Consider the following 57,671-nt stretch of genomic DNA (forward strand, 5'->3'; position numbering starts at 1 on the left):
TGGCCACCGGCTGGACCCTCGTCAACAACACCTGGTACCACTTCACCCAGAGCGGCGAAATGAAAACCGGCTGGGTCCACAATGGAAACACGTGGTACTACCTCGACTCTTCCGGAGCAATGGCCACCGGCTGGACCCTCGTCAACAACACCTGGTACCACTTCACCCAGAGCGGCGAAATGAAAACCGGCTGGGTCGACAACGGTGGCACGTGGTACTACCTCACCACCTCCGGAGCAATGGCAACCGGTTGGCGATCAGTGAACGGAACCTGGTATTACTTTGAAGCATCAGGCGCCATGAAAACCGGTTGGCTGGAAAACAACGGCACCTGGTACTACCTAGCCCCTTCAGGAGCAATGGTCACAGGCCAGCAGGACATTGATTCGGCCACCTACTACTTTGCCTCCGACGGAACGTGGTTTACTCCTACGCCGATCATGGGAGCCCCCCACACAAACCGTGCCACAACAATCCAAGCAATGCTGAACGCATACGCCCAATCGGGTCACTCCTATCCCTCGGGTGCACTCAGCATTGGGGGCGCTCCCACCGCTTTAGACTTCTTCTCGATCCTCTATGACGAGGCAATAGCCGAAGGCATCAACCCGGAAGTTGTCTTTGCCCAGTCCATGCTAGAAACCGCGTGGCTCTCATTCGGTGGCGACGTCAAGATCCAACAGTTCAACTTCGCAGGACTTGCCGCAACAGGTAACGGAGCACAAGGCAACGGCTTCCCCGACGTGCGCACCGGTCTGCGGGCACAAGTCCAGCACCTACGCGCATACGCTGACCCACATGCAACTGAATCTAGTCTTGCCTACCCCTTGGTAGATCAACGGTTCGCCTACGTTTTAAGGGGAAGCGCGCCCATCGTTGAATACCTCGGCATTCAAGAAAATCCCCAACACCGCGGGTGGGCGACCGCCAAAAACTACGGGTTCCACATCGTTGCCCTGATGAAGCGGTCTTTCAGCTAAAAAGTGAACAGAGTGTACCCCGCGTTGGGATTGAAGTTGTTTCGGCTCTCACATACGACTACTGTTCGACGGCTTTCTTATCCCTGTTCGCCACCAGTACGAGTCCGAAGATCATGGAGAGCACGGTCATCGCTATCCCATAGGCAATCGAAGCACCCATAATCTGATAACGCGGGATCAGAATGGGAACAAGAGCTGCAATCGTCAACGCTGACACGGCGTACCCTACAAAGACCAGCTTCTGCTGGCGCATCGTCGTAATCGCGTAATACAGAATCACACTGGCAGAGTTCATGGCTCCACCAAAGACAAGAACGATCAGCTCCGTTCGATATGGAGCAATATCTTTACCGAAAACAAGATTGAGAATCGGAACACCAATAAAGTAGGTCACAATCGCAACCGCGACAAATGCGCCCGCTGTAGCGGTAAGCCCGCGACGCACGATCCCAACAAATCCTGACCAGTTGTGGCGAACCCAATGATGAGCCATCTGTGTGAGGAGTGGTCTAAAGACAACCAATGCCAGCAAATTGATTGCTACCGCAGGCATGTAAAGAATTGCGAAAATACCCTGTTCTGTCAGGCCCAAGTAACGGTCAATACCGAAACGTGGAGCATTCGCAAGATACATGGAAATAAACGATGCAAGAGCAAGCGGTAGACAATCAATGAGGAGAGCAGAAATCTCGCGTTTTGTCCATAGCGGTTTGAAAGCAAAAAGTCGCACGCTCTGAGGAACAAATAGAACGATCATCGCTACGAGCGACGCAACCAAAGTTGCAATTACTGTTATCCAAAGGTTCTGCGTAATGACAAGCCCGGCGCTAAATACAGCTGTAGTGACAAAAGTACGCCAGAACCCTGCTGCACCAGCAATATCCAGATGGCCACTACGTTGAAGCTCGCAGTAGTAAACATCTTCGAACGCATCAAAGACGCGGATCGAGGCAACCAGGATCATGAGCATCACAGCGGAGAGCCCATCGCCACTCACAACCGCGTATCCTGCAATGCCAATAATCATTGCACCGACGGTCAAGATTCTAGTTGCATGATAGGTGCCGAAAGTAAACTTCCCCGACGCATCTGTCACATGGTACGTGCGTACTTCAAACATTCCCAGCGTCTGGAATTGTTGACCGACCGCAATTGCTAACGAATATAAGCCGGCAATCTCAATACCGAGAACACGAGTGACAACGATCAACATGACTACCGTCGCAGCAGACTGCATCAGAGAATATGCAGTATTCCAAAAGTAGTCACGTTTGAGAGAACTACTGGCACTGGCGTCCGACATGGACTCGTCCTTCTCTCAGGCGAGGCTTTCGTAGGGACCGAAATCGATTTCTACCGGCTTATGGTTACGGCGCTTCTCTTCCGGTGGCATCTGCATGTAGTCGCCGTACGAACGTGTCAGAACCGCGTCGTACTCGCGCTGGAGTTTGACCGTAATGTCTTCAAACGGAACATCCAGAGCTGGGAAGAGCTCCTCGCGAGTCACTGTCCAGTTCCACGGATCACGCATCGAAAAGTCAGCGTAGATCCCTGTATCAACCGATTCGAAACGACGAGCAGCCTTATCCCACTTGTTCTGCAACATTTGTGGGGTTACACGGAATAAACGCATAGCCCAATGAGCAAGCGAGGTTGCACTGTGGATCGCAAAACGCTTGAAGCCGTGTGTGTCAATCAAGTAGGGAGTCGGGGTTCCCTGTACGTAGAGCAGACGACCCCACACCCATGTTCTGCGACTCATTGCTTTAACCGCTGCAGGATCATCGCCCGGAACATTATCGAGAGGGAGTAGATCGATTGCTAGGCGCATCCGGTACTTCGAGTCCTTGCCAAACTCAGGAATGAAGACAGTTCCATCCAGCCCAAGTTTGGTAAACATGAAGGGATATTCTGGCACCGTACGCGTATTGTCGAAACGATAGTCTTTCGACATAATCTTCGGCGCCTCGGCAAGGAAACGCTCGTAATCGGCACGAGTCATAAGCACGTCAACATCATCGTCCCACGGGATGAACCCCTGATGCCGCACAGCCCCAATAGATGTTCCACCGTAGACCGTGTACTCGACCCCAAGCTCGCGACAGGCTTGATCAAAATCCTTCAGAATCTTTAGGAGAACTGCCTGAATCTTCGCAAGTTGCTCCGGATCTGAAAATGCATCAGGCGTTGCCATACGTTGTCCTTAAACTCGAGCATCATTCCAACTTGATCGTTACCCGATTATCGCACAGGAGAGTATTTCAGCCGAGAAACACATCGTGCTTCAACAATGATCCCAGACTCGTTACGCCACAAGAATTCACATGCACATCCACGTTGTTCACCGCTGTCGTAGGTTGCACACGAGAAACAAGAGTCGATCAAGGGGAGCCAGATATGCGTCCATTACACTAAGTGACCATGCATCTGCCCCAACCATATACGCGAGATCTTGGCTCTCGCGATAACGCCCTCAACCTCCTGCGATTAGCCCTTGCGTTTCTGGTTGTGTTTTCTCACGCCCAGATTCTGGCAGGTGTTGGAGATGGTGTTGTCTGGCAGGGACAACACCTGGGTAGCTGGGCAGTCGTTGGTTTCTTTGGTATTTCCGGCTTTCTTATCACGGGCGCACGAACTCGAAGTAATGGCGCACACTATTTGATGAATCGCATTACTCGCATCTATCCCGGATTCTTGCTGTCCCTCGTTGCGGTTGCTTTCATCTTCGCACCGATTGCCTATTACGTTGAAAAGCACTCGTTCGACGGGTTCTTCGCAACTCCGACTACGCCACTCCACTACATTTACTCGAATATCTTCCTTTTAATTAATCACTACGATGTCTCGGGCACTCTTGCATCGGTGCCTTATCCGTCGGCTTGGAATGGTTCCCTCTGGAGTTTGTACTACGAGTTCTGGTGTTACATCATCATCGGTGTCTTCCTGTCATGGGCGTTCACAAAGAACCACGTGTGGCCAACAATCCTGCTATTCCTCGTGTCGGTAGCAATTCACGCGAGAATCGGTTGGTTCCTTCCCTACGTTGGAAATAGTGGCGATTTTCAGCTACTCATCTTTATGCTCCCGTACTTCCTTGGGGGCGCGATTATCTTCCAGCTAGGCGATAAGTTGCCAATGAGATGGGAGTACGCTTTTGTTTCCCTCATCCTTGCGCTTGCGTGTATCTACGGTTCGGACGGTTTCGGTAAGCAAGCAGCATCACCATTTATGGCCTACGTGATCCTCTGGCTGGGAGCTGTTCTCCCCTCTCCGAAACTCATTCAGGTTCATGACATCTCGTACGGCGTGTATATTTTCCACTTCCCCGTCCTTCAGCTTCTTATCCTGTTCGGCGTTCACACGATGGGGTTCTGGTTCCTTTTAATGGTTGCCACGTTCATCACTGTCATCTTGGCGACAGCGAGCTGGTTGGGTGTTGAACGTGCAACGATGCGTTGGGTTCGCGGAAAATCCCCCTGGGGAGAGCTCTCCTTAGCTGCTCGTTAGTAAGCCTCAGCAAACAAGGCTTTTCGCTACAGAGAACTCACTTCCCTCATTTCCGCCATTGCCTTCCAACGAAGTGATAGCCATTCACTGAAAGAGGTTGGTGGGCGCTTTTCAGAAGCACCCACCAACCTCTTTCAGTGTGCTCTGACACACTACGAAATCACATGCTTCAGAAGTTGCGAGACAGCCGCGTTATCCTTCTGCTTCAAGGCTTGGGGAAGCAAAGTCAGAGCATGTGCTCTCGACGTTGAATGAATACGCGCAGCACGTGCAGCGCGCCTCCAGCCATTCTTCAATACGAGCTTCTCGGCAATCGCAAAGTAATCGCGTTCTCCTTGGAAACGACGGCCATCAAAAAGTGCAGTCGACGATGCAGATTCAGCGTGACGACGGTATGCAAAACATACATAGGGATCGAAGAGCAGAGAGCCTCCAGCCACGATGACATCCATGACAAGCGCAAGATCCTGAATAATCGGGAAACCCGGACGGAACTGCGTTGTTTCAAAAACCTCACGCTTGAAGACGAGCGAAGGCCAGTACAACCAATCGGCTCGCAACAGCGATACGGCAAGATCCTCACCGGACAACAGACGAGGCCGCTGCGCATCAGGTCGCAGTAGGGACTTAACCCGGTCGACAACAGGAGTGACCGCAGAGCTGCTCTCATCAATGATTCGAACTCCCGGCTGGATAATGGATGCAGAGGGAAATTCAGAGTGAAGCTTCAAGATTCGTTCGACGAAGTCGCGTTCTGGAACATCATCGCATCCAAGCAACATAATGAGCTCCGCCGAGGCAAGTTCAACGCAGTGCTCATAGTTCTGAGTGATGCCCAGATTGTTTTCATTGCGAATATAAGTCACGCGCTCGTCATCAAGGTGCGAGAAGTACTCGCCCACCTGCGGATCTGGGTAGCAGTCATCAACAACCGTCAACTTCCATCCGCCCACGCTTTGGTTACGAACGGCCTCTACTGTTTCAAAGAGGTACGACGGTTCGCCCCAAAACGGCAACATAATGTCGAGGGTATGCATAGCTCAATCTCTCAGATTCTTCGGGGGAAGGTAGACAACGGGTCTGGCTTCTACCTTTCAGATAACTCCATCTTAGTTGCTCGATTATTATCTCGGCAGAACCTACAGGGAACGCCAAGATAGTGCGCGAACCCTCACCTATATTTTTCAGCTCACGGTGTCTGATTTAGCTCGTTTTATACGAGGTAATGGCAAAGCCAACTGATACCATCACACCTATGCGAAAGACTGTTCTCGTTACTGGTGCCGGTGGCTATATTGGTCGCCATGTCGTCGACGCTCTGCTGAAGCATGACGTCAATGTTTCTGTCGTGGATTTGAAGTTTGACGGAATCGATGAACGCGCTAAACGCCTGAACGTCAATATCTTTTCAGGCGACGCTGACATCTACGAGCAGCTAGGCAAGCCCGATGTTGTGCTTCACATGGCCTGGAGGGACGGTTTCAAGCACAATTCTCAGGCGCATGTGGACGATTTGGCTTCCCACTACCACTTCATCTCACATCTTCTTGAAGGTGGGTTGTCTCAGATTGCAGTGATGGGCTCAATGCATGAGGTCGGATATTGGGAAGGTGCTATTGATGCTGACACCCCCTGCCACCCCGCGTCCCTCTATGGAGTAGCAAAGAATGCTCTGCGTGATCTCACCGCTATTCGCGCTTCTCAAACTGGCTCATTGATGCAATGGATCCGTGGCTACTACATCGTCGGCGATGACAAATTCGGTAATTCCATTTTCAGCAAGCTTCTTCAGGCTGATGAAGAAGGCAAGACATCTTTCCCCTTCACCATGGGAAAGAATCTGTACGATTTCATTTCCGTTGATGGTCTAGCGCAACAGATCGCCGCGATCGTGACGCAGGATGAGTACACGGGCATCATTAACGCGTGCTCGGGTCAACCGATCTCATTGGCTGACCGCGTTGAGGCATACATCAAGGAAAACAATCTTTCTTTGACACTCGAGTACGGCGCCTTCCCCGATCGTCCTTATGACTCCCCCGGCGTTTGGGGCGATCCAACGATCATCAACCAGATCATGGCAAAGAACTGACTTCGCGTTCATATAGGTGTGGCCTCCCTACAGACAGGGAGGCCACACCTTTTTTGACCAGGATCCTATGTGAACTGCGAACGCAGTTCCTTCCAGTTCGGCGTAGCAGCCAGAACCGTACCCACCAAGATAACCACACAGCACACGATCTGTAGGACGCTGGGAACGGTCCCTTGCAAAAGGAATGCGAAGATCACCGCCCACGCAGAGTAAGAGATGTTCAGTGCCATCCCTCGCGAGGCGCCGACTGTGTCGATGGCCTTGTAGTAGAAGAGATACGAAGCCGTTCCGGCGATTGCGGCAATCGCGATCACACCAGTTCCCGCCGTCGGGATTGCACGGAGGGTAAACCCGACGACCCCAGCGATCGGAGCAACAACAATGACATACACGAGCGCCGATGTTGTTTCACGAATATGGAGGGCAGTCTCGTTGTCAACGGCATCGTCACGCATTCCCCACGCGAGAATGACAGCTTCGGAGCCCCAACCAAAAACACAGGCAAGAGCGGCAATGACGCCAAGGACAGGGTTGCCCTCGGTAACCGTCTGCGTGGACGAATAGCCGATCATCACAATGGCTCCAAGAGCTACGAGCAAAGCAATAATCTGCTTGGGGCTCATACGTTCTTTCAGGAATACGAACGCCAGAACGGTACCCACGGCCGGGTAGAAGGTGGAAATGATGGCCGTAAAGCCCGGCCCGATGTGATTGATCGCAATCAGGTACCCGGTCATACCGAACGGACCACCCAGCAATGCGCCGAGCATGACGGCTCGACCCGATCGAGTCTTCACCGCAGCTAAAGAGTCACGTAGACGACCTCTCAGGCCCATATAAACAAGCAGGACCAGGGCGGCCGTCACATCGTGCAGTAGCGCTGATGAAAGCGATGATTCTGACGCATCGAGGAACGGGACAAAGACTAGTGCGAGAGCCAGGATCGATGTGTCCAAGCCCCAGAGAGCACCCGAAAAAATACCCCACTTCATTGCGTGTCTCCTCTTCAGTTATCCAGCTCGGCGTTCTCGTACGCAGCAAGTAATTCGTTGAGCTTTCCGGTTGCGTGCGAGTAGTAGATGTACAGCCATTCACCGACGTTGTCGCCCTCTGCTTCCTTTACGAGGGACCAGATGTACCAACACCACCCGGCAAAGACAACGTATGACCAGAAGTGACGCTGTTCGGTTGGGGTGGGTGTTCGGCCAAAATAGTATTCGAGGGCTTGGGTAGCAAGCTCATCGGTGAGATCGGTCGCGCAGACGACCATTGTCCCGAAGTCAGCAGCGATATCGGACATCCCCGCGTATTCCCAGTCGATCAGGTCAAGATGCCCGTTCTGAGAAACAAGGAAGTTCAGGTTGAAGAAATCGTTGTGGCTGGGACCCAGCGGGAAGTTGTCCGCATCGGCGTGTGTCTTCAGCCGAAGGACCTTGGTGCGAAGCTCCTCATATCCAGGTACGTCGATGGGACCAAACTGTTTCAGAATCTCTTCGTATCGCAGACCTTCAGTGACGAAGTCAAAGTTGCGCGTGAGAGTCTTCCCGCTGTCATGTAGGCGTCGGGACATCTGCATCGCGCGACGAAGCTCGTCGGGATTCGTCACGTCAAGGTTGCGACAATCGGGGATAAAGCGAGAGATCTTCCATCCTTGAATCGGGTTGGAAGCAAGGAATGTCGAGTCTAGTTCCAGTTCACTCGCCAGATTCAGTGCTTCGCTTTCGGCTTGTCGGTCCACGATCTTGTCAGTTCCCAGGCCCGGATGGCGATAGACATACTCTTTGTCTCCCACAGCAAAGTGGCATGACAGATTAGTAATTCCCTGCTTGAGGGGGTAGACATCCTGGATATCATTCACATCGCAGTTCAATGTTGCCGTGATGTTGTCAAAAATCTCGGAGTCAACGTTCTCCATGAAGAACGGGTCAAAAGAGCGAAGTTCATCAAGAGAATCAAATTCGTTAATCAGGCCAGCAGGGTATGTGCGCATGACCATCGAGAACTGCTTGATATTGTCGACATAGATCTGTTCCCAGAGCTTCGGGGCGGTTTCTGGAAGGTGATAAACGCGCTCGAGGATCTCCACAAACGTGGCTGAGAATTCACGATCGAAGTAGACGTGGCCAAGCATGATCCACGCGTCATGTCCGCCAACTTCAACGCCGGTAATGCGACCGCCAGCGCCGGTTGTCAGACACCACTCATCGGTCTCACCTTCAACATACTGGGCAGAGTAGTAGGCGCGGTAAACGTGGGATTCGAAAGGATTCTCGGTGAAGTAATCGTCGGACGAACAGACGTAGGTATTGGCCAGTTTGTCGCGTACCAGCCACAGCGAACCATTGTTGTTTCGCGTGGCGTATTCGGAGTTCACAACGATTTTCACGCCGTATTTTTCGACGAGGTAGAAGAAGTATTCCTTCTTGTAACCGACAACGACGGTGATGTCTGTAATTCCGGCTTCGTGGAGCTGCTCGATCTGGCGTTCGATCAGAACCTCTCCGTGAACACGCAGGGTCCCCTTCGGTCGTTCATAGGAGATAGGGGCGAAACGTGATGAGAGACCTGCTGCCATAATGACTGCGTTATCGACAGCATATGGCGCGAGAGCTTCCAGGCCAGCGTCAGTGATCTGACGGGCCGCAAGATACCCGCTCGCTTCAAGCTCACGAACAGCCGAGTTCACACGTCCTAGTGACATACCCGTTATTGCTTGGATCTCACGCTGAGTGAGCGTTTCTTCGTTACAGTTCACTGCGTAAAGAACATCGAATTGCGCGTGTGACAGTGGTGCAGACATCAGCCATCCGTTCAAGAATTGTTTTCCGAGACTCACGTTCAAACATAAGCCTTGTGTAAATAATTATGAACATACAGCGTGGTGATGTCACGCATTTTTGCGTATTTCACATATTTTCAATCGGCTTCAACGAAGCAAATACGTGCACTTCATCGACTTTCTGGCACGTTATTCACCAATAACGACGCGTGGCACCCCCGCCCACAACTCGGGTGAGGTCACGCGACGCCCATCGAGTAGCAGACGAATTCCTGGGCAATCCGCTGGGGTGAGCGTGCGGTACAGTGCATGATCGGCCTGAACAATGGCGCAGTCGCACGCATCAGCCCCCAGATGATACGGCTCCCACCCGAAGCCTCGTAACTCATCGTCTGAGTACATCGGATCATGAACGGCGACGTTTGCCCCGCGAGTGCGCAGAGCCTCAACCGTGGCGAACACGCCGGAGAACGCCGTCTCTTTCACTCCCCCACGGTACGAGGCGCCTAGAACCGCAACTCGTAGCCCCGCTAGCGAACCCAGCACGGACTCCGCGCGAGACACAACGTATTCCGGCATCGTCGCGTTGTAGGAACGCGCAGTGCGCACGATCGATGCATCCGGGTCGGTCGACAGGTAGAGGCGCGGGTAGACGGGAATACAGTGCCCTCCCACTGCGATCCCCGGACGGTGGATATGCGAGTAGGGTTGGGAATTGCACGCGTCGATCACTCGCTCAACATCAATCCCCACCTTGTCCGCATAGACTGCAAACTGGTTGGCCAAGCCAATGTTGACATCGCGGTAGGTAGTTTCAGCGAGTTTCGCCATCTCTGCAGCCTCGGCGCTTCCCATATCCCAGACTCCGTTGGGGGAAGGCAGATCAGCGCGCTCATCGAAGTCGAGAACCGCTTCATAAAAAGCAATGCCCGCCGCTGTTCCCGCATCGTTCAGCCCACCAACCAGCTTCGGGTATTTACGCAGGTCAGCAAAGACTCGTCCGGTCAGCACGCGTTCGGGCGAGAAGACGAGATGGAAGTCTTGCTCTTCCTTCAATCCCGAAATCGACTCGATCATTGGCTTCCACCGGTTGCGGGTGGTACCCACGGGCAGCGTGGTCTCATAGGAAATAAGTGTGTTCGGAGTGAGATGCGTGGCCAGCGAGCGCGTCGCATCATCCATCCACCCGAAATCCGGCTCCCACGTCGTGTCATTAACGAAAAGCGGAACGACAAGGACAACAGCGTCAGCGCCGGGAATCGCTTCTTCATACGACGTTGTCGCACGCAAGCCCCCTGAAGCAACAACGTCGCGCACGTATTCATCAAGGTGCGCTTCACCTGGGAAAGGTTCGACACCCTTATTCACCAGGTCAACGGTCGTTTCATTCACGTCGACGCCGATGACGTCATGCCCTTTCATCGCATACTGCACGGCCAGTGGCAGTCCAATTTTTCCGAGGGCAACAACAGCGATACGCACGGGTACTCCTTCAGGGCTCTGTTCGCCATCAAGTATGCGCTGAAGAAGCCGTGACTCTCTTGATTCACGCGCGGAGCGCCGGTATCCGTGGGCGCACACAGCAGATAGATAGAATGAATTCCATGTCACGTCCCCAGATTCTGGTCCTCTCATTTTCTCCGCTTATGCGCGATGCCCGCGTACTGCGTCAGCTCAGCGTCGTTGCTGAGTTTGGTGACATCACGACCTGCGGATACGGTCCTGCGACGCCCTATTCCACGCATCATGTTGAAATCCCAGCAGGCGCGGCCTCGTTGCCCCAGACTCCCCTGGGAGTTGCGTGCTTGGCACTTCATTGCCACCGCGCATCGGACTTGGCAGCCCCCGGCACGCGCGCAGTCATTGACGACTTACGGGCACGTCACTTCGACGCAGTGATCGCCAACGATGCGCGCGCACTTCCGCTTGCGTACGAGGCCGCCCAGTCTGCACCGATCTGGGCTGACCTGCACGAGTGGGCACCTGAAGAGCGCACCCACGTTGCAGCGTGGAGGATCCTTATTGCGCCGTGGATCGATTCGGTCTGTGAGCGTTATCTTCCCAGGGTCGCGAATGCGACGACGGTTGGCACAGAAATTATGAAGCTCTACGAGCGCCGTTATGGTGTTCGCCCGCAGCTCATGCGTAATGCCGCTCCTTTCGCGGACCTCACGCCATCAACTACTCCTACACACAGGCCACTACGCATCGTCCATTCGGGTGCGGCAGTGCCCGGGCGTAGCCTCGAAACAACGATCGACGCAACCCTGGCTACGGACGGCGATTTCAGCCTTGACCTGTACGTGGTGCCCGGTGGGGATAAGGGCGCTTATCTCAAAGAATTGAAGGCGCGAGCATCCGGTTCGGACCTCGTTCGTTTCCACGATCCTGTCGCTCCCGCTGACCTGCCGGCCACCCTGAACGCCTACGACATTGGTGCATTCTGGATGCCACCGGTGACAACAAACGCACGCCTCACGCTACCCAATAAGTTCTTCGACTTTGTGCAGGCACGTCTTGCCCTGGCAATTGGGCCGAGCATTGAAATGACCGCTTTACTCGAAGAACACGAACTGGGCGTCATCTCCGCCGGGTACGAGGTTCCTCAAATCGTTGATTCCCTGCGCCAGCTGACACCAGAAGTGGTTGACCAATTCAAACAGGCTTCGCACACCGCCGCACCCGAGCTCTGCTTTGAGAAGGAAGCTGAAGTCGCACGCGGAATCATGCGCGACATGTTGGGATGTTCTTAACGAATAGTTCGCTCCCACATCAGCACATTGAGTCGCAGGTTCCCCGAAGTGACCCCGTTGAAACTCAGCGTGAAGATTGAGCCACTTCCAGCACGATTGCGGTAGCTCGCGCAGATGAGACCGCAACCGATCGGTGTTCTACAACCCAGCGATGAAGGCGCGCACGATCACAGCGCGGATCATTGTCATCAAGAGTTGACAGCTCAACCATCGCATCACACACCGCATCGACATCTACATCAACTGCGCACCCCAGGTTTGCTTCCGCCACGTCGAGTGCAGCCTGCCCGGGACCAGCAAAAATAACAGGAGTTCCCGCTGAAAGGGACGATAAAATCTTCGTCGGATACGCGTAGTCGTAGGCGCCGGGCTTCATTGAGGCAAGCGACGCAGTGGCGAGCGCGTACCAGCGTTGGGCTTCCTCGGCGCTGACAGTTGGGTGGAATTCAATTCCAGCAATCCCGCGAGCGCGATCGCGCAACTGCGCCCACGCACTCCCCTGCCCTAAATAAATGAGGCGCGCCTCCGGAAGCTTCTCCTTCACCTTTTCGAACGCATCGATAAAGATCTCCGGAGCGAGCCACTGGGCGACTGTGCCCGCGTAAAGGAAGACGGGGCCTGAAGTTTGGGGGAATCCTTCGGGGACGAGGCCACGATCCCCGCTCAATTTGCCGTCGCTTGTTTCATCGCGGGTCGTATCAATGCCATTGGGGACGACGACCGCTTCCCGACCTGAAATGGCCTGGACTCGATCTGCGACCCCCTGGGATACGGCGATGACTGCCGTTGCTCGCTTCATTGCGGTTCGTTCCATCCACGTCACCGCGTCAACGACAAGTCCAGTGGTTCCTTGGGCGCGCGCCGCGTCCGACACGATATCCGCCGCATAGTAAATGTGAGGAATACGCCGTATACCACATGCGATAGCGGTAACAAGACCGGTGGTCGGCGGCGGTTCGTTGACCACTGCATCTGGGCGTTTCGCCGTGAGCAGGCGGAAAAAGAGCGGAAGGTCGAAAGACATATAGGGAACGTATCCGCGTACTGCTCCCGTTGCGTCACGAAGAACCGGCCAGCGCCTGACGTCGATATCGTTCATCCACGATGGGAGTGGGAGGCTCCGCAGTGATTTTTCGGGCTTTGAGGTGAAAACACGAACCTTAGCCCCACGTGCATGCAGGGCACGAGCGAGAGCACTCAAGCGAAGTGCCGCGGCAGCTGGATCAGGCGTAAAAGTACGAGTCGCAATAACGACACGAGCCTGTGATCGCGATGGTGAGCGTCGTCGTTTCACCCTTTAAGTGTGCAGTACTCTCCCCTGATACTCCAAGCAGGCACCGTAATGGCACAATTGCACGTATGGGTTCGTCTATCCTGCGTCGAATGCGAGCTGAGCATCCTCAGCTGGCACATATTTCGACGCTTCTGACGGGAACCGTCATTGCACAGCTGATTGTCCTTGTGACAACCCCCATCATCGGGCGTCTCTATACTCCCGAAGATATTGGATCGTTTGCCGCGTTCCTTGCTGTTCCGCAGATTGTCGCAGGCGTGAGTGCTGGCAGATACGACATGGCAATCGTGCTTCCCGCCCGTGACAACGAGGCGCGACGCCTTGTCCGCGTTTCGCTCACGCTGACATCCATCGTTTCAGCGCTGACGTCCGTACTCTGTTGGATCTTTGCCCGCCCCATTTCCCGCGCTTTAAACCACGAGGAATTGGCAGGGATTCTTGGCTGGTCAGGCATTGTTGTCATGTGCCTTTCCGTCACGTCAGTGATGAATTACTGGCTCACTCGGCTCGAACGATTCTCAGCCATTTCATCAAATAGGGTGCTCAATTCTGCCGGTATTGAGTTGAGCCGCATCGGAGCCCCATTTGCTGGCTTAGCTCCCCTAACGGGTCAGATTTTCAGCCAGTTCTTCGGGCAGATCCTCTCTACTTCTGCTCTGCTGTATCGTGGCCGATCGAGCCTCGTTGCCCCCGAGACTGGCGGACGCACCACGAAGCAACTCCTGCGCCGCTACCGGCGAATGCCATTACTTAACGCTCCCAATGTGTTGGTTGATGCTGTGCGAGTCAACGGAATCGTCCTGCTGATTGGCGTGTGGTATTCAGCTGATCCGCAGGGGCAGTTTGCCAAAGCGTGGCTCCTCATGCAGGCGCCCGTAGCTCTGATTACCAGCGCAGTTTCTCAAGTGACCTATCGTTCCCTCGCGGTTGCACCCCGCGGAACAATGCTGGCCACAGTCCTCAGGTCGATCCGTTTATCCTTCTTTGCCTCCATCGGCCCCTTCGTTCTGCTTGCCTTGATCGCTCCTTCGTTGTTCCCCTGGTATTTGGGGTTCGGTTGGGAACAGTCTGGGCTGATTGCTCAAGCCCTCCTCCCCTGGCTTCTGCTCAATGTCGTGACATCGCCGATTTCAACGGTTTTCGTTGTCACAGACAGGCAAGGTCTGATGCTCGCTTTCGCGTGCATGTATGCGGCAACTCCCCTTGGAATCATCCATATCATGGGTGGCGCAGGCTTTCCGATCGTCACCACGCTCTGGGTTGTCTCCATCGTCCAGGCACTGTTACTTGCCGGCCTCACCGCGCTCACGGTTCGCGTTGCTAGAGTCTGGGATAAGTCTGACAATACGGAGTCTTACCCCGTTACGCCACGCACTAGTGGCGTGGCGCCCATGACCGTTGAACAGGCAGATACCGAATGAAAGTCACACTTGCCAAAGGTACCCTGTCGATTCCTCCCACGTATTTCGCCACCGCCCATGCGCTCGCAATGCCGGATATCGACTGGACCATCGTGACTCGTACGGCGTTCATCGATGATCCATCAATGAGCATTCCTGTTCTCCAGGTGGTTCCCGATCGTCTTGCCCCTACAGTTCAACGCGCTGCGAAATGGGCGTATGGGCACGCCATGACACGCATGATTGTTGCCAGCCACCCCGACATCATTCATCAACAGCAGGCAACGTGGTCTCTTCCAGCGGCTCGAGCATCACGCAAGCTCGGTGTTCCACTGGTGACAACCGTGCACGGTGGGGATGCCTATCATCATTCCAACCTTGGAATCCATCTTCCCTCTATACCGAGAAGAGCCGGCGCATATTGGAATGACCTCAATATTGAGGCTGCGTTCCATCAATCTACACAGGTGCTCGCCGTGTCGAGGTTCCTTGCTGACAAAGCTGTTCAATCTGGAGTAGATGCCCGCAAACTGACTGTTCATTACCAAGGCGTCGACACCAGCTGGTGGACTCCCGCCACTTCTTCCATCACCGGCGAACAATCTCCGCTTGCCACCGATGATCCAATCCTGCTTTTCGTCGGAGCGCTGAGCGAGCTCAAAGGGATCCCCGACCTGCTTTCTGCTCACGATTCCCTCTTAAGTTCGTACCCCCATCGCCTTGTCCTGATCGGAGATGGGCCGCTACGTTCTCAAGTCGACAAGGCCGCTTCCGCCGACCCATCAATTCACGTGCTCGGACGCGCAACAAAGGAAGAGGTCCGCAAGTGGATGCGTTGCGCGACCGGCCTCGTACTCCCCACCCAAACAACGAACGGTAGAGCCGAAGCCGCCGGACTTGTCCTTCTTGAAGCGCAAGCGTGCGGGACCCCCGTTATCGCGAATCGGGTCGGTGGAACTCCTGAAATGGTCGCACCATCGTGGAGTGAACATCTCGTAACGGAGCGCGATGTGCAATCCCTTGCATCCCAGATGACAGCCCTGTTGAGCATGAACGAGTCTGAGCGCGAAGAACGCGCTCAGCATGCGTCACGCTGGGTCAAAAAGAATCGCAGTGTCACACGCGCAATCGAACAACTACGGGATATCTACAGTCAGCTCACACACTCAACAGCCTTCTGAGCGCGCGGAGTCCGAAAACACCGTGGGCGTTGTGAGGAATTCTCCTTTCGCGCCCACTTTGCTGTTTCTGGTCACCTACTTGCGCACATCCGGGCTTTCATGAGAACTTCGTCTGAAACAGCACCGGTTCCGCCTAGAGCGACAACCTTCTTGGGTTTAACGTCCTTCAAGTAGTCGCAGACACTGGAGGGCAGTGAAGCGGTTTCGGTCAACAGACGAGGACCATCCGTGAGGGTGCCTGATGCAACACCATCCATGAAAACATCGCCGCGGACAAGATAGACAATTGAAGGCTTTGTCGGATACGAATGACGCGCTGAAGCAACCGACGTGGAGTACCGGTCTGTCCCTCCGAGCGAGGTGGCACCAGCAGCTAGCGACACCGAGCCCAGCTGATACCTCTTTCCACCCAGCTTTGATGCCAAAGAAGCAGACGCACTATCCAAGCCAACTCCCGGCTTCGCCAAGAGAATCGGCCCGTCTTCGGCGTTTGCAGCAACCAGAGCGTCAGCTGAGCCAACGCCGTTCACACCCAAGCCATCTGCAACGTAAACCGCTGCGGATGTCGTGGGAAACACGTATGAAGCAACACGACGAGCAGTATCAAAACGATCAGTTCCGCCCAAGCGCACTCGAGAAACACCCGGGAGCGAGTTCCAGAGCGAATCTGGCAAGACTCCGGTTCCACCAACCATGACGACCTTTGAAACACCAAGGCGTCTCATTTCGTTGACTGTTTCAGGCTTCACTCCCCCGCGTGAAGCGAAGAGAATTGGCCCGTCTTTAACGACGCCGGCAGCCAAAGCATCAACCGGCGACAGGCGGTTCACCAGATAGGCTGTCGTCGCTCCCGAGGGGAAACGCGCTTGCGAAATGGCAATTGCGGTGGAATCGCGGTCTGCGCCCGAAAGACGTCCGCCTTCAGCGGGAACAGCTCTGGGAGTCTCCTGAACATTGCCTGCTCCGTCAATCCAAGCGTTGTTGCCTTTAACGAGGCTGGCAACAACCTTACGCAGACGCGGAAGCTTGTCATAGAACGCTTGACCTGGGCACTCTGTTCCCCCGACGTCACGGTGACCCGACAATGCTGGAATCCAACGACCACCGGCTGGCTGCCCCTGAACCCAGATGCCCTTGTAGGGATCCTCGATACCGATTCGTTTAAAGAGCCACGCAGCGAGCTTTGCCACGGAGTTCTGAGCTACATATGGCGGTTCTTCGTAGACGAAGTTTCCGACAACAGAAATGCCCAGCGTGTTCGTGTTCGCACCGTAGGCATGACCGCCTTCGTAGAAGCCAGTCAAAGATCCTTCGCGACCTTCATATACGGTGCCATAGCGATCAACGAGGAAGTGGTAGCCCACATCACCCCAACCATTCACGTTGGTGTGAAAATTCCAAATACCCTTCACCGTCGCCGCGGCGCTTGCCTTAGAGTAGCTGTTGTCCGAGGCAGTGTGGTGGATAACAACACCCTGAGGCCTAATCGCTTCAGGAGTCCAACCTGACGACCATGGCAGACCGTATTCGCCACGGGACAAAATATTCAGTCCCTGCATTCCAGTGTTGTACGAGGCGCCTCGTACACCAGTATTCACTGCACGCGCGCCCGGTTGCTCCTTGAAGTCAACCTTCTTCAACGAAGAATCAGAGCCAAGTTCATTTTCCTGGGTTTCGGTGTACACCACGCTCACATGAACGTTCCCCAGGGCCTGGACATCAGTATCAGTGCCAGGCGCCGCTTTCACGACAGCTTCGATTTTCGAGGCATCCTCAAGATAAATGGGATTCGTGCTCTGCGTCATTGTCTCAGCAACAGCATCCTCAAGTTCGACGTCTGTCCAGCCAGACCACATACCATCGGCTTCGCTTCGGTATGCGATCGTGACTGCGCCTTCTTTAATACCGTCTTCGAACACAACACCGGCAATAACAACACCTGAAGGAAGATCAGACGCGACGTGCAGAACAGATTCTTCATTCTCTTCGGGAACTACTTCGGAAGCATTGTGAAGAGAGCGCTGTTCAACCTCAACAAGGAACGGATCTTCACTTTCACCAGTTCCGTATTCACTTGGAGCGACTTTTTCTTCCATGGGAGCTTCAGCGATGTCTTCCATGCCATGAATATCAGCAATGGAAACCGTGGCAGGAGCAACATCCATGTCAGAGGGAAGAACTAAGTCAGTAGCAGTCGAAGGCGTCGATGGCTGAAGGGCAAGAGCAGCAGCTAACGCGCCCACACTCAGAAGCGACACAATAGACAATCGGCGCACAATTACTCCAAAACGCGGTGACAGATGTTGCTAGTGTGACACATGTTGTTAATGGAAACAATGTGAATTCACCAGTATCACGCCATTGAGCCCCTATTTGTTACAGGGTCACCGCGTACCCTTCGCGCGCAGACTCCAGTATCGCTTCCGTGATTCGTAGGGTCTCTAAAGCTTCACGCATCGAAACATGATTCGCCCCTATACCGTTGATCGCATCGCGGAAGTTCTCCTGTTCAACAACAAGAGGTTCACGCTTATCAATCGCATAGCGAGTCACTGTTCCCTCACTGACACCCCTAAAAGCTGCCACTTGATCCCACTGAACGCGTGTTGAGCCGTTTTCGTAGAACGTCAGGTCCGCCATCGCAGTATCGGCGACCAGGGCCCCCTTCTCTCCAACGACAATCGTCGTGCGATCTTTATAGGGAGAAAGCCAGTTGATCTGGTGGTTGACCAAGATGCCATTATCCAAACAGCCCGAAGCAACCAGCATGTCTTCATCTTCGCGCCCCGAACGATACGCCGTTTGGGCAAAGATTGTCCGATAGCTACTCCCCGTCACCCACTGCGCAAGATCAATGTCGTGCGTTGCCAGATCCTTCACTACACCGACGTCGGAGATGCGCGCCGGGAAAGGTGATTGCCTCCTGGTTGAAATCTGAAAAATTCTTCCAAGCTGACCGCCAGCGATGCGCTGACGCATTTGCATGAGCGCAGGGTTACAGCGCTCAACGTAGCCAACAGCACCGATAACACCAGCATTATCGAATGCTTCAACGATCTTCTTGCCCGCTTCGTATGACGTGGCAAGTGGCTTTTCAACCAATGTGTGAACACCAGCGTCAGCAAGGCTCAGTGCCACTTGCTCATGGAACACCGTCGGTACAGCAACGATCGCCGCATCAATACCTTGGGAAATCATGTCATCAACGCTAGGCAGGACGTTCATGTCATTGCCGACACCAAAGCGATCTCCTGCTGGATCAACAAGGGCAACCAGCTCAACTCCATCGGTTTGTCGAGCAATGCGAACGTGATGGCGCCCCATTGAGCCAACGCCAACGATACCCAAACGAATAGTCATCGAAACCTCATGCCCCAGCGCGAGCAAGCGTGTTCACGGCTTCAACGATGCGTTCACGTTGCTGGTCGATCAAGGATGGATATACGGGCAACGACAATACCTCGCGCGCAGCGCGAAGCGTATTGTCGAGTTCGGTCGATGGCGCATAGGGTTTCAATGACTCAAGCCTATGATTCGGAATCGGGTAATACACTCCGCTTCCCACTCCCCATTCCTCAGCCAATGCCTTCATGAAACGGTCTCGATCAGTATCAATCAGACGAATCGTGTACTGGTGATATACGTGAGTCGCTCCCTCAGCGACACGAGGAACAATTACTCCTTCTAAATGAGTGTCAAAGAATGCGGCATGAGCTTGACGTTGCTTGGTCCACTGTCCAACTTTCGTCAATTGCACCCGCCCGATTGCCGCATGGATGTCGGTCATGCGGTTATTCAAGCCAACCAGCTCATTCGCATACCGTTGTTCCATACCTTGGTTACGCAAAAGACGAACGTTTCGTGCAATCGTCTGATCCGTTGTCGTCACCATGCCACCCTCACCGGATGTCATGTTCTTCGTCGGATAGAAACTGAAAGCTCCAAATGCTCCAAATGTTCCAACGAATTGACCATCAAGCTGAGCCCCGTGTGCTTGGGCCGCGTCTTCAAAGAGCATAAGCGAGTATTTGTCCGCGAGCGCTTTCAGCTCATTCATCGGCGCCGGATGACCATAGAGGTGAACCGGCATAATGGCTTTCGTTCGCTCAGTGATTGCATTTTCAACCGAAGCGGGACTCAGACAGAACGTATCAAGATCAATGTCAGCAAAAACAGGCGTTGCTCCGGCGAGTACAACTGCATTGCCCGTTGCCGCGAAAGTAAACGACGGAACAATAACCTCGTCGCCGACGCCGACCCCCGATGCAAGAAGACCCAAATGAAGCGCAGAAGTTCCTGAATTAACGGCAACGGCATTGGCGCCACCAGCAAGCTGAGCTGAAAACTCGTTTTCAAATGCGGCGACTTCTTTACCCTGGGCAAGCATTCGAGAACGTAGAACTCGGCAAACAGCGTCTACTTCCTCTTCGCCGATAAGGGGATGGGCGGCAGGAATCATTGCAGGCATCAGTCATCGTCTTTCGTCAGGACAGTATCGCCAACGACAGTGTAGGTTTCACCCGTCTTGGGGCAACGCAAACGCGACGGTTGTCCCTCAATCTCTTTCAGTGGAACGCCAGCCGTTCCTACCCAGCCAACCTGTCGGGCAGGAACACCAGCGACAAGGGCATAGTCTGGAACATCTCGCGTAACAACAGCGCCTGCTGCAACCATCGCCCAACGACCAATTGAGACGGGAGCAACCACAACAGCTCGCGCGCCCACCGAAGCTCCATCACCAATTGTGACGCCGACAGGTTGCCAATCATCAGCAGATTTGATGGAGCCATCTACGTTCACTGCTCGTGGAAAATGATCGTTTGTCAGGACGACTGCTGGCCCAATAAAAACTCCGTCACCCAATAGGGCAGGTTCGTACACCAAGGCATAGTTCTGAACTTTGCAGTTAGCTCCCAGCCTGACACCTTCGCCGATATACACGCCGCGACCGATGATGCAGTTCTCGCCCAGAATCGCGGCCTCGCGAATCTGAGCGCAATGCCAAACCGCGCACGAAGGCGGAACTGAGGCGTTCTCGCTCACATCCGCGCTTGCTTGAATACTCACCGGTCATCCTTTCATAGGCAACACTCCTACTGTACCGGCGACGTTTCTTTCCTCTCAATGCTCTTCATCCCCATACACTCACGTCGCCACGCTGCATATAAGAGTGCGAGAATAGCGGTCATGAGGATTGATGACGATACGTGGATCATCATCCCTACGTACAACGAGGGACAGATGATCGGCACCGTTATCGATGCTTTGATGCCTTATTTTTCTCGGATTCTCTGTGTAGACGACGGGTCAAACGATGATTCTGCCAAGGTCGCCCGCTCACATGGAGCCACTGTCATTACCCACCCGATCAATCTTGGTCAGGGCGCAGCTCTGCAAACAGGAATCGAATGGGTGAAGACTCATACATCGGCGCGCTGGATTGTCACTTTTGATGCTGACGGTCAACACGATCCGAAAGATGCTCGTTCAATGGTGGAATACGGGAAAGAGAATCAGCTGGGTTTCGTGCTTGGATCTCGTTTCTTAGGAAGACACGGCAAGTCCGTTCCGCTACTACGTCGCGTTGCGCTAAGAACAGTGGCATTCATTTCCGGTCTACTCGGGGGGCTTCGTCTGTCGGATGCACACAACGGGCTTCGAGCTCTGAACCGTGATGCTTTTAGCCACGTGCACCTGCATCACAACCGCATGGCACACGCCTCGGAGATTAATTCTCAGTTGGCACGCACTCACTTGCCTTATGCTGAGTACCCGGTCCACATCACGTATTCGGACTATTCGCAAGCTAAGGGACAATCCCTTTTAAACGGCGTCAATATTCTTGTTGATCTTATGTGGGAGCGATGATGACAGAGTATTTTCTTATCCGCGCCCTACTGATCATCGGTCTTGCCCTTGTCACGTGGCTACTGGTTCGCCCAGTTCAAAGCCAATCGCATCTTGCCGCCCAACGGCTACTGATCCTCGTCATCGTTATCTTTGCCATCATCACAATTGTGTATCCGCCACTTCTGAACCAGATTGCGCGGGTTGTCGGTGTAGAACGGGGCATTAACCTTTTGGTCTACGCCCTCATTATCTGTGTACTCGCCCAGATGAGCGCGTCGTATCGCAATTCCATGGCGCTGGAAAAACGAATCACTCTTCTTGCCCGCCAAGTCGCGCTTCGCAACGACCCACCTTCGCGCGAATCCCCTCTGACGACGCATACTCACACCACCGACGAGCCCGGGAATCCCTCAAGTGAGCCAAGTACCACTCTGAACAACACGGGCGATTAAAAACGCCACTTTTGGGTGCCCAACCGCCGAAAACGCTTCTATTCACGCTACGATCGACACCGATGAGTAAAAAAACGTTGAAGAATCGGGCAAACCTGGTTCAGCATGCCGCACGGAACCCCTTCCGTTTTGGTGTTCTGCGAACCGTGCTCGCATCTCTTTTGACCGTGACGCTATTCGTTGGCTCCACTGCGGCTTTCGTCTATCGGAGCCTTGCCAATCAGGTGAAGAACGCGTCGCTGGATATTTCTGCGCTTGAGGCACCTCAATCCACCAAACCAGAACCAATGAAGCTCATCGATGCTTATGTGGGACAACCGATCAATATTCTTGTCTCCGGTGTCGACTCACGCTATAACCAAAGCTCTGACTACGGTGACGCCGAAGAACTGACGACGATTCAGTCCGACACGACGATGATCGCCCATATTTCCGCCGATCGTTCGGAAGTCACATTTGTCTCCATTCCTCGCGATCTTCTGACCCATATCCCTTCGTGTATGCGTTCAGATGGTTCGATTACGTCGTCGTACTACGGAATGTTTAACTCAGCATTTGCAATGGGTGCCGGTACAAACGATCTGGCAGGTGGCGTTGCCTGTACCAAAGCAACGGTCGAAGAACTGACTGGTTTAACGATTGACGGATTCATTGTTGTTGACTTCACCGGCTTTAAAGGGTTGATCAATGCTGTCGGTGGCGTGTGGCTAGATATTCCTGAAGAAATGTACGATCCCGCGTCCGGTCTCGATCTTGAGGCAGGGTGCCAGTACCTCGACGCGAATAGCGCGCTAGCGTACGCGCGCGCTCGTAAAAATGTCGGCGACGGTTCAGATATTTCTCGTATTGGACGCCAGCAACAGCTGATCGCGGCAGCGCTTCGTGAACTTTTGTCCCGAAACTTTATTACTGATTTCCCCGCCCTGATTTCTTTCGTTCAGGCAGCAATTGCTTCTCTTACAGTGTCACCGAACTTCGGCGACATTAACGCTGATGCCGGTCTGTTTGCCTCCATGCTGAAGTTGCAGGCATCGAACATTCGCTTCACAACGATGCCGTGGGCTGAAGCCCCCGAGGATCCCAACCGAGTGATTGAGATTGAATACCTTTCGCGACCATTGTGGCAGGCATTAGCAACTGACACTCAGCTACCGGGAGGTACAGAGTACACCGACGGGACCGGGGCTCACATGACGATCCCTTATGAAGACGCACCTGCTGATTCCACTCAATCAGTTGCTCAGGCTTCTTCCTCCTCTTCCGGCGGAGTCATTGAAGAACAAGATGAATCTGACACGACTGCCGTGTCAGATACTGCATCATCTGCTTCCAGCGACACCGCTCAACCTGTCCCTGCAACCTGTCCCCCGAACCGATGAGCACCGAACCTCCCTCTTTCGTCCCTTCATCTGGTCGAAAGCGTCCTACACGCGCGGATGTAAAGAAGGTGAATGGCGAGACACGCCACCCTGATTCTCCGGGCATTCCTCGCCTCTCTGTCGAACAGCGAGCTATTTCGTCCTCAGAATCGGGAGCAGATTCGAAGGATCAGGTTCTTCAGCGCCCCGTTATTCGGCTCCGTGAACGCCCTCGTGTCAGCGGTATTGCGGCAGACGATGCCGAACCGCATGCGTGGCGAATCGGATCAGAATCAGCAGATGAACAGATGCCGAAGCGTTCTTTGCTCCCAACAACCGCTGACCAACCTGCTGAAAATCTTCCTCCATCTTTTGCTCCCGGACGCAAACATCGCGTGGGGCGAAACTCAGATTCAAGCGAGCATCGGCAAACAGCAAATCCCCCTGCTTATACTCCGGGTCGCACGATGTCGAAGCCTAGCGGGATCACTCATACTCCACCTACTCAGGAATCTCGCCAACGTGGAATGTCAACAACCACGTCTTCTGTTCAGCGCTTTCAACCACGGGGTCAATCAACGAACGCTGTCTCTTCGAAAGCGTCGCTTCGTCACCCTGTAGCACCAAAGAAACGTTCTGCTCATTGGGGACGCAAACTCGTCTCCCTTGTGGTCGCCCTTCTTGTCCTGATCGTTGCGTGGGGAGCTTTTTTGGTGTGGGATGCTAATTCTCACCTTGGTCGAACAAACGCTTTGACAAGCGGAGCGAACACGCCCGGTACAACCTATCTTTTAGCGGGATCTGATTCCCGCGCAGACGGCGCAGTGCAGGATGATTTTGACGGGAATGATCGCTCGGACACCATTATGTTGGTTCACGTCGCTCAGAATGGTCAAGCAACAGCCCTCTCCATCCCGCGCGACAGCTACGTGGAGATCCCCGGCTACGGCTGGGACAAGATCAATGCTTCTTTCGCATATGGTGGAGCAAATCTGCTGACACAGACAGTTGAAAATCTGACCGGATTGCACGTTGATCACTATGTTCAGGTCGGCATGGGTGGCGTTGCGAATATTGTCGATGCCGTTGGCGGAATCAATGTATGTTTCGACGGTGATGTCAGCGATGATCCTTCTGGGCTTGTCTGGCAAGCTGGATGTAGCGACGTTGATGGGATGACAGCCCTAGCCTTCTCACGTATGCGCTACTCGGATCCGAAGGGCGATATTGGTCGTGCTGAGCGGCAACGTCAGGTGATTTCAAAAGTTATTGACAAGTCCGCAAGCATCGGAACATTTGTTAACCCTGCACGTACTTTGCGCCTTGAGCGAGCTGGCTCTGAGTCTTTCACTGTCGATGAGGATTCGTCCGTTGTCGATGTTGGGAAGCTTGTTTTGGCGTTCCGCTCTGCATCGAATAACGGATTGATCGGCGCTCCCCCCATCGACGAGATTAACTATCAGACTGATATGGGCACCTCTGCTGTCCTTCTTGAAGGAACAACAGCCCCTGATTTCTTTGAGAAGCTGCGTTCAGGCTCACTCTCCACCGAAGATTTCAATATCTTCAACGGTTAATTCTCAGTTTCAAGCTGAAGATCATGCAACGGTGTGTGGGGGATGGTCGTAACGACCATCCCCCACACCGCAAGTAATCGAAGACTTACTTCATGTACTTTGTCACGTCGATACGGCGAGGTCCGGCCTGCCAGCCGGAAAAACTTGACTCCAAAATATCGTGAAGCGTATGGCGTGCTACCCAACCGAGTTCTTCACTGATCCGTGTTGCGTCCCCAACAAGGACGGGGGGATCACCCGCACGTCGCTCTTCCTCAACGACGTCGAAATCCCAACCGGCAACGCGTCGCAGTCCGTCAATGATTTCGCGGACAGAAGTGTCCCTCCCGGTTCCAACGTTGAAGACGTTATGTTGAAGTGGACGAGAATCAGCAAGAGCATCGAGGGCAGCGATATGAGCTTCTGCAAGATCTCGAACGTGGATGTAGTCGCGAACGCATGTACCGTCCGGAGTCTCATAATCCGATCCGAAAATCCTGGCGGGCTCATCGCGTTCAACACGATCGAGAACCATCGGAACCACGTTCAAGATTGCCAGATCTGCTAGATCATCCCAGCCAGCACCGGCAACATTAAAGTATCGCAACCCGATCCATTTGAGGCCCCATGCGACCTCGCAGTCATGCATCATCCACTCGCCTATAAGCTTCGTTTCACCATAGGGATTAATCGGATGGCATTCGGTATCTTCGCTAATGATATGAACGTCCGGCATTCCGTAAACAGAGGCTGACGATGAGAAGATGATCTGTTCAATACCAGCATCGTTCATGGCGCGAAGGACGTTCGCGAGGCCACCAATGTTCTGCTGGTAGTACCACATGGGGCGTCGAACCGACTCCCCTACCTGCTTTCGTGCTGCACAATGAACAACGGCAGTGACGTCTTCATCCAGCATGACGTTCGCAAGATCTGTGCTTGCGCTATCGGTAGCGATATCAAGAGTGATGAGTTTTGCGCCTTCTACCCTTGATGCTGTGCCCGTTGAAAGATCATCGACAACGATGACCTTTTCGCCTCGTTCCAATAGCAGTCGGACTACGTGGGATCCGATATATCCAGCGCCACCAGTGACAAGAATGCTCATGCTCTCATCCTAGTCGCCGTATAGCCGCCTCAAAGGACTTCGTCGGTTTCTTCCGCCTTTGTCCACCTATTGGCGAGGCCCAGCTAGGTCGTACTTCCGTCACACACAGTGCGAGCCACGATGCCCGCGGGAATCTTGCGGAGCCACGTTTGTCTTGGCGTTAATGCTTAGCTCAACGAAGCTTTCACTGTGTCAGCTAGGGCGCTCCCCTTTGCCGTTGCAACGTCGCGCAGAGCAACTTGGAATTGACGCATTTGGGCGCGCAGTTTCTCGGCCTGGGCTCCTTCACCTGCTCCAAGGATTCGTGCTGCCAGAAGGCCAGCATTGCGCGCACCGGCAATCGAAACCGTAGCAACGGGAACGCCTGCCGGCATCTGGACGATCGAGTGCAGGGAATCGACACCATCAAGGTGTTTGAGAGGAACGGGAACACCGATGACTGGAAGTTCCGTAAGGGCTGCGAGCATACCCGGCAGGTGCGCCGCACCGCCTGCGCCAGCGATGATGACGCGCAAACCTCGAGCAGAAGCGCTTCGCCCGTACGCAACCATGTCTTCGGGCATACGGTGTGCAGAGACCACACCGACCTCGCAGGCGATAGCGAATTCTGCGAGCGCAGCAACAGCGGGTTCCATGGTGGGCCAGTCGGAATCGGATCCCATGACGATACCGACTGCAGGGTTGTCTCCGGTCTTTGTCAGAGTGATATCGAGCTGGTGTGTTTCGGTTGTCATCGATGGTTCCTTCACTAAAACGGTCAATGGGTCATGTATGCGGGCATGATTACGGATCGGGGGTGTGAGTGCCGCCCGGCCTCGTCGGTGACGAAGAACGAGAGGCGAAATATGTGAGCGTTAGCCACGCAGAGTGGCGACAACGGCTTCAGCTTCGGCGCGCGCAACGGCTGGGTCCTTGTCGACGACGGTGACGTGACCGAGTTTGCGCCCGGGGCGAACCTCTTTGCCGTAGAGATGCACTTTGGCGCGCGGGTGGTCTGCGAGCGCAGAGGCAAGGTGGCGTGCTGGGTCGACGAATTCGGAGCCAAGCAGGTTCACCATGACCGCGTGTGTTCCAGGATTGACGAGGTCTGTTGAACCGAGGGGCAGGTCAAGGACAGCGCGAAGATGCTGTTCGAATTGGCTGGTGAACGCCCCATCGATCGTCCAATGGCCGGTGTTGTGTGGGCGCATCGCAAGCTCGTTCACAAGGACGTGCTGGTCGCTTCCTTGTCCGACGACGAACATTTCGACGGCTAGGACACCCGTGACGCCAAGTTCACGCGCGACCGTTTCACCAATCGATGTGGCCTGGGCACGTGTTTCCTCAGTCAGGCCTTGAGCAGGCGCGGTAACCACGGAGCAGACTCCGTCCACCTGTTCGGTGGATGCGACCGGCCAGGATGCGATCTGACCGGAGGGAGTACGTGCGCTCAGGGAGGCGACTTCTGAGGTGAAGGGGACGCAGTCTTCGGCAAGAAGAGTTCCTTTGGCAAGCCAATCGACGGCGTCTTCAGCTTGGTGAATCACTCGTACACCGTGGCCGTCATATCCGCCGACCGGAGTCTTCACGACGATCGGCCACGTGCCAGCATCACCGAAAGAGGCGAGTTCTTCAAGGGTGGACACTTTCGCCCAACGGGGACATGGAATGCCCAGCTCGGTTAACTTTTCGCGCATTGCAAGTTTGTCTTGGGCATACAGCAACGCGGTTCGCGGGGGCTCTGCTGGAAGGTGGCCCTTGGCGACATCAAAGACCGAAGCCGGAATATGTTCGTGTTCGAACGTGACCACATCCGCACCGTCAATCAGCTGTGCAACGGCGTCGGTATCGCCTGGCATTCCGACGATCGACGTGGCAAGTGCCTGTCCTGTTGACCCATCCGAGGATTCAACAAGCGCACGAAGTTCAAAGCCGAGGGCGATCGAACTTTCCGCCATCATTCGGGCAAGCTGCCCACCGCCAATTACTGCAACAACCGGACGAGTGTCCTTGGCTTGATCCATGGCTCTTAATCTAGTCGCAAGGGGCTTATGGGCGCACCTACGTTCACGGCGACGTCAGAGCCTCATTGTTCTTCCTTTGGGATGCGCGCGAAAGCAACGCCAATTTCAGAAGCGACGAGAACGACGCCCCATCGAGACAACCGATCCCTGTGGCATGACGTGATCCGGGTCCATCGAAGCAGGAATCGCAGAAAGCGAAACGGTGAAAACCGGAGGATGGTTCTGTGTCAGTTCCAGACGCCCACCCATCGCTTGAGTCAGGTCTTTCGCCAGCGCTAAGCCGATCCCCGTCGAACCGTGGCCGGAAACTCCCTTGGCAAAAATATCGGGAGCAAGATCATCGGCGACACCCGATCCTTCGTCTGAGACTTCGATAATGACTCCGCGCTTGTTCGCCGACTTCCGTGCGACGACCAGGGTTGTGCCTTCACCGTAGTTCAGCGAATTTTCAATCAATGTGGCAAGGACCTGGGAAAGCTTGCTGGCGTCGGCAAGCAACGGCAGTTCAGCTTCGTCGGTGAATACGAGGCTGCGCCCGGCTTTTTCGAACGCGGATTCCCATTCTTCGCGCTGTGTGTTGAACGCTTCAAGAATGTGGATTGCTTCAGTTTGCGCAGATGCTCGGGCGTTCGCATCAAGGAGTTCAGCCACAACGCCCGTGAGGCGTTCGACCTGTTCGAGACAGTTGCGAGCTTCTTCTTGTACCTCGGGTTCAGTGGAGATCATTTCAATCTCTTCGAGGCGCATGGAAAGTGCAGTCAGTGGAGTGCGAAGCTGGTGTGACGCATCGGCTGCGAACTGACGTTCGGCAGCTAGCCTGCCCGCCATGCGTTCACTGGTACGCGACAGTTCTTCTTGGACCAAGTCGATTTCTTCGATGCCCGAAGGTTTGACCTGAGCACGAACCTGGCCCGCACCGACCTGCTCAGCGTGGGCTGCCAGGTAGATGAGGGGCGCGGATAGCTGGCGTGAAAAGCGGAGGGCAAGGGCTAAACCAACCAGCAGGCACACTGCGATTCCGGCAATAAAGATTCCGAACACGAATGCGATACGTTTCAGCGTTTGTTCTGCGGATACTTCCATGCGGATCGACGTTCCCGCCGTGGATGACGCATGCACGACGAACGACATTCCCCGGGGTTTTTCCCCGGCAAGCATCAGTCCGTGTTGGCGCGTGTTCACACTGATATAGGCATTCCCCTGCATGTCGGTCACTGGTTTCGCCAAAGAAGTGACCGTGTCTTGATCGACATCTGCACCAGTCGCTATACGACGATCGATTGTGTTCACAATCGTCTGTGCCCGGGATTGGACGCGATCCCAATCAGAGTTCCACACAATGGTGGAGGTTGCGACCGCACCGGGAATACCCATCAGGAAACACACCACTGCAACAGCGGTGACAATCATGCGAACGGCTTTTTTACGCATGGGTCCCTTTCATTCCCTACGATTCCCGGCGAAGCGATGCTGTCAGATCGTTCCCCTGAAATAGGTTACCCGCGGCGAAGGATTCGCCGCGGGCCCCATAAGGTTGTCAGTGTGTCAGCGAACTTCGAAACGGAAGCCCATACCCCTGACGGTGGTGATGTAGTGCGGTTTGGTCGCATCATCGCCAAGCTTTCGACGAAGCCATGAGACATGCATGTCCAGAGTCTTCGTGGATCCTGTCGGGTCCGATCCCCAGACCTCACGCATCAGAGCGTCACGTTCGACAACGCTTCCCGCGTCGCGAAGCAGTACGCGCAACAGGTCGAATTCCTTCGCCGTCAGCTGTAATTCTGTTGAACCAACGAAAGCACGGTGAGCGTTCACATCAACGCGAACATCCTGAGCGCCCAGGTCACCCTCGACGCTTTCGGTTCCCGTGCGACGCAGAAGAGCACGGACGCGCGCAAGAAGTTCTGCAAGGCGGAAAGGCTTGGTCACGTAATCATCGGCGCCGGTATCCAAGCCAACAACCATATCGACTTCATCAGTGCGCGCCGTCAGGATCAGAATCGGAACGCTCTTTCCCGACGCACGAATTTCACGCGCGACATCCAGACCATCCATGTCTGGAAGGCCAAGGTCAAGCAGAACGAGGTCAGCGCCATCTACTTCAGCGAGTGCGCCACGACCGGTGCCGTGCGCACGCACTTCGTAGTTCTCGCGGCCAAGGGCGCGAGCGAGAGGTTCGCTGATCGCGGGATCATCTTCAACGAGCAGAACAGTAGTCACGTACCCCATCATATACTTTCAAGATAATTTCTTTCAGATTTCTTGACCTTTTGGACACGGGTTTGTTGAGAAGCTCATGCACGTCAAAGTGCCCGGCCTCGTACCTAAAAGCGGCACCCCTAGTCTTGGAGCGTCAGCAAGTAGGGGGAAACCGGACCAAATCCGTGGAGGTCCGCGGAGGGGAATTCCTCCAAGCGATACCCATCCCCCGCCTTCGAAGCAACGGCAGTAGCGGTCGCTGGGTCCGTCAAAATCTGACCGACCGGCGCAATATCAACCAAACGAGAAGCCAAGTTCACCGTCGGGCCGAACACGTCACCCGAACGTGAGAAGACATCGCCACGGACGAAAGATGCACGAACAGGAAGGATCGTATCATCCGCATTCAAGCGCTCAATCAGCGAAAAAATCACGTTCAAACCGGTCTCAAGATCGTCGGCAATGTACAAAACAGCATCGCCCAGCGTCTTCACCACGCGACCGCCAGCCTGCGTGATCGCCTGACGCGATTCGGCTTCAAAGTGCTCGATCAGTTCGACGACCTCACCACCCAGGATTGTCGACGAGGACGTGTAGGACACCATGTCGACAAAGCCCAACGAACGATTGAGTGGGAACCGAGCCTTGGAGTTCTCGTGACCGCGCTGGGACACTTCCTTATCCAAGCGCGACAGCAATGCCTCCATCTGACGCTGCCACGAGTGAATGAACATCCTCTCGAATGCCTCGACACGGTCCTTCATATGGTCTAGAACGTAGAGGCGAGCCGTCGTGTCATCCAAGCCTAGGCGTCGCACCGCGTCTTCAACAAGCGCTTCACACTGCCACAGCGCTAGACGATCGGCCAAGTGGGAATTCGCCCTCAGAAGCGAATGGCTGGTTGCCGTGTCAATCGCCTGTGAATCAATCATGTCGTTCCACGAGACGAACACGTCCAGATCACGTTCGGTGAACGTCTTTTCGCCAGGCTCAGGGGGGCGGAATCCCAGTGAATTCCAAAAGTCATTGATTTGTTCAACGGTAGTACCAGCGTGCTGGGCGAGCTCGTCGGCACTCATCGTCAGAGGACCGCCCAAAAGGCGGGGAACGTAGCGTTTAACGGTCTGATGGTCGTCCGAAGTAGGGGACTGAGACTGGTGAGCTTGAGCTTCGCCATTGGGCACAGCGCTGTCCATCTCTCCCCTTCACATACAGATCCACACAGATACTTCAGTAGCGTACATCACGTTTGACAGATTCGTGCAGTTACTGCACACAATTATCAAGATGTATCAATTGCCGATTGAAAAGGCAAAATAGACCTATGCGTTTTCTTCTTGCCTCAAAGTCACCGGCTCGCCGAGCAACTCTGATTTCCGCTGGCATCACACCTATTGTTCGCATATCCGACGTTGATGAAGACCTCGTGCTCGCCGACTTCTGCGCGCGTAGCGCCGGCGTTCCTTCGCCCGGCGATCAGGTGACAACCCTGGCAGACGCGAAGTGCGGTGCGGTCATTTCCGGCTTAGTCGATGGCACGATTGTGATCGACGAGGCCCACTGCGAACGCCTCCTCGTCGTTGCGTGCGATTCGATGCTGCTGCAGGACGGGCAGATGCTGGGCAAGCCCCACACTGCAGAAATTGCACGCGAGCGCATCCGAGCTTTCAGAGGCTCCGAAGCAATTCTGTGGACCGGCCATAGCGCAGCGCTCGTCGAGCGAGATCCCTCTACCCCGCTAGATTCCTACGCTCTGATTGCGCGCACCCACGCCTCGACTTCAACCATCGTCCGATTCGGCTCGATGAGCGACGCCGAGATTGATGCCTACGTAGACTCCGGCGAACCGCTCCACGTTGCGGGGTCTTTCACGATCGACGGTCTTGGCGGACCCTTCATTGCTGGGGTCGACGGCGATCACCACAACGTTGTCGGGATTTCACTCCCACTGGTTCACACGATGGCTGAAGAAATTGGTGTTTTCTGGCCGGATCTCTGGGATCATCGCCAGCCTCGCTGAACTTTCCCAGCATTTGGGAGCACTCATCACACCTTGCAAACCTGCCGAAAGGCGGAATGGGCACCCCACAGCGGGCACTCTCGCTTTACAGTAAGCCCATGGATACGAATCAGGCATGGGGCATTGGCCTCGCAACAGTGACGAAGAACGGCGAGACTCTCGACGTCTGGTACCCGCGCCCACACCTGGGTCAGATGGAACCTGGCGATGACACAGATCTGCTCGACACCCTGACTCACATGCAGCGCCACAATGATGCGCGCGGTGTTCGCACCACGGTTGTCACCTGCAGGTCAGATCTGGACGATCAACCGCAGTCCACTGCGGATTCCTACCTGCGCCTCCACCTGCTTTCCCACCGAATGAAAAAGCCGAACACCATCAATCTTGACGGTATTTTTGCTCGCCTCCCCAACGTCGTATGGACCTCCGAGGGCCCGTGCGCAGTCGCAGACTTCGAAGAAACACGTCTGCGTATGCGCGCTCACCTTGGCCACCCGGTCACCGTGATCGGCGTCGACAAGTTCCCCCCGATGGTGAACTACGTCGTACCGAAGGGCGTGCGTATTGCAAACGGTGCAACCGTACGCCTGGGCGCCTACCTGTCTGAAGGAACAACCGTCATGCACGCCGGTTTCGTGAACTTCAACGCCGGCACCCTCGGTCGATCCATGGTTGAAGGCCGTATCTCTCAGGGCGTTGTCATCGACGACGGTTCCGACGTGGGCGGCGGCGCATCCACAATGGGCACCCTGTCCGGCGGTGGCCGCCAGCGCGTGAAGCTTGGTAAACGGTGCTTGCTCGGCGCAAACTCCGGTCTCGGAATTCCTCTTGGCGACGACTGCGTCGTCGAAGCTGGTCTGTACTTGACCGCAGGAGCAAAGGTTGCCGTCATGGAATCCGGTGGCGTCGTCCCCGGTTCGAACGGCCTCTTCGCAGAACCTCGGACGGTTGCAGCGCGCGAGCTTGCAGGCGCATCAAATGTCTTGTTCCGACGCAATTCTCAGTCGGGTCGAATCGAAGCACTGGCCCGCGGTGGCAAGGGCATCGAATTGAACGATGAGCTACATGCAACCAACTGATGAAGGCTCGATCCTTTTCATGCTCACGGGGGTGGCAGACCACGGTCTACCACCCCCGTTGACGTTCAGTTGATCGGCCTCGTCCACGCGCGGCAAGGACTTTGGCTATGCGCCGAGCGCAAACCCGACAGCGCGTTAGTCAATCACGCGAGCCGAGCGCTGGCGAAGAAGCACATAGTCGCGTTCAGTCGAGCCAACGTACACCTGACGCGGGCGACCAATCTTCGTCGACGGATCCTCGGTCATTTCAACGTACTGCGCAATCCAACCGGGCAGGCGACCAAGTGCGAACAGTGGCGTGAACATCTTGGTCGGGAATCCCATCGCCGAGTAGATCAGGCCCGTGTAGAAGTCGACGTTCGGGTACAGCTTGCGCTCCTTGAAGTAATCGTCATTCAAAGCGATATCTTCAAGCTCCATCGCAATATCCAGGAGCTCGTCGCGCTTGCCGAGGCGAGACAGAACATCGTGTGCGGTTTCCTTCACCAGAGCCGCGCGCGGATCGTAGTTCTTGTACACGCGGTGCCCGAAGCCCATCAGACGTACACCTTCCGCCTTCGACTTCACCTTGTCCACATAGCTCTGGACCGACTCACCAGTGTCGCGAATCTGATTGAGCATGCGCAGAACCGCTTCATTCGCGCCACCGTGCAACGGGCCAGCAAGCGCGCCCACGCCGGCCGCAACAGACGCATACAGGTTCGCTTGCGAGGACCCGACCAAACGAACGGTCGAGGTCGAACAGTTTTGTTCGTGATCAGCGTGAAGAATCAGCAACATATCGAGTGCTCGAACAATCGCAGGATCAATGTCGTACGCCTGATAGGGCATGCCGAAGGTCATGCGGATGAAGTCTTCGGTGTAGCTACGTTGCGAGTCTGGGTACAGCAGTGGCAAGCCTGCGGCACGCTTCGCGATGTAGCTGATCATGGTCGGCACCTTCGCCAGCAGAAGCACCAGCGCGGTATCCAGCTGAGTGCGGTCGCGCGGATCAAGCGTGTCTTCGTAGTAGGTTGCCAGGCCTGCGACACCCGCTTGGAGAATCGCCATGGGGTGGCCCCTGTGCGGGAACGCGGTGAAGAAAGCCTTGAAGTCTTCGTGAAGCAAGCGGTGACGGTGGACGGCGCGAATGAAGCTTTCCAGTGTGGAGGCATCAGGGAGTTCGCCGTAGATCAGCAGGTAAGCAACCTCTAGGAACGACGAGCGCTTTGCCAATTGTTCGATCGGGTAACCGCGGTAGCGCAGAATTCCCGCACCACCATCGATGTAGGTAATCGCAGACTGGCATGACGCTGTGTTCGTAAAACCGGGGTCGAGGCTGACTACGTCGCCGTCGGCGAGCAAGCGGGAGACGCTCAAGCCATCATTACCGACGGAGGCGCTGGTGCGCGGGAGAACGATCTTCTTTTCCCCGACGGTAAGCACACCGTCGGGAGTAGTGTCGACCGATTCCACTTTTGCCTTGGCCATGAGGACTCCTTAACGCGTTGGGCAATGCGGAGCCATGCAAGCACACAGGTTGGAAGAATGCGCGAAAGCGCTTTCGTTCTCAACGAGTCGCTTCACTGCGACCACAATCGCCACTTAGGACGAAAGTCCGTTATTTCTGTCACTCTATACGCCACTGTTCGGCCTGTAAAGCGCTAGAACATCAAACTTTCTCAAAGTTATTATAAAGGACTAGTCAACAACATGCTAAGTGTGGGCCATTATTCGAAAACAGGAAGACACCACGCCCGGGAGAGTTTCCCCTTACGCAAGGAAATTGACGCACGTTTCAAGGCGCTGCGAGGCAGCCTCGATTCGCTCATCATTTGCCGTCAGAGCCACTCGCACACGCCCCTCCGCAGCCTCCCCATAAAAATCGCCGGGGGCAACCAGAATTCCCAGTTTCGCGAACGCGTCAACCAACGCCCACGAATCCTGCGTGCGCGGATGTGCGAGCCAGAGATAGAGTCCGGCAACAGAATTTTCATCATTCACGAGGCCAGCTTTACCGCACGCTTCGACCAGCCTCTTACGTCGCCGTTCGTACACAGCACGCTGAGCCTCGACATGCGCCTCGTCGCGAAGAGCGATTGCCATCGCATGCTGAACGGGAGCAGGAACCATCAGTCCAGAGTGCTTGCGGACCTCGACGATCGGGGCGACGAGCTCAGGATCCCCGTAGACGAGTGCGGCGCGATACCCCGCGAGGTTCGACTGCTTGGAGAGCGAGTAGAGGACGAGGAGGCCGCTCGGGTCGCCCTCGCACACGGTCTCGTCGAGGAGGGAAGGGACGCCCTCCGAGATCCAGGGCTCGGCCCAGGGCAGGGCCGCGTAGCACTCGTCGGACACGACAACGGCATCGTGCTCACATGCCCACTGACGAACGGCACGAAGTTCGTCAGCTGACAGGACATGACCATCCGGGTTTCCAGGAGAATTGAGGAAAACAAGAACGGCATCCGGCCACGTATCCGGCTTCCTAGGATCAACTGGAACGGGGGTCGCGCCCGCGAGACGCGCACCAATGTCATAGGTCGGATAAGCAACCTCTGGGACAAGCACCGTATCCCCCGGGCCAACTCCCAGCAGACGCGGAATCCAGGCAACCGCTTCCTTCGAACCGATGGTGGGAATAACGCCGGACAAGCCAACGTCCACCATATTGCGACGTTGCCCCCATGCAAGGATCGCTTCGCGCACTTCCCGAGTGCCAATAACCGTCGGATAACCGTGAGCATCCGACGCTACCGAAAGTGCCTCGCGGATAAAACCCGGCGTCGAATCGACGGGGGTTCCCACCGAAAGATCGCAGATCCCATCGGGATGCGACGAAGCAAGCGCCTTCGCGGGAGCGAGGAGGTTCCAGGGGAACTCGGGCAGTCCGAGCGGGCGGGGCAGTGTGATCATCACTGGTGCGACTCGAGGTAGTCCGCATTCTGCGGGGGCAGCGCGGCGACCATCTCGTCGTCGAAGTCCTGGACACCGGTCTTCTGCGCGCCACCGGGGGAACCAAGATCCTTGAAGAAGTCAGCGTTTGCTCGGTAGTAATCCGACCATTCCTCGGGCAGATCGTCCTCGTAGAAAATTGCCTCGGTCGGACACACCGGCTCGCACGCACCACAGTCCACGCATTCTTCGGGGTGAATGTAGAGAGTACGCGCACCTTCGTAGATGCAATCGACCGGGCACTCATCAACGCAAGCGCGGTCCTTCACGTCAACACAGGGCTGTGCGATGACGTAGGTCATGGCAACTCCTCATTGGAATCGATAGGGAAGCTTCTGCCCTCTATTATCTCCTTTATGAGTCAAAGTGCCCCAATTGAAAGCGCCAATGCGCATAATCGCGCCGAAGACAAGGCCTCGTCCCCCACGAGCGAGACCAACGCGAAGGCGCGATTTTCCAAAGACCCACGGGGCGCAATTCCTGCCAACATAACCGAAGGCGCGAATCTACCACCACTCCCATGGCTCGCATGGATACCTGGCGAACGCGTTGTTGTCCGCTACCGTTTAGCCGACGGACTCCATGACGCTCTTGGCACCCTCAAAACAACGTCCCGCGACTACGTCGAGATTGAAACCCGACGTGGACTGGTCCGAATCGATGCCGAAACCATGGTCACGGGTAAAAAAGTTCCGCCCCCACCAGCCTTCGGATCGTTTCAGAAGGAAAACTGACGGGGACGGAATCTATAGCTGAGCTAGTAAAGCATGGTCGCGCCACTCACTTCGCTGCGCGACGCTCGCGTGCTGCGATCTTGAAACGTTCCTGCGCATCCAAGACGACCTTGCGGACGCGAACCGCTTCAGGCGTGACCTCGACACATTCGTCGTTAGCCGCAAATTCAAGCGACTCTTCAAGAGTCAGCTTGCGCGACGGAGTCAGCGATTCGTACACATCAGCGGTAGCTGAACGCGTGTTCGTCTGCTTCTTCTCACGGCAGATGTTGACGTCCATATCTTCGCCACGCGGATTTTCGCCAACAACCTGGCCTTCGTAAACCTCGGAAGAAGGCTCAACGATGAAGGAACCGCGTTCCTGCAGATTCGTCATCGCATACGGAGTTGCCTGGCCTGCACGGTCAGCAACCAGCGAGCCGGTCAGACGCTGCTCGATGACACCCTGCCACGGGGCGTAGCCGTCAGCGATCGACGATGCGATACCGGTACCGCGCGTTTCGGTGAGGAAGCGGGTACGGAAGCCGATCAGACCGCGCGCCGGAACGACAAACTCCAGGCGGATCCAGCCCGAACCGTGGTTCGACATGGTTTCCATGCGACCCTTACGGGCTGCCATCAGCTGCGTAACGGAGCCGAGGTACTCTTCGGGAATGTCGATAGTCATACGTTCCATCGGCTCACTGCGAACACCTTCAATGTCCTTCGTGACAACCTGAGGCTTACCGACGGTCAGTTCGAAGCCTTCGCGACGCATCTGCTCGACCAGGATGGCAAGAGCCAGCTCCCCGCGACCCTGAACCTCCCAGGCATCGGGACGCTCGGTCGGCAGAACCCTCAGAGACACGTTGCCCACCAGCTCGCGGTCAAGACGATCCTTGACCTGACGTGCGGTGACCTTCGCACCCTTGACACGACCAGCCATCGGCGAAGTGTTGATACCGATCGTCATCGAGATCGCCGGATCATCAACGGTGATCAACGGCAGAGGACGAGGATCTTCAAGGTCGACCAGCGATTCACCGATCATGATGTCTTCAATACCGGCAACAGCGACGATATCGCCGGGGCCAGCAGTCTCAGCAGAAACGCGCTCCAGGCCTTCAGTGCGTAGCAGTTCGGTGATACGCACGGAACGAATGGTGCCGTCATGGCGGGCAAGACCCACATTCGCACCCTTGGTCAGCGTGCCATTGTGGATACGAAGCAGAGCAAGACGACCTAGGAACGGCGATGCATCAAGGTTCGTAACGTGTGCCTGAAGCGGAATGTCCTCTTCGTATTCTGGGCCGGGGATACGGTTCAGAATCGTTTCAAACAGGGGCTCGAGATCCTCGGTCGGAAGCTGGCCGTCACCGGGGTTTTCCAGCGAGCACACGCCAGCCTTGGCGGACGCGTAAATAACGGGCACATCGAGCAGAGAATCAACATCGGTTTCAATACCGTCATTCAGCAGATCTTCACCCAGCGACAGCAGAAGGTCGGTCGTTTCAGAAACGACCTCTTCGATACGAGAGTCCGGGCGGTCAACCTTATTCACAACGACGATAACCGGGAGCTGTGCCTGCAGAGCCTTACGTAGAACGAAGCGAGTCTGAGGAAGCGGCCCCTCGGAAGCATCGACCATCAGGACAACACCATCAACCATGGACAGACCACGTTCAACCTCGCCACCGAAGTCAGCGTGACCGGGGGTGTCAATAACGTTAATGGTGACGCCGTCTTCAAGACCGAGCTTCTGAGCGGCTGGACCACGGTAGTGGACAGCTGTGTTCTTCGCGAGGATCGTAATGCCCTTTTCGCGTTCAAGATCGCCCGAGTCCATGACGCGCTCGCCCGTCTTCTCGACGGTGTCACGGTCAGAAAAAGCGCCGGACTGCCAGAGCATCGCGTCGACCAGGGTTGTCTTACCGTGGTCAACGTGCGCCACGATTGCGACATTACGCAGGTCAGAGCGGGTTGGCATAGATGAACTCCTCAATAACACGATGGCCAGCAACACCTGAATCAGTCAGTGCGAGCATGGCCGGTGGGTACACATTCGACCCACAAAATAGCTGAAACCAGAATATCGGCTTAACGCCGGCATTCCCCTACCCATACCTGCGACGTTCACCACGTCATGTGGGACGCTCATGCACGCTCGCGAGCGGGCGTACTACCGTTAGAGAGGAAGTGAGACCGCATGATGCGCCTCGTCGCCCATCATTGTCGAACACCACACAACCACCCCGAAGCACCCACCATCGAGAGGGACACTGTGCGAATACGCCCGCTGATCGCCCGCACGTACATGAAGTTCTCGCGTTGGACTCTGTCCGCCGAGCCACTGCCTGAAAAAGTCATGGTCATCGGTGCGCCTCACACGTCCAACTGGGATGGCGTTTTCATGGCGCTCGCATTCTGGTCGATTAACCGCGAATTCACGTTCCTCGTCAAAGACTCCGTGGTGAAGGTCCCCGTCTTCGGTAGGTTCGTCAAGTGGATCGGCGGACGTGCGATCGATCGCAGTGGTGCACACGGCGTCGTGGGGCAGATTGTGGAGCAGTCGAACGTCGCGGATAAATTCACCATCGTGCTCACCCCGAAGGGTACGAGGTCCCCGCGCGACTACTGGAAGTCCGGTTTCTACCGGATTGCGACGGGTGCCCACTTGCCTGTTCAGCTCGGGTTTGTCGATAAGAAGACGATGACTTTCGGATGGGGTCATAACATCACCCTGACCGGCGACGTGCGCGCTGACATGGAGGTCATACGCGAGTTCTACGCTGACAAGGTGGGCGTGAACCCCGAAATGGCGTCGGTTCCACGCCTGCACGCTGAGGACGAAGAGGCCTAACCCCCTGGTTTTTTACGGGCAGAACGCCAGATTGTGTGGCCTCGTCTCCTATTTTGCGTTGAGAGAAGTCGCTCCCTTGGGGCGCGCAAGGCACCGTCGCAGGCCTCGAGTCCGGTGGCGGCGGAACGGTCGCAGTGGTCATCATTTCGATCCTTCTGATTGCGTTCTTCTGGCTGCCTCAGGCAAACGCATGTTTCATCAGGACCACTGAAGAAGCTGACCGGGCATCGGGCATGACCCCCTAACCACACAGCTGATTTCAGAAGCAGCCGAAGAGCGTTCCCTAGTCGATGACGAGGGAACGCTCTTCGCTTACAACGAGCACCTCGGCCCCCTTGAGGGCCTCACCGAGAACGTCGTTGACCGCCCACTCAAGAGAGTCAAGGGCGTCTTCTCCCCCGCTGATGGCCTCAGCCTCGCAGTCGTTGACCCGGATGAGCGCAGCCCCGCCGATTGACACAACACCCTCGGCATCAGAACCGTGCTCTTCAACAATGCGCGCCCACGCGGAGTCCAGCGCTTTCGGCGTTATGACACGCACCCGGACTCGGTATGCCAGGTCTTGGGTTGTGTGCCGATCAAACCAGTCATCAGACACTTTCCACATCGTCATGCTTCAAGTATCAGACCAAGCAGCAGAAAACTGCAATGGGTGGGGCACCTCGCTCAACGTTGAAGCGGAGCTCAACCACGTTTCGCACGAGACGAACGTCACAGCCTCTATTCTACTTCTTTGATGTAAGCCCCGTTCGGAACTTGGTCAGAGGTTCAGACGTTGAACCTGAACTCGACGATGTCGCCGTCAGCCATCACGTAATCCTTGCCTTCCATGCGGACCTTGCCGGCCGCGCGGGCTTCCTGCATGCCACCGTATTTGATCAGGTCGTCATAGGACACGATCTCAGCTTTAATGAAGCCCTTCTGGAAGTCCGTGTGGATAACGCCGGCAGCCTGCGGAGCAGTATCACCGCGATGGATCGTCCACGCGCGCGATTCCTTCGGACCTGCCGTCAGATAGGTCTGCAAGCCAAGAGTTTCAAACCCAACGCGCGCCAGCTTGTCCAAGCCGGCTTCGCTCTGTCCGGATTCTTCCAGCATCTCGCGCGCATCGTCTTCATCAAGCTCAACCAGTTCGGCTTCGAACTGAGCGTCAAGGAAGATGGCATCAGCCGGAGCGACCAGCTCACGCAACGATGCTTGCAGGGCCTCGTCTTCCATCCCCTTCGCGTCCATGTTGAACACGAAAATGAACGGCTTAGTCGTCATGAGCTGGAACGATTTCAGCGCATCGGGATCCAAGTCAGCGCCCGCAGGGCCCGACAGGAGCTCGCCACGTTCGAGGATTTCAAGAGCTGCCTTGGCAGTTTCAAGAACGACCGCTTCGGTCTTCTTACCTCGTACCTCTTTTTCGAGGCGCGGGATCTGCTTTTCCAGCGTCTGGATATCGGCAAGAATCAGCTCGGTCTGGATCGTCTCAATGTCGGAAGCAGGATCAACCTTGCCGTCAACGTGCACGACATCCGGGTCTAAGAATGCGCGAGTTACCTGGCAGATCGCGTCGGCCTCGCGAATATTTGCGAGGAACTGGTTGCCCAGGCCTTCACCCTCAGACGCACCTCGGACGATACCTGCAATATCAACGAAGGAAACCGTCGCGGGAATGATCTTCTCTGAATGGAAGATATCCGCCAGCACCTTCAGGCGAGGATCCGGCAAAGGCACAACGCCAACGTTCGGTTCAATGGTTGCGAACGGGTAGTTCGCCGCCAGAACGGTGGCGCGAGTCAGAGCATTGAACAGGGTCGACTTGCCGACGTTGGGCAGTCCTGCGATTCCGATAGTAAGAGACACGCTGACCATTCTAGGTCAGCGTGCCATCGTATGGAGTATCAGCTGGTGTGATCAGGGCCAGCCTTGCGCGGTGCGTGCGGGCGTGCGTCGACTAAGCCGTTCGCTTTCAGTTCCGTTCGCAAATTACGAGGCAACGCGAAGGTGATCGTTTCCGTTTCAGTTCGAACAACGTCAACCGTGGGGAACCCACGAGGTTGCAACCACTCAATAACATCGCGAACCAGGATCTCAGGCACGGAAGCACCCGAGGTCAAACCGACCACCTTGGCGCCTTCAAACCAGACTTCCTGCAGTTCTTCAGCCTTATCCACGCGATACGCTGCACCGGCACCGGCTTCAAGAGCGACTTCGACAAGGCGCACCGAGTTCGAGGAGTTCGCCGAACCGACAACCACCATGACGTCAACCTTCGGGGCAATCGTCTTAACGGCAACCTGACGGTTTTGGGTCGCGTAGCAGATATCGTCCGACGGCGGGTCAATCAGATTGGGGAAACGCTGACGCAGACGGTCAACCGTTTCGCGCGTCTCGTCAACGGACAGCGTGGTCTGTGAAATCCACACGACACGGTCAGGATCACGAACCTCAACGTTTGCGACCTCGTCGGGTGTTCCCACGACCTGAATATGCGAAGGGGCTTCACCGAAGGTACCTTCGACCTCTTCGTGCCCCTGATGCCCGACCAGAATGATGTCGTAGTCTTCCTTCGCGAAACGCACGGCCTCGCGGTGAACCTTGGTCACCAACGGGCACGTCGCATCAATCGTGGCAAGCCGACGGCGTTCAGCTCCATCACGTACTTGTGGCGAAACACCGTGTGCACTGAAGACGACGCGAGCTCCTTCGGGGACCTCGTCAGTCTCTTGGACGAAAATCGCGCCACGCTTCGTCAGCGACTCAACGACGTATTTGTTGTGCACGATCTCTTTACGCACATAAACCGGCGCACCGTAAAGGTCCAAGGCCTTTTCAACGACATCAACAGCCCTGTCCACTCCGGCGCAGTACCCACGTGGGGCGGCCAAGAAGATGTGACCGGCCTCGTTCCCCGATTCCTTCGAAGAAGCGGAGCAGGTCGAATCGATGGCGGGAAAAGCATCCGTCAGGTCACTCATGCTCTCAATTTACCGACATCTGGGTCGTGAGTGCGCGCTGAACGGGGCTTTGAGCACAGCTCCACATTTCTGCAATTCGATTCACCCATGGTCTGTGGCATTCTTGGATGCGTGACGAATCAACCTCTGGCACTTCGGGCCGCGGACACAACCGCAGATAACCCCTGGCCTCTCCGCAAGCTAACGGAGAACATCAAAATCTACGTCGAACGCATGTCTACGCTCTGGGTCGAAGGCCAGATCGTTGAATATAAGCCACGCGCTACCTCGAAAATCGCATTCTTCGTCCTCCGTGATGTTGAGACCGACACTTCGATGACCGTCACCGCATGGCCGGGGATGCTGAAGGAACTTGGTGGCGCTTTCACAGAGGGCGCACGGATCGTCACGCGTGTTACCCCTCAGTTTTGGACATCAAAGGGTTCCCTGAATCTGCGCGCACAAGAAATCCGTATCGCGGGCTCGGGCAATCTTCTGCTTCAGATCGAGCAATTGCGCGCTCAGCTTCAAAAAGAAGGACTCTTTGCGCTTGAGCGAAAGAAGCCCATCCCCTTCCTGCCCGGTCGAATCGGCCTAATCTGCGGGTCGAACGCGAAGGCGAAAGACGATGTCCTCGTCAACGCCACAGACCGCTGGCCCGTCGCCGACTTCGAGATCAGGGAAGTCGCCGTTCAGGGCGAGCGCTGCGTGCCAGAAGTCATGAGTGCTCTCAGGGAATTGGACGCACGGCCCGATATTGATGTCATCGTCATTGCACGCGGTGGCGGCTCCGTCGAAGACCTTCTGCCGTTCTCTAACGAGCGACTACTGCGCGCCGTCGCGCTAGCTTCCACTCCGGTCGTGTCGGCGATTGGGCACGAGGCCGACGCTCCCCTGCTGGACTTTGTCGCCGATTTCAGGGCGTCGACTCCGACGGATGCCGCGAAGCGAATCGTCCCGGACTATGCAACTGAGCAAGCGCACATTCAAACAGCAATCGACACAATGCGCGGAGCCATCATGCTTCGATTGGGCCGCGAGCGCCAGCTCATCGATTCATACGCTTCTCGCCCGGTTCTGCTCAGCCCGGGGGCGGTCGTCGATACGCATCGCGCGGGGCTTGCTCAAACGCTCACCGGTTTGCGACATGCAGTCGAGCGACGTCTTTCAGCTGAAACAACCGCACTGGGACGGATGCAGGCAACACTCACTGCTCTTTCCCCGCAGGGAACACTCGATCGCGGATATTCAATTCTGAAGCTTCCCAGTGGAGCAATCATCAAGGATGTTGCCGACGCACCAAAAGGTAGTTTGATCGAAGGCATCCTTGCATCGGGCCGAATGGTCGCTCAGGTTGTGGGAACTACGCCCGCGTCGCCGACAGGCCAAGCGAACGGATAAATGGGCGCGACCTCGTCCCCCTTTCTTTGCACATCAACCATTCACTCTCACATCGACTGTCATACCCCGGAGGTACATATGGATAACGAACTGGCTCCCGTCGAGTCACTGTCCTACGAGCAAGCACGCGACGAACTCGTGCAGATCGTCAAGCAACTCGAATCGGGTCAAGCACCGCTTGAAACGACTCTGTCTCAGTGGGAGCGCGGGGAAGCGTTGGCCACTCACTGCAAGCAGATTCTTGATGTTGCCGCGTCTCGTCTGGATAAGGCTGAGGCCCCCACACAGTAAGCTGGCAGGCGCGAATGATGGTTCGCGTAGAGCTTGTCATCGAATTCGTTTGGGAGTCTTTGTGGATGTGCTTGAGATCCAGTTGATATCCGCTTTGGAGACGAACACAGCGACCATGGCGGGCAACAGACCAACACCCTGCGCACAGATGCCACACGCGAGCATCGATTGGGCACGTTGATACCCTGCTCAGACTAAAATCGGTACAGATCGCGCAGCCTGTCTGCGCACCCGACAAAGGATGTGCCATGGATCTTGCTCACGAGCCTCATATTCTCGCCATCGGCGAAGCGCTCATTGACATCGTTACGCCTATTTCTCACCCTGAAGATGCACGCGAAATCCCCGGTGGTTCGCCAGCGAACGTCGCTATGACCCTTGGGCGTCTGGGACGCCCATCGGTGCTCTCCACGTGGTTTGCAAACGACCCGCGTGGCAAGGTCATCGAGGAACACTTCACCGCTTCCCACGTGGTCATCACCCCCGAATCGCGCGGGGCTCACCACACGACCACCGCTCTTGCATCCATTGATGACAAGGGCGCGGCCACCTACACCTTCGACTTCGACTGGAACCCCACCCGCCCGATCCCCGTTTCTGACCAAGCGCTGGTCGTGCACGCAGGCTCGATTTCCGCGGCCGTCCAGCCTGGTGCCGACACCGTGTACGAGGCCCTGAAAACCGCGCGTCCTCACGCACTGATCACCTTCGACCCGAACGCTCGTCCTGCCGTTATGGGCTCGCCAAAAAAAGCCATGCCCCTGGTCGAAAAATTCGTCGCAGTATCGGACGTCATCAAGGTGTCCGACGAGGATCTTGAGTGGCTTACCAATGGTGAAGAACTCGATCATGTGATTGCCCGTTGGCTTGACCTTGGGCCTTCGTTGATTATCGTCACTCGTGGCAAGAAGGGCGGTCTAGCCGTTTCGAAGTCCGGTGTCCGCGTCGAAGCTACCCCCGGCGATGTCAAGGTCGTCGACACCGTTGGTGCTGGTGATTCGTTCATGGGTGGCATTTTGGATGCAATGTGGGGTCTTCAGCTGTGCGGTGCTGAAGGACGCGCCACTCTTGAGACAATTGATGCTGACCAGGTCCAAACAATTCTTGACCGCGCTTCCCGCATCTCTGACGTGACCGTGTCACGCGCGGGCGCTAACCCACCGTGGTCGTACGAAATCGACTGACGCGCTACGTACAATACGGGCGATACCTCATGAAGTATCGCCCGTATTCTTTATCCAACAGGTGGCTTCACTCCACCGGTGTCACACTCCGACGGATCTATTTTCCCAGCCTGCGTTCACGTTGAGCATAGGAGCGCAGAGCACGCAGGAAGTCCACGCGCCTAAAGTCCGGCCAATAGGCCTCGCAGAAGTAGTACTCCGAATGGACTGACTGCCAAATCATGAACCCGGACAGTCGTTGCTCGCCGGACGTGCGGATCACCAAATCGGGGTCCGGTTGGTCTTTCGTGTACAGGTGAGCAGTGATATCCGCATCGGATAGACAGTCTGCGACTTCGTCAAGGTTCTTCCCCTGGGCCGACGCCTCACGCATGATCGCGCGAACAGCTTCGGTGATTTCGTGGCGTCCTCCGTAGCCGACGGCAACGTTGACTTTCATGCCCCGAACGGTCGCGGTCGATGCAACCGATGCGCGGATCCGCGCTGCTACGTCTTCGGGGAGTAGGCCCAAGTCTCCAACGACGTTGAGATGCCATTTTCCTTGCATAGCCAAGTGGTCAACGGCGTCGGCGATGATACCAAGGAGTTCGGTCAGTTCCTCTGATGTGCGAGAAAGATTGTCGGTCGACAGCATCCACAAGGTGATGACTTCGACGCCGAGTTCTTCTGCCCAGACGAGGAATTCGGAGATCTTTTCGGCGCCGGCACGATGACCTTGCGACGCTTGTTTGCCGGTGGATTTGGCCCAACGACGGTTTCCGTCAAGAATGACACCAATGTGTCTGGGGATGGCCGACTGGGGAAGCTGCTTGCGCAGACGTTCCTCGTACAGGTCATAGGCCAGAGCGAGTCGCGCCATGGTCCCTCCCATTTCCGGCTACCGGTAGCAGTTGACAGTGTCGTAACCGTTAGCGACACCGTATTGGGCAACCGCTAGCGATCGTTGATCTGCGTTAAGGGTAATCGTTTTTCATAATGAAAGTGACCTCACCTGCACGCATATGCACAGTGGAGGTGCGCGATGACCACGATTGTTGGAACCGAACACCTTGGAGGCCTTGGAAGATGTTCATCTGCTGAATTGCCCCTCGTACACAATCGCTAACTTACGGTAACGTAGGTTATGTGGATATCAGCGTGAGACTGACAGCCACGGTTTGAATTAATTCGCGTTTGAATTCGTTGTGGGAGGCATCATGAAGGTCGCATCGCTTCATCCGAAGTCGTGGGTTCCAAACCAGTTGATCGCTATTAAGCCTCACCTGCGAGGATGGTTGCATCTTGTTACAGCCCCACTCTCGCTAGCGGCATCAATTGTGCTGATCTGTCTTGCCCCAACGACTCCGACAAAGTGGGCATCAGCGGTTTACCTTGCCTCGTCTCTTCTTCTTTTTGGCATCTCGGGTCTCTATCATCGCTTCTACTGGAAGCCGAACTGGGAGCTCGTGTGGAAACGGCTTGATCACTCGAATATTTTCCTTCTCATCGCCGGCACATACACTCCCTTGTCGGTTGCCTTGCTCACCAGGCACGATGCAATGGTTCTGCTGTCGATTGTCTGGATTGGGGCCATCATCGGGATCCTCATCAACCTTTTCTGGCCGACCGCCCCGCGGTGGCTCTCAACGTTAATCTACGTGGTTTTGGGATGGACTGCTGTCGCATACCTCCCTCAGCTCTGGAGCGCTGGTGGCCCGGCTGTGGTCTGGCTGATCGTCGCGGGGGGCATTCTTTACACGCTGGGCGCAATAGTCTACGCAACAAAGCGTCCGGATCCTTCCCCAACGTGGTTCGGGTTCCACGAAATCTTCCACGCTTTCACCGTTGCCGCCTGGGCATGCCACTGCGTGGGCGTGTACTTGGCCGTTCTTCTCTGATTTTCTCTGCCCGTGTTGACGAGGCCGGACGGCTCATCTGCACGTTACGTTTGCGCCCGGAATTTACCTGACTACTTCGCATTCAGGCAGGAATGCTTTGGCATTGCTAGACTGACTGAGTCTTAGCGCCGGTACCATCGTTCCGGCTATCGTTTTTGGAGGACACTTATGGCCGACACTCAGTGGCTGACTCAGGCTCAGTACGACCTTCTACAGAAGGAGCTCACCGAGCGCATTGAAATCAAGCGCCCGGAAATTGCGAAGCTGATCGATGCGGCTCGCCAAGAGGGCGACCTGCGTGAGAACGGTGGCTACCACGCTGCACGCAACGAACAGTCGATGAACGAAACGCGCATCCAGACTCTCCAGGAGATGCTCGCTTCAGCAGAGGTTGGCGAAACGCCCGCTGATGACGGCATCGTTGAACCCGGCATGGTTGTGACTGCTCTGGTTGGCGGACGCGAGATGACGTTCCTGCTCGGTTCACGTGACGCTGGTGGAGACTTGGGCGTGCAGGTCTTCTCTGCGAAGGCTCCTCTGGGTGCCGCGGTCACCGGGCACAAGACGGGCGACAAGGTGTCATACGAGGCTCCAAATGGCAAGGAGATCGAGGTCGAGATCCTCACAGCAAAGCCTTTCGCGGGCTGATCCGCTCTAGAGCGCCCCTTCATTCCTACTCTTTCACGGTCAGCGTTTCAAAGAAGATACGCTTCCGTAGAACACCCGGAGGGAAATAGCGCCGAAGCATGTGTGGCGGGGTCAGTAGTCTTTGACTACTGACCCCGCCACACGTGTTGAACAATCTTAAACGCTACCTAGCCTCCCCTGGACTTTCCATGCTCTGGGCACTTTCAGTGCCGTCCATATCCGGTTTTTCCCCTGGAACGGGGGCCTCACGCCTAGAAGTGGACGCAACCGATCCGTCAGCCACGATCTGAGACGCCGCGTCTTGGGATGAAGATTGAGCGGGGGCCTCGTTGACGTGCGTCTTCGACGCGTACGATGCTGCGACCATTTCATCGAGCATTCCAGGAGGACCGCCGGGACGATCCTGCTTTGTTGCCAGCTCTGGCATGGAGTCATATCCGTGCAGGTAGAGGAACGTGGCATTCAAGAACGCCGCAATCGGAACACCGAAAACAGCTCCAGGAATGCCGCCCAGCGAACCAGCGCCTGCCACGACAAGCAACACGGCTATCGGGTGAAGAGAAACAGCGTGAGACATCAACAGAGGCTGAAGAAGATTCGATTCGATCTGCTGAACAACCAAGATAACAACCAGCATGATAACGCCAGCCGTAATCCCCTGATCAACCAAAGCAACCAAAACAGCGATGGCACCAGACACCATTGCGCCAGCAATCGGAACGAAGGACGCAAAGAATACGACCACAATGATCGGAAGAACCATGGGGAGCCCTAAGAAGAAGGCTCCCAAACCGATACCCACCGCGTCGATAGCGGCAACTTGAATCTGGGTTCGAACGTACGAACCGAGCGTCACCCAGCCACGAATCGCAGATTCGTGCAGAGGAGTACGTGCCGGAGCTGGGAACAGTCGCACAATCCACAGCCAGATTGTGCGTCCCTCTTTAAGGAAGAAGAACAGGCAGAACAGCATGATCAGGAAGCCGGAAACCAGCGATACCACCGAGGATGTGACCGAGTAGGCCTGGCTGAAAATCTGCTGCACGTTCTGCTGCACATAGTTGGTAATCTGAGTCATCGCACTGGTGACAACGTTGTCGAAGACCGTCATGTCGATCTTCCATGGCAACTGAGCCAACCAGTCACGGAACGTATCAAGACCACCGCTAGCCTTCCTCATCAGATCAGGCAACTGCATGGCAATTTCTGTTCCCGCCTGAGACAGAGCACCGGCGACAAGCGCAACCAGGAATAGCAGACCCAGAGCTGCTGCCAGCGTCCTCGGGAGCTTTGCCTTTACTGTCAGCCAACGCACAAGCGGTTCAAGTAAGACAGCAAGAAGCAAAGCGATCGCGACGGAAATAATCAGCGTCCAGATCTTGGAGGCAGCCCACGCGATACCCGCAGTTGCGATCGCAACGACAATCAGACGCCATGACAGTGCGGCAGATAAGCGAAGGGGCCAGGGAACGGACCTTGTTGCATCGCGTTCACTTTCAAGCGTATCCCCGCGGTGAAACTCCATCGTGGGCTCTTCTGCGCCGACGGCATTCTTGTGCTCCGCTTCTGACGCAAACCGAGCAACAAACGCACCAAGGCGCGCTTTGTTCCGTCCGCTGCGATCAAACATCGCGACCCCTTTCACTGTTGAACTGTTTCAAGACTACCCAAGACCATGTACAAATTCCTTTGTAGCCTATTTCCTCCTCCTGTCGCGCCTTGGCGTATTCAGTGTTTGGATGAAGCCATGAAAAACCTGACTGACCTTTTCAGCGGTGGCAGTTTCATTGCCCCTGTCGCTCTCAACGCTCCCATTCACACCGAGCCCGGAAAAAACGAAGAAATCATTTATTTTGCAGCGGGGTGTTTCTGGGGAGTCGACAAAGCCTTCTGGAATACTCCGGGGGTCGTTGCAACCGCAACGGGCTACATGGGTGGCACGCTGGAAAACCCCTCCTACGACGACGTCTGTAGCGGGCTGACCGGCCACGCTGAAACCGTGCGTGTTGTCTATTCAACCGAAAAGACCAGTGTGGCTCAGCTCATTTCCCTCTTCTTTGAGATTCACGATCCGACTCAAGTGAACCGCCAGGGTAACGACCGTGGGCCCCAGTATCGCGGTGCAATCTGGATTTCGACGGATGAACAGTTGGCAGTGGCTCTCGCTGCCCGTGATGCGTATCAAGAAAAGATCAGCGAAGCTGGCTTCGGCCAAATCGCAACTGAGATCGCCCCCGCATCCGAAGCCGGTCAATTCTGGTACGCAGAGGACTATCACCAAAAGTACCTGTTTAAGAATCCCAACGGATACGAATGCCACGCACGAACAGGGATCCCCTGCCCGATCGTCTAGTCACCTCGCATGTCAACACCCAACGTTTTCCGTTCGGCTTGTGCGCATATATACGAGGCCGCGCCCGCAGCAACGCATTGTGCTTGCTACGGGCGCGGTTCGTTGTCTCTGAACTCAGGCAACGCCCATGATGTCGGTGACGAACACCAGCGTGTCACCGCCACCGATACCTGCCTGCGGAACACCACGTGCGCCATAGCCGTATTCCGGCGGAATGGAGAGCAGAACGCGCGAACCAACGCGGTGGCCCAGCAGGCCCTCGTCCCATCCGCGGATGACCATGCCAACGCCGATCTGGAAACTCAGGGTCGCCCCACGATCGTAGGAGTTGTCGAAGATATCGCCACCGAACACCTGGCCAAGGTAGTGGCAGTGGATGGTGTCTCCGGCTTCAACGACATCGCCGTCGCCTTCTGTCAGGACCTCGACAAGAAGTTCGTCGGAGGGAGCATTTTCGAAGGCGAGCTGAGGCTTACGGGCAAAGTCGCCGGTAACAGTGATGTTTTCCATGAGGATTCCTTCAAGATTCGTGATGCACGGTAAAGATTCGATTCCTTGCGTTGGAATCGGAGAGAAAGAGTCAGTTGTCCCTGAATGCTGCGATGAGTCGCAGAATCTCTAGGTACATCCACACGACGGTGACCAGAATACCGAAAGCACACATCCACGCATACTTTGCAGGAACGCCCTGCTCTACACCGATTCGCGCTTGGTCAAAATCGCCGATCAGACAGGCTGCTCCAACGAAGACAGCCAGCAGACCAACGACAATGCCCAGCGGAATACCCATCACAGTAATCGAGTCGAAGCCACCGGAGGAAAGGACACCCGTCAGGGTCAAAACCCATGACAAGAGTCGGTAAACGAGGATGCCGATCAGTGCAATCAGCGTGAACTTCATCAGCTTCGACGAATTACGGACCTTACCGGAAGCAAAGAGCGCAAGGGTCACACCGAAGACGGCGGCCGTCGCAACGAGTGCTTGAACGACGATTCCGGGGTACATCAATTCGAAGACGGCAGAAACTGCGCCAAGAGCCAAACCCTCGAAGGCTGCATAAGCGAGGATCAGAGCGGGACGAATCGTCTGAGAGAACGAATTCACCATCGCCAGAATGAAGCCAACAAGCACGCCAACACCGGACAGCGCGATCGCCATCGACGGGTTCACGGCAGACAGCATCCACGTTGCCGTAGCGGCAACCAGCAGGACACCCAGGGAAATTCCGGTCTTCATAATGACGTCGTCGTAGGTCATCACTCCACGGTCAACAGCATCCGCGGCCGGCGCTTGGTACATCGACTCCATCTGAGACTGCGTGTACTGCCCGTAGTCCATCGACGAGGCCGACCCAGCTTGGGTGGAATACGAGTTCGCCGTCGAATATGGGTAACGCTGATCCGCAGCGTTAGCGGCGCTCGGTTGCGATGATGGAGTGTATCCGGGCATTGTGGGGTATCCCGCCGGCGTGTACTGCGATTCCTTCGCCCACTGAGTTTCAAGCTTGTCAAAAACTGGGTTAGACAACTTCTGGCCTCCTAGGTCTTACGTGTCTATCTCTATTGTCCCATGACTATCACGGACTTTCCCTAGAAGAAACCGCACAAAACCGCCACAAAACCTGTGTCTTTCCTGAAAACACTCGTCCCCCACCAGACGGAGAAGGCCTAAGAAAGCGGTGAACAAGCGCGCATGGCCGGCAGATCCTTATGCTCAGGCAGTGCGTTCTTTAGGTTAGAATGAGACGCGCACATGCGCGGCCCCCATGGCCCAATTGGCAGAGGCAACCGACTTAAAATCGGTGTGTTGTCGGTTCGAGTCCGACTGGGGGTACTTTTCACTCCCCACCTATCTCAGGCAATTCCTCTGGGCCTAGGCAAGCGATATGGCAATGCCATCAAGAATGTCATGCTCGGACGTCACAACATGGTCAATGACACTCCCCTGCTCAGTTGCGCGAGCAACAACACGCTTGACGATACGGCTCCAAATCAGCGCACCCGCCGCAATCACATCTTCACGCCCCTCAGGCATAAACCCGAGAGCGGCCTTCACCTTCGTCGGTTGATCCACCATGAAACGCACCGCTTGATCAATCTGATCAAGACTCAACGACGCACCGTGAATGAGTTCCGGCTGGTATGTCGCAAGCCCCAAAGCCTGAGCGGTCAACGTCGTGACAGTGCCAGCAACACCCACCAATGTCTTCACACGCTCAAGGTCAACAACCTTTTGCGCCCCATCGAGCTGTTCATCAATCCACTCGATTGCACGCTCTTGATGAGCACGGGGAATTCCCGCTTCCGGATCACAGTCAGCAAAGAATTTTTCTGTCACGCGCACTGCACCCATATCGACAGAAATTGCCTGACGAACCTCAGTATCGCCCAAGACCAGTTCGGTCGAGCCACCACCAATATCGACGACAAGCATCGGGCTTTCGACGCCTGCCCCTAGGTCAGAGACTGCGCCCGAGAAAGACAGGGCGGCCTCGAGCGTTCCTTCAACAACCTCCGGCTCGATGCCGAGAATCGAACGAACAGCATCGATAAATTCATCACGATTGGACGCATCCCGCGACGCAGACGTCGCCACAAACCGCACCTTCGACGCACCCAGGCGGGAAATCATGCGCTCATACTCAACAACGGCATCAATTGTGCGATCAATCGCAGCCGGATCGAAACGACCCGTCTTATCTACTCCCTGCCCCAAGCGAACAATACGCATCTGACGAGTCAAATCAGTCAGGCGCACACCGTTTTCATCACGCTCCACATCGGCAACAAGCAACCTGATGGAGTTCGTTCCACAATCAATACCAGCGACACGATTCATTAAATACACATTCCTTTTCGGGGCACACTCCCAAGCTACGCCGTCACCTAATCAACGACACCATCATTGCCACACAACAACCGCCGGTCGGAAACCACCAATTAGCAGGAGCAGTGCTGAGCGCTCCACATCCCTCGTTCTTCCATCATCGCTAACGCGCGATCACCAATCGGATTCACACCGGGACCCGCTGCCAGGGCATGACCAACCAGAGCATGAAGGCACTTGACACGCGTCGGCATGCCACCAGCGGAAACACCCGAGATTTCAGGAACATCCCCCAATTCGAGACGACGTTCAATATAGTCATGATGAGCTGCCTGGTACTGAACGGCAACCTCTTCATCATTGGCCAGCAGGTCATTGAAATCTTCCATGACATGCTCGGCCTCGAGCGTTGAACACGCCTTCACGATCGGAGGGCTGGTCAGATAGAACGTCGTCGGGAACGGACTACCGTCTTCAAGACGCGGGGCCGTCTTCACGACAGTCGGACGGCCGCACACGCAACGTGCACCAATACCGACAACACCACGAGGCACACGATCCAACTGCTCACGCAAAACATCCAGATCTGCTTCGGTAGCGATCGACGGGTCTTTCCCCACTTCGGTCACGATAACGTGCTCCTTACGATTTGGCCGCGACACGCGGCTATTGAGATTGAGCGCTTTGCGCGCCACTGGGCGCTGGCTGATCACCAGACTGCGATGGTACAGCCTTCGACTGACCCACTTCAGCTTCGTCAGCTTCTTGAATCAGTTTACCGACAACTTGAATCCACGGCCTTGCTGGACCTTCAGGCGACGCAGCGTTGATCTGCGCTTTGTCCACATACTCCTCGCCAGGATCAACCACCGCGTACTGCACCTCACCCGGCTTCACGTACCCGAGTCGTTCACGAGCCTGCGAGGCAATGAACTCCGGGTCGCTCCACAAGTCGAGCTGCTCACGCATCTGAGCATTCTGTTGCTTCGTCTGTTCTACCTTCGCGGTGATGTCGCGAAGCTCCTGCTCCTGTTTCCACCACGCATACAAATTGGGGACGAGCAATGCCCCAAGCACACCAACAAGAACAACAACGGAGAGCAAACGCGTCGAAAGCTCCAGACCGCCAACAAGGAACGTCTTTCCTTCAGCAAGACGGCGTTCTTGGCGAGCTTTCTTCTCTTGACGACGCTCGCGAACTTTAGCTCGACGGCGTTCTTCACGACTCTGCGGAACACGTGCAGGACGGAACTGATGAGCTGAAGCGGCGACATTCGCCTTATGAGCGCTACGAATCTCCCGTGCTCGCTCTAGGCGTTCTGCGGGAGAGGGTGGCACCTGCACATCTGCCTGCACCTTTGCGCTATCAGACTTCTTGGAGCGCTTGAACAAGGATGATTTTTCTGAAGCCTTCTGATCCTTTTTGGGCGCGGTTCCACGCGATAGACCACGATTGTGGTCTGGTCGTCGGGGCGCTTGGGGGCGCTCACTGCGTGGATTACGAGGCATGCTTCTAATGGTGCCCCACTTCGGGCTTTGGCGCGCGTCAGCCTAACGGCGAGCCGAAGCGTGCACCTGTGATGTGCTCCAACTTTTAGGTTTCATTGACTTGATACAGCAGTGGGCCCCGAACCGACGGTTCGGGGCCCACACGTCGCCTCAGCGCGTGAGCACATCGTCGACGAAGCGTTTTTCCTAGCTACGCTCAGTTCAGCGACCGAGGCGCGGGAAGGAGGAACGGCCAGCGTAAACAGCTGCATCGCCGAGTTCTTCTTCGATGCGCAGAAGCTGGTTGTACTTGGCAACGCGCTCGGAACGAGCCGGTGCGCCAGTCTTGATCTGACCGGAGTTGGTGGCAACTGCGAGGTCAGCAATGGTGACGTCTTCGGTCTCGCCGGAACGGTGCGAGGTCATCGAACGGTAGCCGTTACGGTGTGCTTCCTCAACCGCATCGAGGGTTTCGGTGAGCGAACCGATCTGGTTGACCTTAACCAGCAGAGCGTTGGCGGCGCCAAGCTCGATGCCCTTGCGCAGACGCTCCGGGTTGGTAACGAAGAAGTCATCGCCAACGAGCTGGACGCGATCGCCGATCTTGTCGGTGAGGGACTTCCATGCATCCCATTCGTCTTCCGACAGCGGGTCTTCGATGGAAACCAGCGGGTACTTCGAGATGAGGTTCTCGTAGTACTCAACCATGTACTCGGTCGTGCGGCCTTCGCCTTCGAACTGGTACAGGCCGTCTTTGAAGAACTCAGAGGAAGCAACGTCGAGGGCGAGAGCAACGTCTTCGCCGGGCTTGAAGCCGGCCTTTTCGATTGCTTCGATGATCAGGTCGAGTGCTGCAGCGTTGGACTCGAGGTTCGGGGCGAAACCGCCTTCGTCACCGAGGCCGGTGGACAGACCGCGTTCCTTGATGACGCCCTTGAGGGTGTGGTAGACCTCTGCGCCCCAACGGAGGGCTTCGCGGAAGGTCGGTGCACCGATCGGAGCGATCATGAATTCCTGGATGTCAACGTTGGTGTCGGCGTGCGAACCACCGTTGAGGATGTTCATCATCGGGACGGGCAGAACGTGAGCGTTCGGGCCACCGAGATACTGGTAGAGCGACAGGCCAGCGGACTCAGCTGCTGCGTGTGCAACGGCGAGGGAAACACCGAGGATGGCGTTTGCACCAAGCTTGCCCTTGTTCGGGGTGCCGTCGAGATCCAGCATGATCTGGTCGATGGTGCGCTGATCTGCAGCGTCCTCGTCGATCAGTTCGGGGGCGATGATGTCGTTCACTGCGTCAACGGCGTCCTGAACACCCTTGCCCAGGTAACGGCCCTTGTCGCCGTCGCGACGCTCAACTGCTTCAAATGCGCCGGTGGAAGCGCCTGAAGGCACGGATGCACGTGCAAGCGTTCCGTCTTCGAGCAGGACCTCAACCTCAACGGTCGGGTTACCGCGCGAGTCCAGAATCTCGCGAGCTGCAATAGCCTCAATCCTTGCCACGTCATTCTCCAATCGATCAATTTCGTGGACTGTTGTCAGTCATAACGGTAGTACGTTTGCGGCCGTTCGGCCTAGTTGCAGACGCAAATCTGAACAAGCATTCACGTCTTGTGGGGTGCGATGATCCGTTCAGCCGCCTTTGGTCCCGATCTTTGACGGAACCAAGGAGGAATGGATCACACGATCACTCGCCAGACCCAGCTCCGCCACCGGTCTGGCCAGCCGTGAAAACGGAAGCATCCACAACGTCACCGAAGATCGGTGACTTGAGGCTGCCATCTTCTTCAATCGTGCCGTAACGAGGGTTGATGTCAACCTGCTGCGTAGCAGCGATTTCCTTGTAGTCCTCAGCGAGGGTGGCAAGCGCATCCTGGCCCATCTGGTCCAGCTGAGCTTTAATCACCGAGTAGCGAAGAATCTCGGTCAGAACGGGGCTGAAGTCACCGGATGGAGCATGAATACGTCCCTGGTCAACAAGCGACGCAACGAACTCATTCACCTGCTCATCGGTTGCAGAAATCTGGTTCTCATTAGCCAGCTGCGTGAACTTCAAAGCATCGGGAAGCATGGCAACAAGGGTTGCGCGACCCATCGGCTGGCCGGTCAACTCAGCGTACTGGGAAAGGGCGTCTGAAACATCAGCTTCGGAGTAGTTGACGCCGTTCACTGAAACTGCGGTGCCCGGGTGTGCCGAGCATGCTCCGAGTCCCAGGATGGAAATGCTTGCTACAGCAACCATTGCTGCTTTCTTTACGCTGAACACGTAGGTCCTCCCTGCCGTATAGCCCATGTTGGCCACGATTATTTTATGACACGTTCCTTTAAAAGTGCTGAAAGCGCCATGATGATGAAATCAGGCGTTAAAAGGGACAAGAATCTTCGTTACCAAAGTTTCAACCCAATCCAGCAACGCTTCATCCGTGAGCGGTTCTCCGCCGATTCGACTAGTCATGGGAAGGGGAACCATGACCTGTCGAACAGCAGCTTTAATGACCGCACCCGGGTGTAAACGCTTCAAGCGAAGAACCTGAGA

At 55.7% G+C, this 57,671-nt stretch carries 54 protein-coding genes and 1 tRNA gene (1 of these 55 running past the window's edge); 21 read left to right on the forward strand and 34 right to left on the reverse strand.

Annotation, left to right across the window (positions count from 1 at the left end; translation table 11 throughout):
• Positions 1-980, forward strand: a 980-nt coding sequence (locus tag QP503_RS01370) for a glucosaminidase domain-containing protein (RefSeq protein ID WP_285101064.1), incomplete at its 5' end; no start/stop codon positions are given.
• 58 nt (positions 981-1,038) lie between these two features.
• Here QP503_RS01370 and QP503_RS01375 read toward each other — a convergent pair.
• Together QP503_RS01375 and QP503_RS01380 are read right to left on the reverse strand one after the other, a co-directional pair.
• A complete protein-coding gene (locus QP503_RS01375) occupies positions 1,039-2,283 on the reverse strand; it encodes a lipopolysaccharide biosynthesis protein (protein WP_006681355.1) in 1,245 nt (414 codons plus the stop codon).
• A gap of 15 nt (positions 2,284-2,298) precedes the next feature.
• Positions 2,299-3,174, reverse strand: coding sequence for a LicD family protein (locus QP503_RS01380; protein WP_006681356.1), 876 nt, complete (start codon positions 3,172-3,174; stop codon positions 2,299-2,301).
• Positions 3,175-3,401: 227 nt separating this feature from the next.
• Here QP503_RS01380 and QP503_RS01385 point away from each other — a divergent pair, with 227 nt between their 5' ends.
• Positions 3,402-4,487 carry an acyltransferase family protein gene (locus tag QP503_RS01385; RefSeq protein ID WP_006681357.1) on the forward strand — a complete coding sequence of 362 codons (1,086 nt, stop codon included), beginning with the start codon at positions 3,402-3,404 and terminating at the stop codon, positions 4,485-4,487.
• Between the two features lie 152 nt (positions 4,488-4,639).
• Here QP503_RS01385 and QP503_RS01390 read toward each other — a convergent pair whose 3' ends face one another.
• On the reverse strand, positions 4,640-5,524 hold the full coding sequence (locus tag QP503_RS01390) for a glycosyltransferase family 2 protein (protein ID WP_006681358.1): 885 nt from the start codon (positions 5,522-5,524) through the stop codon (positions 4,640-4,642).
• A 218-nt stretch (positions 5,525-5,742) separates the two neighbouring features.
• On the opposite strand from QP503_RS01390, the gene QP503_RS01395 reads away from it, so the two are divergent.
• Entirely contained in the window at positions 5,743-6,579 is an 837-nt protein-coding gene (locus QP503_RS01395; RefSeq protein ID WP_040318641.1) for an NAD-dependent epimerase/dehydratase family protein, read from the forward strand.
• A 65-nt stretch (positions 6,580-6,644) separates the two neighbouring features.
• Here the strand turns inward: QP503_RS01395 and QP503_RS01400 are convergent, their stop codons facing one another.
• From QP503_RS01400 to QP503_RS01410, 3 genes are all read right to left on the reverse strand, one after another.
• A complete protein-coding gene (locus QP503_RS01400; RefSeq protein WP_179369807.1) occupies positions 6,645-7,571 on the reverse strand; it encodes a DMT family transporter in 927 nt (308 codons plus the stop codon).
• 14 nt (positions 7,572-7,585) lie between these two features.
• Positions 7,586-9,379: an NTP transferase domain-containing protein gene (locus QP503_RS01405; RefSeq protein WP_103631998.1), complete on the reverse strand. Its 1,794-nt coding sequence runs from the start codon at positions 9,377-9,379 to the stop codon at positions 7,586-7,588.
• 168 nt (positions 9,380-9,547) lie between these two features.
• Positions 9,548-10,840: a nucleotide sugar dehydrogenase gene (locus tag QP503_RS01410; RefSeq protein ID WP_285101066.1), complete on the reverse strand. Its 1,293-nt coding sequence runs from the start codon at positions 10,838-10,840 to the stop codon at positions 9,548-9,550.
• 122 nt (positions 10,841-10,962) lie between these two features.
• On the opposite strand from QP503_RS01410, the gene QP503_RS01415 reads away from it, so the two are divergent.
• Positions 10,963-12,111 (forward strand): glycosyltransferase family protein, encoded by a 1,149-nt coding sequence (locus QP503_RS01415; protein WP_219810868.1) that lies wholly within the window; start codon positions 10,963-10,965, stop codon positions 12,109-12,111.
• Positions 12,112-12,175: 64 nt separating this feature from the next.
• Here QP503_RS01415 and QP503_RS01420 read toward each other — a convergent pair whose 3' ends face one another.
• The gene (locus tag QP503_RS01420; RefSeq protein WP_285101068.1) at positions 12,176-13,405 is read right to left on the reverse strand and encodes a glycosyltransferase; all 1,230 of its coding nucleotides are present in this window, start codon (positions 13,403-13,405) and stop codon (positions 12,176-12,178) included.
• Positions 13,406-13,470: 65 nt separating this feature from the next.
• Here QP503_RS01420 and QP503_RS01425 point away from each other — a divergent pair, with 65 nt between their 5' ends.
• Both QP503_RS01425 and QP503_RS01430 read left to right on the forward strand, forming a co-directional pair.
• Positions 13,471-14,826: an oligosaccharide flippase family protein gene (locus tag QP503_RS01425; protein WP_181002095.1), complete on the forward strand. Its 1,356-nt coding sequence runs from the start codon at positions 13,471-13,473 to the stop codon at positions 14,824-14,826.
• Complete coding sequence (locus QP503_RS01430) at positions 14,823-15,986, forward strand: glycosyltransferase family 4 protein (RefSeq protein ID WP_285101070.1); 1,164 nt, start codon at positions 14,823-14,825, stop codon at positions 15,984-15,986. The genes QP503_RS01425 and QP503_RS01430 overlap by 4 nt, the downstream gene beginning before the upstream one ends.
• A 71-nt stretch (positions 15,987-16,057) precedes the next feature.
• Here QP503_RS01430 and QP503_RS01435 read toward each other — a convergent pair whose 3' ends face one another.
• From QP503_RS01435 to QP503_RS01450, 4 genes are all read right to left on the reverse strand, one after another.
• Entirely contained in the window at positions 16,058-18,262 is a 2,205-nt protein-coding gene (locus tag QP503_RS01435; RefSeq protein WP_219585339.1) for a cell wall-binding repeat-containing protein, read from the reverse strand.
• Positions 18,263-18,362: 100 nt separating this feature from the next.
• Positions 18,363-19,346 (reverse strand): Gfo/Idh/MocA family protein, encoded by a 984-nt coding sequence (locus QP503_RS01440; RefSeq protein WP_103632004.1) that lies wholly within the window; start codon positions 19,344-19,346, stop codon positions 18,363-18,365.
• Positions 19,347-19,353: 7 nt separating this feature from the next.
• Positions 19,354-20,454, reverse strand: coding sequence for a DegT/DnrJ/EryC1/StrS family aminotransferase (locus tag QP503_RS01445; RefSeq protein ID WP_103632005.1), 1,101 nt, complete (start codon positions 20,452-20,454; stop codon positions 19,354-19,356).
• Positions 20,454-21,053, reverse strand: a complete 600-nt coding sequence (locus QP503_RS01450; RefSeq protein ID WP_006681370.1) for an acyltransferase — start codon at positions 21,051-21,053, stop codon at positions 20,454-20,456. The genes QP503_RS01445 and QP503_RS01450 overlap by 1 nt, the downstream gene beginning before the upstream one ends.
• Before the next feature lie 120 nt (positions 21,054-21,173).
• Between QP503_RS01450 and QP503_RS01455 the strand changes: the two genes are divergently transcribed.
• The 4 genes from QP503_RS01455 to QP503_RS01470 all read left to right on the forward strand — a co-directional run bounded on the left by QP503_RS01455 (position 21,174) and on the right by QP503_RS01470 (position 25,223).
• Positions 21,174-21,854: a glycosyltransferase family 2 protein gene (locus QP503_RS01455; protein WP_101627541.1), complete on the forward strand. Its 681-nt coding sequence runs from the start codon at positions 21,174-21,176 to the stop codon at positions 21,852-21,854.
• Positions 21,854-22,288: a DUF2304 domain-containing protein gene (locus QP503_RS01460; protein ID WP_103632006.1), complete on the forward strand. Its 435-nt coding sequence runs from the start codon at positions 21,854-21,856 to the stop codon at positions 22,286-22,288. The genes QP503_RS01455 and QP503_RS01460 overlap by 1 nt, the downstream gene beginning before the upstream one ends.
• 62 nt (positions 22,289-22,350) lie before the next feature.
• Positions 22,351-23,667: an LCP family protein gene (locus tag QP503_RS01465; RefSeq protein WP_101627543.1), complete on the forward strand. Its 1,317-nt coding sequence runs from the start codon at positions 22,351-22,353 to the stop codon at positions 23,665-23,667.
• Positions 23,664-25,223, forward strand: a complete 1,560-nt coding sequence (locus QP503_RS01470) for an LCP family glycopolymer transferase (protein ID WP_285069653.1) — start codon at positions 23,664-23,666, stop codon at positions 25,221-25,223. Before QP503_RS01465 ends, QP503_RS01470 begins: the two co-directional genes overlap by 4 nt.
• An 85-nt stretch (positions 25,224-25,308) precedes the next feature.
• Here the strand turns inward: QP503_RS01470 and galE are convergent, their stop codons facing one another.
• The 6 genes from galE to QP503_RS01500 all read right to left on the reverse strand — a co-directional run bounded on the left by galE (position 25,309) and on the right by QP503_RS01500 (position 31,708).
• Positions 25,309-26,310 (reverse strand): UDP-glucose 4-epimerase GalE, encoded by a 1,002-nt coding sequence (gene galE / locus QP503_RS01475; protein ID WP_285101072.1) that lies wholly within the window; start codon positions 26,308-26,310, stop codon positions 25,309-25,311.
• 167 nt (positions 26,311-26,477) lie between these two features.
• Positions 26,478-27,044: a 5-(carboxyamino)imidazole ribonucleotide mutase gene (gene purE, locus QP503_RS01480; RefSeq protein ID WP_103632011.1), complete on the reverse strand. Its 567-nt coding sequence runs from the start codon at positions 27,042-27,044 to the stop codon at positions 26,478-26,480.
• Between the two features lie 120 nt (positions 27,045-27,164).
• The gene (locus QP503_RS01485; RefSeq protein WP_179369817.1) at positions 27,165-28,313 is read right to left on the reverse strand and encodes a 5-(carboxyamino)imidazole ribonucleotide synthase; all 1,149 of its coding nucleotides are present in this window, start codon (positions 28,311-28,313) and stop codon (positions 27,165-27,167) included.
• A 105-nt stretch (positions 28,314-28,418) separates the two neighbouring features.
• Positions 28,419-29,744, reverse strand: a complete 1,326-nt coding sequence (locus tag QP503_RS01490; protein ID WP_285101074.1) for an ATP-binding protein — start codon at positions 29,742-29,744, stop codon at positions 28,419-28,421.
• Between the two features lie 114 nt (positions 29,745-29,858).
• Positions 29,859-30,533 (reverse strand): response regulator transcription factor, encoded by a 675-nt coding sequence (locus QP503_RS01495; protein ID WP_103632065.1) that lies wholly within the window; start codon positions 30,531-30,533, stop codon positions 29,859-29,861.
• Between the two features lie 119 nt (positions 30,534-30,652).
• Positions 30,653-31,708, reverse strand: coding sequence for an adenylate/guanylate cyclase domain-containing protein (locus tag QP503_RS01500; RefSeq protein ID WP_103632014.1), 1,056 nt, complete (start codon positions 31,706-31,708; stop codon positions 30,653-30,655).
• 128 nt (positions 31,709-31,836) lie between these two features.
• On the opposite strand from QP503_RS01500, the gene QP503_RS01505 reads away from it, so the two are divergent.
• Together QP503_RS01505 and dapD are read left to right on the forward strand one after the other, a co-directional pair.
• Complete coding sequence (locus tag QP503_RS01505; RefSeq protein WP_103632015.1) at positions 31,837-32,532, forward strand: Maf family protein; 696 nt, start codon at positions 31,837-31,839, stop codon at positions 32,530-32,532.
• A 98-nt stretch (positions 32,533-32,630) separates the two neighbouring features.
• The gene (gene dapD / locus QP503_RS01510) at positions 32,631-33,614 is read left to right on the forward strand and encodes a 2,3,4,5-tetrahydropyridine-2,6-dicarboxylate N-succinyltransferase (RefSeq protein ID WP_103632066.1); all 984 of its coding nucleotides are present in this window, start codon (positions 32,631-32,633) and stop codon (positions 33,612-33,614) included.
• A gap of 135 nt (positions 33,615-33,749) precedes the next feature.
• Here dapD and QP503_RS01515 read toward each other — a convergent pair whose 3' ends face one another.
• The 3 genes from QP503_RS01515 to fdxA form a co-directional block, all read right to left on the reverse strand.
• Positions 33,750-35,084 carry a citrate synthase gene (locus QP503_RS01515; RefSeq protein WP_103632016.1) on the reverse strand — a complete coding sequence of 445 codons (1,335 nt, stop codon included), beginning with the start codon at positions 35,082-35,084 and terminating at the stop codon, positions 33,750-33,752.
• A 282-nt stretch (positions 35,085-35,366) separates the two neighbouring features.
• Positions 35,367-36,509, reverse strand: a complete 1,143-nt coding sequence (gene dapC, locus QP503_RS01520) for a succinyldiaminopimelate transaminase (protein ID WP_103632017.1) — start codon at positions 36,507-36,509, stop codon at positions 35,367-35,369.
• Positions 36,509-36,850: a ferredoxin gene (gene fdxA, locus QP503_RS01525; RefSeq protein ID WP_103632018.1), complete on the reverse strand. Its 342-nt coding sequence runs from the start codon at positions 36,848-36,850 to the stop codon at positions 36,509-36,511. Before fdxA ends, dapC begins: the two co-directional genes overlap by 1 nt.
• A gap of 54 nt (positions 36,851-36,904) precedes the next feature.
• Between fdxA and QP503_RS01530 the strand changes: the two genes are divergently transcribed.
• Positions 36,905-37,282 (forward strand): 2-hydroxymuconic semialdehyde dehydrogenase, encoded by a 378-nt coding sequence (locus QP503_RS01530; protein ID WP_257878423.1) that lies wholly within the window; start codon positions 36,905-36,907, stop codon positions 37,280-37,282.
• A 46-nt stretch (positions 37,283-37,328) separates the two neighbouring features.
• On the opposite strand, the gene typA is transcribed toward QP503_RS01530, so the two are convergent.
• Positions 37,329-39,248 (reverse strand): translational GTPase TypA, encoded by a 1,920-nt coding sequence (gene typA, locus QP503_RS01535; protein WP_179369821.1) that lies wholly within the window; start codon positions 39,246-39,248, stop codon positions 37,329-37,331.
• 294 nt (positions 39,249-39,542) lie between these two features.
• Here typA and QP503_RS01540 point away from each other — a divergent pair, with 294 nt between their 5' ends.
• Complete coding sequence (locus tag QP503_RS01540) at positions 39,543-40,121, forward strand: 1-acyl-sn-glycerol-3-phosphate acyltransferase (protein WP_442953366.1); 579 nt, start codon at positions 39,543-39,545, stop codon at positions 40,119-40,121.
• A gap of 283 nt (positions 40,122-40,404) precedes the next feature.
• Here the strand turns inward: QP503_RS01540 and QP503_RS01545 are convergent, their stop codons facing one another.
• The 3 genes from QP503_RS01545 to QP503_RS01555 form a co-directional block, all read right to left on the reverse strand.
• Positions 40,405-40,734: an XRE family transcriptional regulator gene (locus tag QP503_RS01545; protein ID WP_285069647.1), complete on the reverse strand. Its 330-nt coding sequence runs from the start codon at positions 40,732-40,734 to the stop codon at positions 40,405-40,407.
• Positions 40,735-40,889: 155 nt separating this feature from the next.
• Positions 40,890-41,972 (reverse strand): redox-regulated ATPase YchF, encoded by a 1,083-nt coding sequence (gene ychF / locus QP503_RS01550; protein ID WP_219585357.1) that lies wholly within the window; start codon positions 41,970-41,972, stop codon positions 40,890-40,892.
• 38 nt (positions 41,973-42,010) lie between these two features.
• Positions 42,011-43,087, reverse strand: a complete 1,077-nt coding sequence (locus QP503_RS01555) for a 4-hydroxy-3-methylbut-2-enyl diphosphate reductase (protein ID WP_285101076.1) — start codon at positions 43,085-43,087, stop codon at positions 42,011-42,013.
• A gap of 87 nt (positions 43,088-43,174) precedes the next feature.
• On the opposite strand from QP503_RS01555, the gene xseA reads away from it, so the two are divergent.
• The 3 genes from xseA (at position 43,175) to QP503_RS01570 (ending at position 45,942) form a co-directional block, all read left to right on the forward strand.
• Entirely contained in the window at positions 43,175-44,467 is a 1,293-nt protein-coding gene (gene xseA, locus QP503_RS01560) for an exodeoxyribonuclease VII large subunit (RefSeq protein ID WP_285101078.1), read from the forward strand.
• A gap of 78 nt (positions 44,468-44,545) precedes the next feature.
• Positions 44,546-44,758: an exodeoxyribonuclease VII small subunit gene (locus QP503_RS01565; RefSeq protein WP_103632023.1), complete on the forward strand. Its 213-nt coding sequence runs from the start codon at positions 44,546-44,548 to the stop codon at positions 44,756-44,758.
• A 248-nt stretch (positions 44,759-45,006) separates the two neighbouring features.
• The gene (locus tag QP503_RS01570) at positions 45,007-45,942 is read left to right on the forward strand and encodes a carbohydrate kinase family protein (protein WP_285101080.1); all 936 of its coding nucleotides are present in this window, start codon (positions 45,007-45,009) and stop codon (positions 45,940-45,942) included.
• Positions 45,943-46,039: 97 nt separating this feature from the next.
• Here the strand turns inward: QP503_RS01570 and QP503_RS01575 are convergent, their stop codons facing one another.
• On the reverse strand, positions 46,040-46,801 hold the full coding sequence (locus QP503_RS01575) for an isoprenyl transferase (RefSeq protein WP_219585367.1): 762 nt from the start codon (positions 46,799-46,801) through the stop codon (positions 46,040-46,042).
• 337 nt (positions 46,802-47,138) lie between these two features.
• Here QP503_RS01575 and trhA point away from each other — a divergent pair, with 337 nt between their 5' ends.
• The gene (gene trhA, locus QP503_RS01580) at positions 47,139-47,819 is read left to right on the forward strand and encodes a PAQR family membrane homeostasis protein TrhA (RefSeq protein ID WP_219585369.1); all 681 of its coding nucleotides are present in this window, start codon (positions 47,139-47,141) and stop codon (positions 47,817-47,819) included.
• Positions 47,820-47,987: 168 nt separating this feature from the next.
• Entirely contained in the window at positions 47,988-48,467 is a 480-nt protein-coding gene (gene greA, locus QP503_RS01585; protein ID WP_219585371.1) for a transcription elongation factor GreA, read from the forward strand.
• 163 nt (positions 48,468-48,630) lie between these two features.
• Here greA and QP503_RS01590 read toward each other — a convergent pair whose 3' ends face one another.
• A complete protein-coding gene (locus QP503_RS01590; RefSeq protein WP_285101084.1) occupies positions 48,631-50,097 on the reverse strand; it encodes an AI-2E family transporter in 1,467 nt (488 codons plus the stop codon).
• Between the two features lie 117 nt (positions 50,098-50,214).
• On the opposite strand from QP503_RS01590, the gene msrA reads away from it, so the two are divergent.
• Complete coding sequence (msrA, locus tag QP503_RS01595; RefSeq protein WP_219585375.1) at positions 50,215-50,820, forward strand: peptide-methionine (S)-S-oxide reductase MsrA; 606 nt, start codon at positions 50,215-50,217, stop codon at positions 50,818-50,820.
• A gap of 114 nt (positions 50,821-50,934) precedes the next feature.
• On the opposite strand, the gene QP503_RS01600 is transcribed toward msrA, so the two are convergent.
• On the reverse strand, positions 50,935-51,330 hold the full coding sequence (locus QP503_RS01600) for an FKBP-type peptidyl-prolyl cis-trans isomerase (protein ID WP_285068084.1): 396 nt from the start codon (positions 51,328-51,330) through the stop codon (positions 50,935-50,937).
• Positions 51,331-51,400: 70 nt separating this feature from the next.
• Complete coding sequence (locus tag QP503_RS01605) at positions 51,401-52,348, reverse strand: Bax inhibitor-1/YccA family protein (RefSeq protein WP_219585379.1); 948 nt, start codon at positions 52,346-52,348, stop codon at positions 51,401-51,403.
• Between the two features lie 232 nt (positions 52,349-52,580).
• Between QP503_RS01605 and QP503_RS01610 the strand changes: the two genes are divergently transcribed.
• A tRNA-Leu gene (locus QP503_RS01610) sits at positions 52,581-52,654 on the forward strand.
• 39 nt (positions 52,655-52,693) lie between these two features.
• Here the strand turns inward: QP503_RS01610 and QP503_RS01615 are convergent.
• From QP503_RS01615 to mfd, 6 genes are all read right to left on the reverse strand, one after another.
• Entirely contained in the window at positions 52,694-53,659 is a 966-nt protein-coding gene (locus QP503_RS01615; protein WP_103632032.1) for a Ppx/GppA phosphatase family protein, read from the reverse strand.
• Positions 53,660-53,760: 101 nt separating this feature from the next.
• Positions 53,761-54,276 carry a DUF501 domain-containing protein gene (locus tag QP503_RS01620; RefSeq protein WP_103632071.1) on the reverse strand — a complete coding sequence of 172 codons (516 nt, stop codon included), beginning with the start codon at positions 54,274-54,276 and terminating at the stop codon, positions 53,761-53,763.
• Positions 54,277-54,313: 37 nt separating this feature from the next.
• On the reverse strand, positions 54,314-55,156 hold the full coding sequence (locus QP503_RS01625; protein ID WP_103632033.1) for an FtsB family cell division protein: 843 nt from the start codon (positions 55,154-55,156) through the stop codon (positions 54,314-54,316).
• A gap of 201 nt (positions 55,157-55,357) precedes the next feature.
• Positions 55,358-56,638, reverse strand: a complete 1,281-nt coding sequence (gene eno / locus QP503_RS01630; protein ID WP_219585382.1) for a phosphopyruvate hydratase — start codon at positions 56,636-56,638, stop codon at positions 55,358-55,360.
• A gap of 184 nt (positions 56,639-56,822) precedes the next feature.
• On the reverse strand, positions 56,823-57,401 hold the full coding sequence (locus QP503_RS01635) for a hypothetical protein (protein ID WP_219585384.1): 579 nt from the start codon (positions 57,399-57,401) through the stop codon (positions 56,823-56,825).
• 90 nt (positions 57,402-57,491) lie between these two features.
• Positions 57,492-57,671, reverse strand: the final stretch of a protein-coding gene (mfd, locus tag QP503_RS01640) for a transcription-repair coupling factor (RefSeq protein WP_285101087.1). It continues 3,429 nt past the right edge of the window; the window shows 180 of its 3,609 coding nt (coding positions 3,430-3,609); the start codon falls outside the window, past its right edge; its stop codon occupies positions 57,492-57,494.

Source organism: Pauljensenia sp. UMB0895, assembly GCF_030218905.1.
GTDB lineage: Bacteria > Actinomycetota > Actinomycetes > Actinomycetales > Actinomycetaceae > Pauljensenia > Pauljensenia turicensis_A.

What these genes read in the sequence shown, in the direction of transcription:
- QP503_RS01415 (WP_219810868.1), top strand. Translation starts at nt 10,963, where the DNA reads ATGTCACGTCCCCAGATTCTGGTCCTCTCATTTTCTCCGCTTATGCGC.
- QP503_RS01395 (WP_040318641.1), top strand. Translation starts at nt 5,743, where the DNA reads ATGCGAAAGACTGTTCTCGTTACTGGTGCCGGTGGCTATATTGGTCGC.
- QP503_RS01430 (WP_285101070.1), top strand. Translation starts at nt 14,823, where the DNA reads ATGAAAGTCACACTTGCCAAAGGTACCCTGTCGATTCCTCCCACGTAT.
- dapC (WP_103632017.1), bottom strand. Translation starts at nt 36,509, where the DNA reads ATGATCACACTGCCCCGCCCGCTCGGACTGCCCGAGTTCCCCTGGAAC.
- QP503_RS01470 (WP_285069653.1), top strand. Translation starts at nt 23,664, where the DNA reads ATGAGCACCGAACCTCCCTCTTTCGTCCCTTCATCTGGTCGAAAGCGT.
- QP503_RS01485 (WP_179369817.1), bottom strand. Translation starts at nt 28,313, where the DNA reads ATGGATCAAGCCAAGGACACTCGTCCGGTTGTTGCAGTAATTGGCGGT.
- dapD (WP_103632066.1), top strand. Translation starts at nt 32,631, where the DNA reads ATGGATACGAATCAGGCATGGGGCATTGGCCTCGCAACAGTGACGAAG.
- QP503_RS01405 (WP_103631998.1), bottom strand. Translation starts at nt 9,379, where the DNA reads ATGTCTGCACCACTGTCACACGCGCAATTCGATGTTCTTTACGCAGTG.
- trhA (WP_219585369.1), top strand. Translation starts at nt 47,139, where the DNA reads ATGAAGGTCGCATCGCTTCATCCGAAGTCGTGGGTTCCAAACCAGTTG.
- QP503_RS01625 (WP_103632033.1), bottom strand. Translation starts at nt 55,156, where the DNA reads ATGCCTCGTAATCCACGCAGTGAGCGCCCCCAAGCGCCCCGACGACCA.
- greA (WP_219585371.1), top strand. Translation starts at nt 47,988, where the DNA reads ATGGCCGACACTCAGTGGCTGACTCAGGCTCAGTACGACCTTCTACAG.
- QP503_RS01440 (WP_103632004.1), bottom strand. Translation starts at nt 19,346, where the DNA reads ATGACTATTCGTTTGGGTATCGTTGGCGTTGGCTCAATGGGGCGCCAT.
- galE (WP_285101072.1), bottom strand. Translation starts at nt 26,310, where the DNA reads ATGAGCATTCTTGTCACTGGTGGCGCTGGATATATCGGATCCCACGTA.
- QP503_RS01555 (WP_285101076.1), bottom strand. Translation starts at nt 43,087, where the DNA reads ATGAGTGACCTGACGGATGCTTTTCCCGCCATCGATTCGACCTGCTCC.
- QP503_RS01380 (WP_006681356.1), bottom strand. Translation starts at nt 3,174, where the DNA reads ATGGCAACGCCTGATGCATTTTCAGATCCGGAGCAACTTGCGAAGATT.
- QP503_RS01575 (WP_219585367.1), bottom strand. Translation starts at nt 46,801, where the DNA reads ATGGCGCGACTCGCTCTGGCCTATGACCTGTACGAGGAACGTCTGCGC.
- xseA (WP_285101078.1), top strand. Translation starts at nt 43,175, where the DNA reads ATGGTCTGTGGCATTCTTGGATGCGTGACGAATCAACCTCTGGCACTT.
- QP503_RS01490 (WP_285101074.1), bottom strand. Translation starts at nt 29,744, where the DNA reads ATGCGTAAAAAAGCCGTTCGCATGATTGTCACCGCTGTTGCAGTGGTG.
- QP503_RS01460 (WP_103632006.1), top strand. Translation starts at nt 21,854, where the DNA reads ATGACAGAGTATTTTCTTATCCGCGCCCTACTGATCATCGGTCTTGCC.
- QP503_RS01400 (WP_179369807.1), bottom strand. Translation starts at nt 7,571, where the DNA reads ATGAAGTGGGGTATTTTTTCGGGTGCTCTCTGGGGCTTGGACACATCG.
- QP503_RS01545 (WP_285069647.1), bottom strand. Translation starts at nt 40,734, where the DNA reads ATGACGATGTGGAAAGTGTCTGATGACTGGTTTGATCGGCACACAACC.
- QP503_RS01385 (WP_006681357.1), top strand. Translation starts at nt 3,402, where the DNA reads ATGCATCTGCCCCAACCATATACGCGAGATCTTGGCTCTCGCGATAAC.
- purE (WP_103632011.1), bottom strand. Translation starts at nt 27,044, where the DNA reads ATGACAACCGAAACACACCAGCTCGATATCACTCTGACAAAGACCGGA.
- QP503_RS01375 (WP_006681355.1), bottom strand. Translation starts at nt 2,283, where the DNA reads ATGTCGGACGCCAGTGCCAGTAGTTCTCTCAAACGTGACTACTTTTGG.
- QP503_RS01390 (WP_006681358.1), bottom strand. Translation starts at nt 5,524, where the DNA reads ATGCATACCCTCGACATTATGTTGCCGTTTTGGGGCGAACCGTCGTAC.
- QP503_RS01425 (WP_181002095.1), top strand. Translation starts at nt 13,471, where the DNA reads ATGGGTTCGTCTATCCTGCGTCGAATGCGAGCTGAGCATCCTCAGCTG.
- typA (WP_179369821.1), bottom strand. Translation starts at nt 39,248, where the DNA reads ATGCCAACCCGCTCTGACCTGCGTAATGTCGCAATCGTGGCGCACGTT.
- QP503_RS01615 (WP_103632032.1), bottom strand. Translation starts at nt 53,659, where the DNA reads ATGAATCGTGTCGCTGGTATTGATTGTGGAACGAACTCCATCAGGTTG.
- QP503_RS01465 (WP_101627543.1), top strand. Translation starts at nt 22,351, where the DNA reads ATGAGTAAAAAAACGTTGAAGAATCGGGCAAACCTGGTTCAGCATGCC.
- QP503_RS01565 (WP_103632023.1), top strand. Translation starts at nt 44,546, where the DNA reads ATGGATAACGAACTGGCTCCCGTCGAGTCACTGTCCTACGAGCAAGCA.
- QP503_RS01445 (WP_103632005.1), bottom strand. Translation starts at nt 20,454, where the DNA reads ATGCCTGCAATGATTCCTGCCGCCCATCCCCTTATCGGCGAAGAGGAA.
- QP503_RS01515 (WP_103632016.1), bottom strand. Translation starts at nt 35,084, where the DNA reads ATGGCCAAGGCAAAAGTGGAATCGGTCGACACTACTCCCGACGGTGTG.
- msrA (WP_219585375.1), top strand. Translation starts at nt 50,215, where the DNA reads ATGAAAAACCTGACTGACCTTTTCAGCGGTGGCAGTTTCATTGCCCCT.
- QP503_RS01570 (WP_285101080.1), top strand. Translation starts at nt 45,007, where the DNA reads ATGGATCTTGCTCACGAGCCTCATATTCTCGCCATCGGCGAAGCGCTC.
- QP503_RS01530 (WP_257878423.1), top strand. Translation starts at nt 36,905, where the DNA reads ATGAGTCAAAGTGCCCCAATTGAAAGCGCCAATGCGCATAATCGCGCC.
- QP503_RS01455 (WP_101627541.1), top strand. Translation starts at nt 21,174, where the DNA reads ATGAGGATTGATGACGATACGTGGATCATCATCCCTACGTACAACGAG.
- QP503_RS01590 (WP_285101084.1), bottom strand. Translation starts at nt 50,097, where the DNA reads ATGTTTGATCGCAGCGGACGGAACAAAGCGCGCCTTGGTGCGTTTGTT.
- QP503_RS01505 (WP_103632015.1), top strand. Translation starts at nt 31,837, where the DNA reads ATGCGTTTTCTTCTTGCCTCAAAGTCACCGGCTCGCCGAGCAACTCTG.
- QP503_RS01500 (WP_103632014.1), bottom strand. Translation starts at nt 31,708, where the DNA reads ATGGACAGCGCTGTGCCCAATGGCGAAGCTCAAGCTCACCAGTCTCAG.
- fdxA (WP_103632018.1), bottom strand. Translation starts at nt 36,850, where the DNA reads ATGACCTACGTCATCGCACAGCCCTGTGTTGACGTGAAGGACCGCGCT.
- QP503_RS01600 (WP_285068084.1), bottom strand. Translation starts at nt 51,330, where the DNA reads ATGGAAAACATCACTGTTACCGGCGACTTTGCCCGTAAGCCTCAGCTC.